Genomic DNA, 45,266 nt, shown 5'->3' with positions numbered 1-45,266 from the left:
GCACAACGATATCGTAAATCGCCGCAAACGGGCTTAGTATAAGTGTTTCTTGATTTGAAATCATTGGAAGCACCACCTGTATGTATTGAATTTATTATAAATGAAAAAAACCAGGTATTCGACGATTGAATCGTCGAATACCTGGTTTGGTTAAAACTATCTAGACTTTTTCAGTGCCCTCGACATCAGCCGGGGCGGTTTTCTTGCTCTTTTATTCTTTTATAATGCCTTCTTGCACCATAAGCAGTGCCATAACGGCTGCTACATAGATAGAGACGGCAGGAGCCGTTAACACATGCCCTGCCGTTGCACTAATCCCAATTCCAAGGATAAAGGCAACTCCATACATAATGTTAACCGGCGTGAAGGTTTGTTTAATGTTTCGGATAAAGTGAATCACAAAACGGATCGCATAGTAAAGCGGCAATGACATCATGGTCAGGAAGCCGACGATACCGAGTGAGAAAAAGAGATCAAAAAAGTCCATCTCAATCATTCTCGGTGTTTTGCCTGGTTCCGGTTCTTCATAGTTTCCGGCAAATCCCATACCGAAAAGCTTTTGTGAAACCGGCGCTTCGGCAAACTGGTCTTTCATCTCAGCTAAATATTTTTCCCGGCTGCTGAATACAAGATTCTGCACTTGTTCATTTGTAATCTCAGGCTCTTCTTCCTCCTGCTCATCTTCTGGCAGTTCTTCGCCTGTATCTGGATCAATCTCTTTTTCTTTTTCTTTGCTAAAGTCGATGTTTAATAAACTTAAGTGTGCAAACATGTTATGAAACACAGGCGTAACCGGTGTTGTCACAGCGAGCACAGCAATGAGCACTAGCGAAATGAGCATATTAGAACGCGTTTTTCCTGAACGCTCTTTGGTGAAATACAAAATGAGCATAGAGAAAAAAGCAGCCAGCAGCACAACGACGATACCGCCGTACCCAACTTTCGTTCCAAGAAACTGCATCGAAACAGCCAGCAGCACAAATGGAATCCAATAACGCCACTCTTTTACACGATTTGTTTTCTCAATTGCGTAAAGGGCCGTCACCGGAAGAATGATCGCCATGATGGCACCAATTTCATTTCCGGCATAAAACCAGCCGGTAAAGCCGATTTTCGTATGGGAGTAATTGGACAGGCTTGTTCCTGTTGCAAAGGAAACAAGAAACACGGCACTGATGATCAGCGAGGCGTACAAGAAATAAGAAGTGGTTTTTTCTTTAAACGGCACTTGCTCCCGCTTTAAATAAAGGTACAGAACGCTAAAGCCCGTAAACAGGATTGGGAAGTACACAATCTTATTGAAAAACTTTAATTCGCTCCCAAGGTAGTAAGGATCTTTTACGTTCATATTCAGCACAATGTTAATAGCAATGACGGCCGCAACGGCTAGTAAATAAAGAATGTACTTCCTTGCCAGCCCGCTTCGCCGCGCTTTCCATAACAGCATCAATACGATAGCGGCCATAAACAGCACGCGAACAATTACACCGACAGTTAAACTAATGTTAAGCAGCAGCAGCGATGCGCTTGTGAGCACATCAATAACCGGCTGCCAAATAATAAAAGCCAGGGCCAGCAGCCAAAATGTCTTCTCATTCTTCATGTTGAAAAGTCCTCTTTCCTTCCAATTTCGTAGATTTTTATACTATCATATTTTATAGTAAAAGAATTGTGTAAACCTGAAAATGCATCTTTTCTATTATATCGGAAAAGTGTTGAGAATCCAGCGGAAAATGAATCGTTCCTTCAAATGAAAAAGAAGTTCACTGTTTGTTATACTCATTGCAACTACATTCATGATAGGGTGGCGGATTTTTCATGCGCATGTTCGTGTTTGGCGGAATACTCCTGGCCTTCCTTCTACTTTTATGGGGAGGGTACGAATTGTCGAAAAAAGAAAGAGCCACATGGATATGGGATGCCCATACGCTCAAAGATTCAACAGAAATGCTGTCCTTCTTTGAGAAACAAAGTGTGAAAGATGTATATGTGCAAATCGATGCTTCTGTTTCAGATTTCGTCTATCAATCTTTTATTGAGAAAGCGCACGAGCAGGGTATGCGGGTTCACGCGCTCGATGGATCACCCGAATATACGGAGAAAGATCTGGACACCTTTTTGCGCCGGATACGTCCGCTGGATTGGGACGGTATTCACCTTGATATTGAACCATATTTGTCCAGTGAATGGAAAACTGATCAGAAAAAGGCGGTTTATCGGTACGAAAGGCTGATTAAGCGGGCAGCAGACAGCGGCTGGACACTCGGAGCTGATATTCCTTTTTGGTACGATGAAGTGTCCGCTTCTACCGGAGGAACGTTAGCAGAGTTTGTGATTCAGCATACGGATTATACAGTGATTATGGCGTACCGCGACAGTGCCGAGAAAGTTATGGATGTTTCGGCCAAAGAGCGTGCGCTTGGTCGTTTGCTCGAAAAGAACGTATCGATTGCTGTGGAGACGATTGCAAACCCGGAAGCAGGAGGCATTTCGTTTTTCGGAAAAAGCGCCGCCTACTTCGAGAAAGAGCTGGAAACACTCGAAAATGAATGCGGCTGCCAGGTTGCTGTTCATCACGCTGAATCCTGGAAAACTCTATTAAACCAATAAAGGAAAGCAGCCGCATAACGCGCGGCTGCTTTTATCGTTCTTATTTTAAACCAGCTGCTGAAATAATGGTGTGCTCAGTTCCGCCCTTCCATTTAATCACAAGCATCTGATCTCCATCTCTAGTCAGAGAGGCCGGGTTCAGCAGCTGCTGGATTTCCTCCTTACTTGTTACCTGTTTGTACTTCAGCGGCATTTTACTCCAGTCCGGCTCCTGACCTTCATTGTTCCAAATAAATTGACTCAGCTTTTCCTTTTCTTCCTCGCTTGCTGCGTTCACGACGAACGCTTTATCGACATTTGAAGCAGAAGCGAATGCCTCACCGTTTGGAACATATTTCCGGATGGCAGCAATCGTATGCTCATCATCCAAATGAACGTTGCTGTACAAACTGACGCCATTTTCTTTCCCTGCCCAAAAATCGATCGATCCGGCAATTGCATTGCGGTTCGCGCTGAACATATCCGCTTCTCCTGACAACAGATCGCTTTCAATCGCTGCGCGAATCGCTTCAACGGCTTTCTTTTCCGCGACATTTGCCATTTGAATTTGGGTTACGTCGTTAAAAACCGTTAGGTAATTGATCGCAGCTTCTGGCGCCAGGGCAAAAATAGGCGTCGATGCTTTAATAAACTCGACATTTTTTCGCAGTTCCTTTGTCGCTTTGTCTGCTTCAGTTGCTGATACAGAATACTGACGCAGTACCCGGCTCCCGTCTTTCATCTTATACGTAATATAGATAGAGTAGCCATTTAAACCAGGGTGTTCACTTTGAACATCGATCAGTTTTTGGTGCACCTGTCGCCCCTGCTCAATAGAATACCCGTCTGTCATAAATCCAGCATCCGCTTTTTTCAGCTTGTTCTGCACTTCCTCATAAAACAGGCCTGAAAACGGCTCTGCCTGATCGCCAATATACACCTTTTCAATATCATTCACATTTGGAATCGCTTTTTCGTATGACCGGGCAAACAGTGCTCCCGGCAGCAGCAAAATTAAAACGAGCAGGGCATAGAAAACAAATCCCTTCCAGGGCCATGTAAGCCGCAGCGACTTTTGCACAATCATCTGCAGCAGTGTATAACCGGCAGCAGCCCCAATCACATAACCGGCAATCATCCATCCGGATGTGGCACCAAGAAGCTCCGCAAAATACATACCGCCAATCAGCGTCGCTGCAAACGTTAAAACGAAAATAAATGCCCATCTAAAAAACGGAAATACGATCGTTTCATCTACCGCTTCGGCAGGCCGCACTTTATATACATAGTAAGAAACGGCCACCATGACCACTCCAATGACCAGGTAGACCGCCCACTCTGTGCCGGTAAACGGGCGGGTTTCGTAGCTCGCAGCCCGGACTAAGAAAATGCCGTCTTCCATAATTTTAGACGCATAAGCATCCACGGCCAGCCCGTTGATAAAATACCGGGCATTGGTCAGCGTCATGTAAACAAGCGCAGCCGGCAATACAAATACGCCGTAAGCCATGACCCCCTGTAAAATTGCCGGACCAATAAACAAGCCAATTAAAACAGTGGTCATAAACATAAACAAAACGACAAACAGGGAAACACCCGCCCATTCCGCAATGTTTGCCACTGTATAATCAATCGGCTTTACCATCGGCCGTATCGCCAGCAAAATCACAGCGTTCACCAGAATAGGCAGGCCAAGAGCGGCAGCCCCTGCTGCATATACGTGTGTCAGCAGCGTTTCGCGCTTAAACGGCAGGCCGTGCATAAAATCGGACGAGCTTTTTTTGGTCATATAGCTCGTTAACACAATACCCGCTAAAACCGGGAACACCATATACGTTATATATTGAATCGAAAAAGAAATTGTAAGCAGGACATTGCCGTTGCTTGTTTCTAAAAACGATTTGACGCTCCATTCATCCCGAAGAATGACAAAGATGCCAAGCGGCAGCAGGACAACCTGTGACAAAAGAAAAAACAGGCCGATCCATAACACAGAGCGCACATGCTGCAGAAACAGCCCTTTATTAAACGATAAGATTCCGGATTTCATAGCCGACACTCCCCATTTCGTACGTAAAAATTTCTTCAAGTGTTAACGGCAGCACGTCGTAAATAGCTGGTTCATAAGATCGTACGTGCCGGTCAATGTCTCCCTCATTTCCGCGAACAATACAGGTCAGCACCCGGCCCCGTTTCTCATAATGCATCACATCCATGCCTTTAATGAACGACTCGTCCGGCATCTTTTTAAATGCCACCTGCAGCTTGCTCACATCGGTTTTCAGTTCCTCTAAATCACGCTCATACAAAAGGCTTCCTTTATGCATAACACCGACGGCATCACAAAAGTCTTCCATTTCCCGCAGGTTGTGTGAGGAAACAAGAACCGTCATAGAACGGCTGCTGACATCTTGAATCAAAAGATTTTTAACCTGCTGGCGCACAACTGGGTCCAGCCCATCAAAAGGCTCGTCCAAAATAAGCGCATCCGGCATGGCCGAGAGCGTTAAAATAAAAGCGGCCTGGCGCTGCATCCCTTTAGACATACGTGAAAGCTTTGCTTTTGGGTTGAGATTAAAATGATGATACAGCTGTTGAAATCGTTCTTCATTCCACCGGTCATAAACCGCTGCATAAAAGTGAGCCATTTGAAGCAGAGAAGTTTGATGAAAGAAGTATGGCTGGTCCGGGATAAACAGGATCCGTTTTTTTACTTCCGGCTGTTCAAAAATCGATTTTTCTTCGATTACAGCGCTGCCCTGATCAGCTCTCATAATACCGGACAGCATTTTGAGCAGTGTCGTTTTTCCGGCACCATTGGAGCCAAGCAGCCCATAAATCGATCCTTTTTTCACATGCATCTGTACATCCTTTACGGCTTCAAAACGGCCAAACCGCTTTGACAGATGATCCGCTTTAATCATTTTTGTCTGCTCCCCTTTCCGGCTCCTGTATCGTTTCAATCAGCTTGATCACTTCATCCTTCGGCACGCCGAGGTACAAAATCTCCCCGACGATCCGTTCAAGTTCGTGTTTCAGCATCTCCACCCGCTCCTTATTGATTTCGTTTTTAACCGGCGACACGAAGCTTCCTTTGCCCGGAATAGAGTAAATAAACCCTTCCCGCTCAAGCTCCCGATACGCTTTTTGGATTGTATTTGGATTAATGGTTAATTCCTGCGCCAGCGTACGGACTGATGGCAGCTGCTCGTCTGCCTTCATGACATCGCGAATGATTAATTCTTTTATTTTTTCTGTGAGCTGCTCGTATATCGGCACACGGCTTCTCGTGTCAATCGTAAACATCGCCGTCCTCCTTTTTCCCCAAACCGTATTAACTGTACTAACATAAATAATACAGAACTACTGGAAAAATGCAACATGTAATCATAAAATTTACTATTACATTCTTTTTTGTTCAAAAAAAAATAAAGGCACCTATAAAAGGCGCCTTTATTTTTTATATTCATGTGTTTCCTTTAATTCTCCGGTTACAATAAACCGCTTTGTACGATCGTCAGAATTATAGCAAGTGACCAGTGTGATGTTCGGTTCAATTGTATTCTCTATCACATCTGTTCGGCTTTCATGCACTACTTCTGTTTTAGTGACGCTGTACGTATATTCATACGTTAAATCCGTTACATAAATGAGGTCGCCTTTTTTCACCTTCAAAACGGGGCTAAACAGGAGATCTTCCCGGTTCATGTGATGCCCGGCAAGCGGATAATTGCCAACACCCATCCATTGATTTTCCCGCATTGTTGTGGCGCCGGCCATTAAATTTTCGTTCGTCGTCCCTTTTAAAATGGGCAGATCCAAGTTTACCGAGGGAATCCGGATTTGGCCGACAACCGATTCTTCGTCTGCTTTGGCTTCCTTTACGACTGTATCCATAACAGAGGGCGGTTCAATAGATTCCATATCAAACTCTGCAGGCTTCTTGTTGTTTTGCTCGATTTTTTCCGGTGTCAGTGATTGCGCCGTTACATGGCTCGATTTGGCTTCAAGCAGTTCATACTTTAAAAAAGGAGCCCCGATCAGCACAATCGCTGTCAGAATACAAAGCACACCGATAACCTGTCTTATCTTCACGCACGTTTTCCTTTTCTCATCAGCAGCCAGGCACCCGCTGCAAGCAGCACACCAGCAAACAGATACAGAGCATCCGATTCATCTCCGGTTTGTGGAAGCGTTTCGGTTCCAGCTGCTTTTGTTTTCACAGAGGTTGTTGTGGAAGAAGCCTCCGCCGTTTTTGTATTCTCCATTTCTATATCCACTGTTTCACCGCTTTTGATCGTGACATCTGTTTGGCCCGTTGAGCGTGTATAACCATCTGGTGCATCGGTTTCTTCCAATTTATAGCTTCCGGCCTTTAAACTTGTAAAAGAAGCAACTCCGTTGTCATCTGTTACAACCTTGGAAACGAGCTCCTTTTCTTCATCATAAAGAGAAAATTCCGCTCCCTTAAGCTCCGCCCCGGATGAAGCATCTGTCAGCGTAACCTTTAAGGTGCCATAGGCATTCACAAGGCTGTTTTCCACTTTTTGTTCCACCGGCGTCTGACGGCCGATCGTCACTGTCCAGGACTCCGTCGGCAGCACATAGTCACTGTCTGTTTTTGTTTGAGTCAGCTCGTAAGTGCCATAGGAAAGACCGGTTAGCGAAGCTTTTCCTTTCGCATCCGTCACTACTTTTTTTGAATAAAGGCCATTTTCTGTTTTGAGCTCAAATTCAGCTCCGGCAATCGGTACAGCCGTTCCTTTCTCAACAGCTGTAATGTTTAAAGCTCCCGTTAATCCTGTAGACTTTTCATGCATAATTTCTTTTGTCACAAGGACGGTGTTCAAATCCAGCTTCCAGGGCTCCAGCGGAACCGCGTAGCCATCAGGCGCTGCTGTTTGAGTGACCGTGTATGTACCGAACGGCAGGTTAGGCACCGATGCTTCTCCCTCTGCATTCGTCTTGAGCGAAGCGACTACTTTTCCTCCCTCATTTACAATCGTGAACGAAGCACCAGCCAGCTTTTCTTTTGACTTGGCATCCAGTGCCACCATTTTGATGGCTCCCGCTGCTTCCTCCGTAATCGTAAAGGAAAGCTGTTCGCCGGTCGGAAAAGCTACACCGTAGGCGCCTATTTTCGCCAGCTTGTCTTCCTTGAATACCACTGGAACGTTGGCAGTTCCTTTTACACCTGACTGTACATCTTCCTCCAGCACAGCGATAGCCGTATTGTCCGCAGCGTTCATCTTTAATGTTCCAATCGTTTCCCCAGACGATGTTTTCAGCGGCTCTTCTCCGTCCTTACTAATGTAAAAAGGAGTCGGCACTTTATACAGAGCAGGCTCTTTTCCACTGTACACCCAGTCAATTTGAAGGGTCATCGGTTCATTCAATGCATAAACCGGTGTAGTGGTTCCATCTGTGTGTGCAACCGCGGATTTTGTATAAAAAGCTGTTTCTGCCGCGGCCTGGGCAGGCTGCATGATACCAATGACTACAAACAACGCCGTGAGCAGCATTAACCATTTTTTCATTTTTTCTTTCCTCCAGCTCTCTTCACTTATCGTTACTAGGCAATTTTACCATAAAAGAAAACAAAAACCATGAACGATTTTTCAAAAAAAAAGGGTCTTACTGTAAACAGTAAGACCCTTTTGGCTTATGGCTGGCTGGAGGCTCCTTCGTCCAGCGGGATGGAAATTAACTGGTTTGATCCGGTTGCTTTCGGCATCACACCATCCCATTTTTCAATCCATTTGTTTTGAATGACTTCCTGTGAAATGGACTCTTTAATAATCTGGTTGTACTCGGCAATACCCTGCGCTTCAATTTTCTTTTTCTGCGCTTCCGCTTCCGCTATCTTTAGCTCAATTTGTTTTCTTTCAAGCTCCTGGGCGGCTTCTACCCGTTTGTCAATCGCTGCCTGGGTGGATTTATCCGGCTTTGGTACACCTAATGTCATATTATCAACAACAAATCCTAAATCTTTAATATCCTCCGCAAACAGCGTTTGTACATCGACTGCCGCTTCCGATGACTTTTCTCCATATGTGTCAATAACCGAGTATTTGGCAATGCCTTTTCGGCCTGCATCCCATAAGCGCGTACGCAAATACGAATCTTCAATCTGCTCTACTTCAATCGGGCCGAACTGGTTAAACACATCTACTACTTTATCCGGCTGGATGCTGTAGTTATAGGCGAAATCAACGGTTACGCTTTTACCGTCAGATGTGGCCACTTGTATATCTTTATAGTTTACGGTCTGCATGCGGACCGGATAAATCGTCACTTTATCAAATAAGCCGACAACATGCCATCCCTGCCCCAGTGTATCCTCCTGCACACCGCCGTTCGGGCTGTACACGACCCCTACGTAGCCATTTGGAATTTTTTCAATAAACATCGATAAAAGAGCTAAACCGAGAATAAGTGCCAAAGCAACAAGCGAACCGCCCAATACCTTCTTGTTTGGGCCCTTACTTTTCTTTTTCGGTATCAGTTTCTCCATGTTCTTCCTCCTTCAACCTGTTCTTTACTTTGTCTGCTGTCTCCCCCACTTTGTTAAACATAGGCGACAACATAAGCCAAATGCCTGCCCCAATCAGAAGAAGCACTATAATAGATCCAATAAATACTTTCATTTATCGATCACCTCTTTGCTTCTTTCTACGAAACAAAAAGGAAATAGTTTCAAATTTTTTTACAAACTTAATAATCTTTTACATAATTCACACAAATTTTCTACATTCACTTCATACTTTTTTACTACCATAGCTCTGGGGAACAAAAATACATAAAGGTGGGTTCAGTAATGTCGCAAGACTTAAACAGACGAAAATTTTTAACTTATGTCGGTACAGGGGTTACCGCTTTAACCGTTGCATCTGCTGGGCTGGGTGCATTCGCGCCGAAAACACAGGCAGAAGGGACAAAAGCTGCTTCTCATTTGTTCGGACGCAAGAAAAAAGTATCGGGCGTAAAGTTCACGCCAATTGAAGCATCCGGAAAAGACGAGCTTGTTCTGCCGCGCGGCTATAAATACGATGTAATTGCATCTTACGGAGACGTTATTAATAAATCTGGCGACACATTTGGTTACAACAATGACTTCACCATGTTTTTCCCAATTGATGGATCGAATCAGCATGGTCTTCTCTGGGTTAACCATGAATATACAAGTGACCTGTGGGTAACAGGCGCTCCGGTAAACGGTAAATATTCCGCTTCTCAAATTCAAAAGCTTCTATATAACCAAGGCGGTTCCATTATTGAAATTCGTCAGGATGAAGAAGGCGTATGGAAAATGGATACGTCATCAAAATATGCCCGCCGGATTTCCGGATTGACACCATTCCGTTTAACAGGTCCTGCTCGCGGATCAAAAGCAGTCGGCAGTGTAGATATTGTTCAGGGTACGTTTGCAAACTGCTCCGGCGGAAAAACACTTTGGAACACGGTTTTGTCTGCAGAAGAAAACTATGAATCCACATCAGAGGCCGCTTCTTTAAATGAAACGCATTACGGCTGGATCCTTGAGGTAGACCCATTTGATCCGAACTTCGCACCGCGCAAGCACACTGCGCTTGGCCGTTTCCACCATGAAAACGCGGCAATGGGCTTAACAAATGACGGACGTATCGCTGTTTATATGGGTGACGACAAACAAGATGCATGTGTTTACAAATTCATTAGCAAAAACAAATATGTTGAATCTCGCAAGCAAGCGAATTCCGACTTGCTTGAAGAAGGTACACTGTATGCAGCAAACTTGGGCAAAGGAACTTGGGTTGCTTTAACCATTGAAGCAGTCCGGGCGGCTGCAAAAGGAAATGCAGATATTCTTGCTAAATTCCAGACGCAGGCTGATGTCCTTGTTCACGCTCATGATGCAGCGATTCTTTTAGGAGCAACACCAACAGACCGTCCAGAAGACGTGGAAATCAGTCCGTTTGACAAGTCTGTATTTATTGCACACACAAACAATGCAAAACACGGCAATATTCACGGTCACATTACCCGTTTCCTTGAAACAAACGATGACCTTGGTTCATTAACATTCGACTTTGAAATTTTCGCCTGCGGCGGACGCCAAAGCGGATTCAGCGCACCGGATAACTTAACATTCGACAGCGAAGGCAACCTTTGGACTGTAACAGATATGTCTTCAGGTTCAATGAACAAAGGTGTTTTTGAAACATTTAAAAACAACGGCGTCTTCGTTATTCCAACAAGCGGGGCAGCAATGGGTGAAGCCTACCAGTTTGCATCTGCGCCAATTGACGCGGAATTAACAGGACCTTGCTTTACAGACGATGAAACAACGCTGTTCCTTGCCGTTCAGCACCCGGGCGAAGAAACAGAAGATATCAACAATCCAACGAGCATGTGGCCGCACCGTAAAGGCGACAACCAGCCTCGCCCTTCTGTTGTGGCGATTACTGGATTTAAATATTAAGGAGGATGTTTTATGCTGCAAAATATCGGAGTACCCGGATTAGTTTTAATCCTCGTCATCGCATTAATTATTTTTGGACCGTCTAAGCTGCCGGAAATCGGCCGTGCATTCGGCTCGACACTGAAAGAATTTAAAAAATCCACCCGTGAACTTGTCTCGGATGACGAAGAAAAAACGGAAAAGAAAAAAGAAAAAACATTGGTTTAACCATTTCGGCTGTCCCCGCCTGCTGCGGGGCGGCTTTTTTTGGAGGTCCTATCGTGGAAGATCAAAATATGAAAGCACTTGAGCATTTTGAAGAAATGCGTAAACGGCTTATTATTACCGTTGCCTCATTTCTCGTTTTTTTCATTGTATCCTTTACATTCGTGCAGGATATCTACGCGTACATCGTAAAAGATCTCCCGTTTAAGCTTGCGCTGCTCGGTCCAAGCGACATTATTATGGTGTATGTGATGATCGCGGCAGTTATAGCCGGTGCGGCAACCATACCGGTCGCAGCCCACCAAACATGGCTGTTCGTTCGGCCAGCCCTGTCACCAACCGAGAGAAAAGTGACTGTTACCTATGTTCCGGCGCTGTTTTTCTTGTTTATAGCCGGCCTTTCCTTCGGTTATTTCGTCCTGTTTCCTATTGTCCTGTCGTTTTTAATGTCACTGTCAGGCGACTTGTTTGCTACTTTTTTTACAACTGAAAAATATTTTAAATTTCTGCTTCATATGACATTGCCATTTGGCGTTTTATTTGAAATGCCGGTCGTTATGATGTTTTTAACAAGTCTTGGCATTTTAAATCCATATAACCTGCAAAAAACGCGTAAATTCGCGTACTTTGCCCTGATTGTCGTCTCGATTTTAATTACGCCGCCTGACTTTTTATCAGACGTTCTGGTCATAATTCCGCTTATCCTGCTGTACGAAGTAAGCGTGTCCCTGTCCAAAATGGTCTATAAGCGAAAACTAGCCGCAGCCGCAGACTAAACCGGCGCGGCTCTTTTTGTGGGTATTCTCCGCTTCTGATGAACAGCACTTCCCTTCCCGGTTACTAAATTTTGTGCTTTTTTTGTTCATCTGTATTATTGAAGCGGATTCTTTGATACTATTTAAAAATAAAGAGGAAAACACGAATAAGGGTGATAGGATGTCGATTGGAGAACGTATCCGAAAGTTGCGCATGGAAAAAAAGCTTTCCCTGACCGAACTGGCTTTGCGGGCAGCCGTAGCAAAATCATATCTTTCTTCGGTAGAGCGGGGCTTGCAAATAAATCCTTCTATTCAATTTTTGTCAAAAATTGCGGCGGTTCTGGACGTATCCGTGGAGTCTCTGATCACTGAGCCGCACCAGTCCCTGGGTTCGATCGATGAGGAATGGGTTCACCTGGTGAAAGAAGCAATGGAATCGGGCATCAGCAAAGAGCAATTCCGGGAATTTTTAGCTTTTCAAAAGTGGAAAAAACAAGCGGATGAATAAATAAAAGCAGCGGTTCAGAGGCCCGCTGCTTTTTATTTATTCATAATACGATGAAGAAGAACGGCTAATTCGTTCGAAAAGCGTTCATTGTCTTTTTCCTGTCTTTTGGACGGACCTTTTAACCGCCCGCCTGCCTGACGGATTTTTTTTGCTGTATGGCGGCTAAGCAAAAGCTGGTCGATGTTCTCCGGCGTATATTCACGGCCGTTCTGGTCGATCGCATATCCTTGGCGGGCCAGTACCATGGCAGCCAGGCCATAATCCTGTGTGACAACCACATCTCCCTTTTGAACCCGGTTCACCAGCACAAAATCAACGGCGTCTGCTCCCTTTGAAACGATAATCGTTTCTGCGCCGGGCCGGGTCATTTCGTGAGAGGTGTCGCAAATCAACACAACCGGCAGGCCGTATTCTTTTGCTGCCTGGCAGGCCCGGTCTACAACTGGACAGCCGTCTGCATCAATTAACAAGGCTGGCATCCGGCTTCTCCTCGTTAAAGATGGTTAAAAAGGCGTTGTCCCCTTCACTTTCCGCCACTTCCCGCACCGTTTCTCCAAACATGTCTTCCTGGTTTGGATCTGCTCCATATCGGATCAGCAGGCGGGCCATGTCCGGATTCCCCATTTCATAGGCATTCCAAAGCGGTGTATAGGCTGCATCATCCTCTAGGTTCGGGTCTGCTCCTGCTTCTAAAAGCATTTCAGCCGTTTCAAGCTGCCCGTTGCCAGTGGCATAATGAAGTGCTGTTTCGCCATTACTGTTTAACGCGTGAATATCCGCTCCTTCGTCGATCAAGCGCTCGAGAGAAGAGGTATCCCCTGACAGGGCTGCAAGCATCACATCCGTCTCACCCGTAATTTCTTCATCCGCTGCTATGTCTTCTTCCATAAGAGCTTCTTCTGCCAGGTCGGAAAACCAGCCCGATGTGTCCATTTTCTCAACCGCATACGCTCCTCCAGCCGCTAAAGCAATACTGGCAACTGTGAGCACACCAGCACCGACAACAACTTTTCCTTTTGGGGTACGGTAATCCGTGGCTGTCGGCAGGCGCAAAAACTGGCCGACCTGCTGGATTCTTTTCGGCAGTGCCGGGTGCGTAGAAAGCTTCTCGGCCAGCCAGACGAATGGATTTGTTTCCTGTTTGATTTGTTTCACGTACGCTTCTTCATTTACTTCAGTGTACAGTATTTTTCCAACACCTAAAATCGTTAAGGCGCGCTTGGCCGCTTCACCGTCTTCAATAAAATGAGCAGCGTAGCGGTCACACGTATATTCCGCTGCACGCGAGTAGGCATTGCTTAAAAAGGGAACCCACGCAGCCGGCAGGGTCAGCCAGCTTTTCCACAAATGACGCCGTTTAATATGGGCCAGCTCATGCGCAATGATAAAGTCCAGCTCTTTTTCTCCCTGCTGGCGGGCCAATTCAAACACTTCTGAATAAAGAACAACGACGTCCCGGCCGAAAAAGCGTGTGGCAAAGGCATTTAACGCCCCTTCCGACTGGATAATATACACATCCGGAGTTCTTGGCAGCCGCATTTCAAGCGACAGTGCATCAATCCGCTCATATACGTCCGGAAATTGCTCTTTGCTTACTTTTACGCCATTCCCCCGAATAGAACCGATCATCACAGCGTGAAAAAATAAAGACAGCAAAAACAAGCCGGCCGCAATCGGAATTAGAATGAGAGAAAAAAATAATGCCACATAAAATCCTATACTCACCAAGCAGCATATAATAAAGTAAAGAGTTTCTTTCGGATACACTAAATTTCGATTTTCCAATCCACATTCTCCTTTTGATTTTTCTTTCATGCTTTCCAACATACGACACATTTTTATAAGGGTCAAGATGAAAAAATGGCTTATTTTTCAAACAACGTGAAACTTTTTGCATGGTTGTACGTAGGAAAAGAAGAAAGGTGGAATCTCAATGTATTACAGTAAATTAAGGGCAAAAGCACGTGACTCTCTTCGCGGGAACTGGCTGATAGCGATAGGTCTTTTTGTGGTGGCCACTCTTTTGTTCAGTGCGCCTGATCTGGTCTTAAATCCTGACGAGTATGAGTTTACATGGAAAGATCCGTTGATCCTTTTGCTTTCTGTTCTTCTCCTTCCTGTTTCCATTGGCCTGGTATGGGCATGGGTGGATCTGTCACGCGGCAAAAAAATTGGCTTCGGGCATTTAATTGAGCCATACAAAACGATGTTTGGCAAAAGCATTCTTGTCGTGATTCTTCAGGGACTGTTCTTATTTTTATGGACTCTTCTATTCATTGTGCCTGGCATTATTAAATCTTTTTCTTATATGCTGACCTATTATATTTTGCGTGATGAACCGGGGCTGTCTCCTCTTCAGGCGATCACAAAATCACGCCGGATGATGGATGGCCATAAAGCCGAAGCATTGGTTCTTGGCCTTTCCTTTATCGGCTGGATTTTGCTCGGTATTGTCACACTTTTTATCGGCTTTTTATGGATCGCTCCCTATATAAGCGTCACATATGCTCACTTTTACAATACACTCCGTGCAGAGTACGAAGAAAAAAACTCATTTTAAAAAACCGCATTTTAAAAACCGGCTCTGTTAAAAGAGCCGGTTTTAGCTTGTAGACAAAGTCTTTCGCTTTTAAAAAAGGGCCGATAAGTGAAGCCTCCCGGACTGCGCTTTCCACGGGCAGTGCGGGAGCCTCCTCGGCTGCGCCTGCGGGGTCTCTCGACTCACTGTACTTCCCGCAGGAGTCTTCGTCCGGCAGACTTCACTGAGTGTTGTGGAAGACCAATAAGTAAGGGTCGAATAGACATTTTCTCTTTTTCAAACGGAAGAATACGACCTTATTAGCTCTTTACAATCTCGTTGCAAGCCACTTGGCGGCGGGAGGGCAGCGCAGACTCCTATGGGACTAGCGGGAAGCTGAGACCGGTGAAGCCGCCAGGCAAAGTCGGGCTCAGCGCCTGCCCCATGGAAAGCGGAGCTGCCTGGACGCCGCCGATCCATCCCATTCATGTGCACGGTCATCAATATAACTTGTCTACATTCTAAAACCGGCTCCGTTAAGGGAGCCGGTTTTTTTCTTTTCGTTTTCGGATTTTATAAAAAAATGCTGATAAAACAAGCGCAAAGAACGCGCCGACCATATCAAGCCCTACATCTTTTAACATCGGCGTCCGTCCTCCTGTTAACAGCTGATGATACTCATCGAGTAGCGCGTACAAAGCCGTTCCGGCAAGAGACAGGCAGAACACGGGCCAAATTCGTCTTGGACGGGCCAGCGCCAGTACATGAAACAGCGCCGCGGCTAAGCAGCCAAACAAGAAAAGGTGTGCAAATTTCCGAATAAAAAATTCAAGAAAGTAATAATACCCTTTCGCTTCAATAGAAATAGGAGTTCCCCAGTATGATACTTCGATAGGCGCAAGAATCCCGGCAAATGGCTCTCCCGGAAGCAGCCGTTCAAGCAATGGTACGAGCGACTGCTCCTCATAGGTCTGGGATGAAAAATTAAAAATAATAGCGCCAATCACAATTAAAACGGCAACACGCATTACTTTTTTCACTAAACCACCTCGTTGTGAACATGTCCAGCTGTGGAAACCATTGATAAATGAATAGAATACATGAGTAGGAAAGAAATGTCTAACTATAACCCGGACAATTATACAATTATATCCATATATGGTAAAATGAATTTAGCAACTGATTCTGTATTCATTTTTTATACAGATCAAACTTAAAAATATGAAAGAAGGCAGGAGATACACATGTCGATTGGCGAGAGCATTCGCTCTTTTCGTTTAAAAAAAGAATGGTCTTTAACTGAACTGGCCAGCCGCTGTGGCATCACAACATCTTATATTTCATCTGTTGAACGGGGGATCCAAACAAACCCGTCGATTGGGATTTTGCAAAAAATAGCCAAAGAGCTTGACGTGTCCGTTCACCAGCTAATCAACCATCACGGCCTGCCGATTGAAGAAGAACTAAACGAAGAATGGAGAATGCTGGCCCGGGAAGCCATGCAATCGGGTGTCAGCAAGGAGCAGTTCAAAGAGTTTCTTGCGTTTCGAAAACGGCAGAAAATGAACTAGTGTGCGCTTGCTTGTCCGATAAAAAAGCAGCTGACTCTTTATAGAGCAGCTGCTTTTATCATATGTGCGGGCCTGGAATTGTATGTGTTAACTTTCTTTCGTTTCTTGCTGCTGTGCTGCTTGCAGAAATCTATGAATTTCTTGAATTGATAAGCCCAACTGTTTTACTTCCCGCATCCGGCAGTACAGACATCCGAGCGAAATCGTTTTAGGATCTGTAACTTTGTCCTTCCCACTCGATAAGTGTCCTTTGTCTCCCATTAGCTAATTTTTTTGTTGATCCATTCTTAAATCAAGCAATATACCAATATTTCTACATACCTATACTTAATAAACAATAGATGAGGTGGCTGGCAGGCTGATTAAATCTTCTTTGTTTCTTTTGTCTTTTATTACTTATGCTTTGTTTACAACCTTTTAACCCGCAAACATTAAGGTAGTTTTGAGCAAAATATAAAAGGACCCTCTTCTTTTTTCGCTCTTTCAAAAGAACGATTTTGTACTATATGTATTAGGCAAAAAAATGTAGTTAACGGGCAATATTGCTTCCTTTTGTTTGTTCTTTATAATGAGTTTGATCGTATATAATTTATTAAAGAGACAATGAATGACTAAGAATATTTAAAATGATCTGCTGCTTTTTGCTGCTGCGTTGAAATGGCCCTTTTTTCGATTGAGACCATAAAAAAAGCTGGACTTCTTTCACCTCAAGGTCAATGTCTTTTGCTTTCTGCATTAATTCCATCCAATCCTGGTCTATGTCAGCTTCCCATTCCATCTGTCTGCTCCTCTCTACTATTTCCGTTGCGAAAATAACCTGTAAACACTAGCTGCTTTCTCCTTCCTCTTTCAATCATGCAAAATAGTATATGAGCTTATTTCTCTTTTTATTACAGCTATTTGATCATCTGCTAGCTAGATTTTCATCATATTAATGAGTATTTCTAAACATTACACAATTTTTTCTTTAACTACATACAAACTCATTTATCAACTAGCTATTTTGCTTAAAAAGCTGCCCCTTTCGGAGCAGCTTTTTAAGTTATTCCCGTCTTGTTAAACGGTCCTTTTCCATATGCATTAAAATCGATTCTACTTCTCTTTCATCACGGCCCATGACAAGGCCAATCACTTTAGAAGATCCGACAGCGCCTTCTACATAAGCGGCATCAAGCAGGCTGAGCGGCACAAACTGTTCAAGATCCATGTATTTTTCCACGACAGCAAGCCCTTCATTGAATGGCCCATCCCATTCCAGAGAAGACAAACGAATCGTCGGTTTCCCATATACATTCAACACCTCTTCATGCAGCATAAGGGCACACGAGGAAGCGTTAAAACGAACATTTAAGTCTATAAAATAAAAGTCATCACCGCGCATCAGCACATCAAAGCCGGCAACTCCAACGTAGCCTGTTGCTGCAATGTTTTCCATTACCCGAAGACCTGCTTCCACCACACGCTCGAACGGTTCAGCGTTTGTGCTGACCCAGCTGCCACGGAAGCAATTATCCTCATTGACCACCTGCTCAGATTTGCCTAAAAAACGCACGCGCCCGTCCTGGTCGGCCACGTAATGAAAACCGAAATTACGGTCATAATCAATGAACTCTTCTAAAATGATCGTAGATAAATCCCCAAAATCTTCACTAATCTCGTAAAGCTGCTGCTTTTCTTCAATTAAAAGCACACCGCAGCCGCCGGAGGTTGGGCGTCCATCTCCTGTTTTCAAAACAAATGGCATAGTCGGTGTGTCCTCAAGCAGCTCCTCTAAGCTGACCATCCGTCTTGGCGGAACATGCTCGGCTGGTACAAGTGCCGGAATACTTCGTTTATCGCTTAAATACGCAATAACAGACGGATCTACCCAGTAAAGAGAAGCGGGGGCGTCCTCTGGTGGATGTGGATATTGGAAAATGACTTTTTTTCCTTGTAAAGATAATTTATTTAAAATAGATACATATTCTTGATCATTACGATACGTATAACGAACAGATGGCAGCCTTAGTCCTGCTTTTTCAAGCAGACGGACGGCTCCAGGGGTTACAGCACCTTCATGGCAGATGACCGGCATTTCTCCAGCCACGCTCAATTCTCGTCCAGTTAACGCTTCTAAACTAAGCAAATCGCCGCCAAAGTGCTCATAATCATGCGAAAACAGTTTCGGCGAATAGACATATTCTTTCCCGTAAATATCTTCTGAACTTTGCTTTGGTTGAATAACGCTTGTAAATGAATGAAACGGCCATGCTCTTTCCCCCATTAAAGCCACCTTCTTTCATAAGGATGTTAACTACATATATATATCCAATAGAAAGCGTTTTCAATCTCAAAAAATAAAAAAGAGGAAGATAGACCTACAAATAATCGGGCATTTGCAGCAAGATTAACAACCTGACATTCTGTAATCGGTATAAAAAAAAGAGATAGCTTATGCCATCTCTTATGTTGTACAGCTTGAATCAAATCTATCTCCAAAAATAAATCCGTCCGTCTCGCGGTAATCTACTAAAGTATGTTCTTCTAAATATCTTTCTGTAAAGCGGTCCAGATGAAGAAACAAATCATCGCCAAGCGGAATAACCGTATCCCCGCGCCGCGGTTCCTCCCAGACAAGAGAAAAGCGGACGGAGACGCCGCATCCGCCAGACATCTCCGCATCAATTCTTGGCACATGTCCTTCAGCTGGTGAGGAGGCGAGCAGCTGCCGGCGGGCGGCATCCGTCAGCACGATGTTCATGACTGAACCGTTTCCCGCTCGTAGCGGACGACCGGCTTCCGCGCTGCTTTCACTTCATCAAGCCGGCCGATAACCGTTGTATGCGGTGCATTCAGCACTGTTTCCGGATCTTCTTCTACCTCACGGGCTATGCGGATCATCACGTCCGCAAAAGCATCCAGCGTTTCTTTTGATTCTGTTTCAGTCGGTTCAATCATCAAGCATTCCTCTACATTAAGCGGGAAATAAATAGTCGGTGGATGATAGCCGAAATCAAGCAGCCGTTTCGCTATATCGAGTGTCCGGACACCAAGCTTTTTCTGCTTGGAACCCGATAAGACAAACTCATGCTTGCTGACCTGCTCGTACGGCGACACAAAGTATGGTTCCAGCTTTTTTCGCAAGTAGTTTGCATGCAGCACCGCACTTTCCGATACCTGGCGCAGCCCATCAGGCCCCATCGTCCGAATATACGTATAAGCACGCACGAGAATGCCGAAGTTGCCATAATAGCCTTTCACCCGCCCAATGGACAAAGGCTCCTCCCTATTTAACAGAAAGCGGCCGTTTGTTTTCTCCACACGCGGTACCGGGAGGAAAGGAATAAGCTTTTCTTTCACGCCGACCGGTCCTGCACCCGGTCCTCCTCCGCCGTGCGGTGTCGTAAAGGTTTTATGAAGATTTAAGTGGACGATATCGAATCCCATTTTCCCGGGCGTCGTCTTGCCTAAAATCGCATTTGCATTGGCTCCGTCATAATAAAGCAGACCGCCCGCTTCATGAATCACACGGGCAATTTCGACAATGTCCTTTTCAAACAAGCCGAGTGTGTTCGGGTTCGTGAGCATCAGAGCTGCCGTGTCATCATCCACATGCTTTTTCAGCTCTTCCACATCAACAAGGCCATGTTCGTTAGACGGAATGGTCACCGTACGGAAGCCGGCAACCGTTGCGCTGGCCGGGTTCGTACCGTGAGCGGAATCCGGCACAAGCACCTTCGTCCGCTTTTCTCCTCTTTGCTTATGGTACGCTTTTACCATCATCAGTCCGGCCCATTCTCCCTGGGCACCGGCAGACGGCTGGAGCGTGACAGCATCCATGCCGGTGATCACCGCCAGATCCTCCTGCAGCTCATACAAAAGCTCAAGCGCTCCCTGCACGGTTGCTTCCGGCTGGTATGGATGAATGCGGCTGAAGCCGTCAAGCTTTGCTACATCTTCGTTGATTTTCGGATTGTACTTCATCGTACAGGAGCCCAGCGGGTAAAAGCCGTTGTCCACACCATGGTTTTTATTCGACAGGGCCGTGTAATGGCGAACGAGCTGCAGTTCTGAAACTTCCGGCAGTTCCGGTGCTTCCCCGCGGATAAGATGTGCGGGCAGCTTCTCCGATAGGTTTACCGCGTCTACGTCTCGTTCCGGCAGGCTGCAGCCGATGCGTCCCGGTCGGCTGATTTCGAAAATAAGATCTGTGTAGGTAGTCATTGCACAATCCCCTCCAGTGCATGAATAAATGCCTCAATCTCTTCCTTTGTCCGCTGCTCGGTCACTGCGACCAGCATCCCATTCGGTTCTCCATAGTCCGGTCCTAAATCAAAGCCGCCAATAAATCCCGCGTCAATCAGTGCGTCTTGAACGTCCGCAACGGGCTTCGGCAGCTGGACGACAAATTCATTGAAAAAGGGTGACTGATTAAGTATGGAAAAACCTTTTTGCTGCAGCAGCTTACAGGCATAATCGGCTTTTTCCAGATTCAAGACAGCCATCTCCCGCAGGCCGTTTTTGCCAAGGGCTGCCATACAAACAGCCGAGGCCAGCGCGTTCAGCGCCTGGTTCGAGCAAATGTTGGACATCGCTTTTTCACGGCGAATATGCTGCTCGCGAGCCTGCAGCGTCAGGACAAAGCCCCGGTTTCCATTTTCATCGGTTGTCTGGCCGACGATCCGGCCCGGCACTTTGCGCATCAATGGCTTTGTGACGGCAAAGTAGCCGCAATGCGGTCCGCCGAACGCCATCGGAATACCAAGCGGCTGCATATCGCCGACGACAATATCGGCCCCAAGCCGGCCCGGTGACTGGAGCAGGCCAAGTGCCAGCGGGTTGGCGCTCACAATCAGAAGGGCACCGTGCGCTTTTGCGATTCTTTTTACTTCCTGTAAATCCTCAATCGATCCGAAAAAGTTTGGGTATTGTACAATAACCGCCGCTGTGTCGCCATCCACTTGTTCGCCCAGCGCATCAAGATCCGTTATGTCTTTGGAAAGAGCGGCTTCCTCTACCACATAGCCCGGACCGGCTGCCACCGTTTGCAAAATAGCGCGGGATTCCGGATGAACAGCGCAGGACACAACCACTTTCCCTCTTTTCGTATGCCCGACTGCGAGCGATGCGGCTTCTGCAAGAGCGGTAAAGCCGTCATACATCGATGAATTGGCTACATCCATTCCTGTCAGCTCACACACCATTGTTTGAAATTCAAAAATAGCCTGCAGCTCACCCTGGGAAATTTCCGGCTGGTATGGCGTGTATGCAGTGTAAAATTCCGAACGGGAGATCATATGGCCGACCACACTCGGAATGTAATGATCATAGGTGCCGGCTCCAAGAAACAAAGGCAGCTCTATATTTTGGCGCGCCATGTTTTTCATCTTTTTCCATAGAGCCGGCTCCGGCAGTGCATCCGGAATGGCAAGCTCCCCGTCAAGGCGGATGGACGCTGGCATATCAGAAAACAGTTCGTCTATAGATGAAACGTTTAAAAACGACAGCATCTCTTTTCTATCCTGGTCTGTATCAGGCAAGTAGCGGAATGTGGATGTCATGCGTTTCTCTCCCTTTTATAAAATGGCGTTTGGACAACGATGGCTTCTGCCCTTTTCCCGCGGATCTCTACGAAAAATTTAGTGCCAGCACCTGAGAAATCTGTTTGAACAAGCGCGAGGCCGATCGGCTTTTGGAGCGTTGGCGAATGGGTGCCGGATGTCACCACCCCTATTGGCTCGCCCATTTCAGATAAAATGCGGTACCCGGTTCTCGGGATGCCCCGGTCGATCATTTCAATCCCGACCGTTTTGCGCGAAAGTCCCGTTTCTTTTTGTTTTTTCAATGCTTCCTGTCCGATAAAGGCCGCTTCTTTCGCTGTTTTAACAGCAAAGCCAATACCTGCTTCAAGCGGGCTGATTTCTTTTGTCAGCTCCTGGCCATAAAGCGGAAGCCGTGCTTCTAAGCGTAGCGTATCCCGCGCACCAAGGCCGCATAAAGGAATCCCTTCACTGGCCAGCCGCTGCCAGAGGGAAACGGCTCCTTCCGCCGGCACATACAATTCAAACCCGTCTTCCCCTGTATAGCCGGTGCGGGAGATAAGCACGCCTTCCACACCACCGACAAAAGCAGAGTCTACAAAACGAAACGGGCGGATAGCGGAAAGATCCGTGTCCGTAAGCGGCTGAAGCATTTGGGCTGAAGCCGGCCCCTGCACAGCCAAAAGCGCCGTTTCATCTGATAGATTGGTGATGGTCACTTCTTCTGCGAGATGCTGTTTCATCCATTCAATGTCTTTCTCGATATTGGCGGCGTTTATCACAAGCATAAAGGCATCATCTGACTTCTTATACACAAGCAAATCATCGACTGTCCCGCCGTCTTCATAGCACATGGCGGTATATTGGGCGCCTCCTGCCTGAAGCAGCGTCACATCATTGGTGAGAAGGCGGTTTAAGTACTTTTCCGCTCCTCGGCCTTCTACCAGCACTTCTCCCATGTGCGATACATCGAACAGCCCGGCATGGCTTCTTACCGCCTTATGCTCGGCCAATATACCTGAAAACTGCACTGGCAGTGCCCAGCCGCCAAAATCAATGACTTTGGCGCCGTATTTTTCGTATTCAGCAAAAAGCGGTGTTTTCTTCCATTCCATCCTTCCAGCACCCCCGTTGATCGTTTTGGTCCAAAAAAAAGACAGAGAAAAGGTATGATCCTTTTCTCTGTCCGTTTACCTGAGAGCTTAATCCAAGCTGGATTTTCCCCTTTGGTGGCATGACTATGCGCCATGCTCTCTCCAGAGCTGCGTCCGATTGAGGTCCTTGTACCTGAGAGATTCGTTTCAAGGCTTTTGAAACTTGCTCCGTCGGCGGCATGTATGCACTCTCCCTCAGCCGTCATCCGCGTATATTTATTTGACACTTCCATCTTAAATTAATCGAAACACCTTTTACAAGCATTTTCTGAAAAATGTATATTGTCAGATTTTATGACCGTTCAGTTGACATATTCATTTAAAAAGAAATTTGCTTTCAATAAAAAAACCCGGCACTTGGCGGCCGGGCTTCCACTGCTTTCTTCACAACAGCGATGATGGTTTATTTTTTGCTTTCAATTAAAATATTCACCGTTTTCCCCATAAAAACGGGCGCGGCATACGTTCTGCCATACTGCGAAATGGAAACCACTCCGCCTGATACGTTTGCAACTTTTTGATTCAGTACCTTCCATGTAACAAGCGGCGTTACATCTACACGCTGCCCGCTGGACAGAAGAGCCGTAACGGCTACTTTTTGCACCGTTCCCGGTTTTCCGGCTACACGTTTTGTGCTGACACTTAAGCTGCGCACGCTGGCGTCTACCGTGATATTCACCGTTTTGCCTCCGTATAGTCCGGAAACGGTTGTTTTGCCATAGTTTTGAATCGTGATGATTCCACGGTTAACGGTCGCTACTTTACTATTAGCCGTTTTCCACTGCGCCGCTTCCGTAATATCCACTTTGCTTCCATCTGCACGTATAGCCGTTAACCGAACCGCTTTTGTGTCCTGAGGCTTTCCTGCAATAAGCGTTGTGCTGGCTGTAAGAGACCGTACCGTCGCATCAACGGATACCTTTGCCGTTTTACCGCCGTCCGTTGAACTGATCACTGCTTTACCGAACTGGCGGACCGTAATAACGCCGCCTTCAACGGTGGCGACAGCTGGATTGCTTGATGTCCACTCGGCCTCTTTTGTACGGTCCGCTTTCGCCCCATCCGTATAAGAAGCTGTAAGCGTAACTGCTTTTGTTTCACCTGGCAGCGCTGAAACCGAAGTAGTACTGACTGTGAGGCTGGAAACTGTCGGGCTTACAGCTGGAGCGGATTGAACGGTTTGCGCGGCGGCACTCGCTGGCGCCTGCATTAATCCATAGCCAAACCACGGATCTCTTCCCGCTGTGCCCAAATCCTTGCTTGTATCTTTTAAAATCGCCCGAAGGCGCACTGCATCGGATGTCGGATTTGCCTGCTTTAACAGCGCAAGCTCACCGGATACGTACGGTGCGGCCATCGATGTACCGCTCATGCGCGCATATCCGTTATTCAGATAAGTAGAAACAATGCTTTGTCCCGGCGCAGCAATTTCAACCGTGCTTCCAGTGGAAGAAAAGGACGCACGTTTCAAAGAAGAGTCTACAGCGCCAACAGCAATCGCCGAGTCATAACGTGCCGGATAATCAACGGTGTCATCTGTTCCAGAAACCGATCCATCATTTCCTGCCGCTGCTACGACCAAAATGCCGCTCGCATATGCTTTATCGACCAGTGCCTGGAAAGCGGCCGAATTAGTTTGCGTGCCAAGACTTAAGTTGATAATATCCATTTTATTTGTAATGGCCCAGTCAATGCCGGCTAAAATGCTCGACAAACTGCCTGAACCGCTTTTTTCTAATGATTTAACCGCATACACATCTGCATCCGGTGCAACCCCTTTTGTGCCAAAGCCGTTGTTCTCAGCTCCAATAATGCCGGCTACGTGTGTGCCGTGCCCGTTATCATCCTGATAGGACGTTGTATATGAAACAAAAGATGCCCCGCCTGCAATTGCTAAATCCGAATGTGCGGCCACTCCTGTATCTACAACAGCTATTTTTACACCCCTGCCCGTAAACCCTGCATTCCAGGAAACCGGTACATTGGTGGCGCCAATACCCCAATCCAGTGTGTCGGCTGATGCGTGAACGGTAATATCTTTTTCTACACGGACCACATCTTTATCTTGCTTCAGCTCTTTCACTTCATCTGCTGGAAGTGTCACAGAAGCGATCGGCAGCTGCTTAAACGTCTGGTCAATTTCCCCTTCCGCCTGTGCAATCGCCTTTTTATCTACTTTCTCATCAAAAATGACAATGACATTTTGTTCCTCTTCCTGCGCCGCAAACGCAGCATTAGGACCAAAAGAAGCAACAAGCAACCCAGTGGCTAACAAACTAGCTGCAGCTTTCTTCATGATGAATTTCCTCCCTGGCAGCTGGCTGGCATACCAAAACGGCTTAGCCCCTATAGCTTTGCGTCTCTGCATTTCTACAGATTTGCCTTTTCAAATTAAAGCAGTCTAACTGCCTATCTTTATATCGGAGGATTCTCACCGAACTTAAGCTCGTTTTCTATCTTTTTTTGCATTTACATGAAAATGTAACTATAAGTAAAGGCTTAGTTCTTTTTTAGGCCGAAAAATAAGAATCAGGGCCGGAAAGTGCTGCAGCCGGGCCGGATTCTCTGTTTTCCGGCCATAAAAAGAAGGACTGTCTCATCAGCCAGTTTCCTAGCTTAGAGACACCCCTTTTTTAACGGCTTAACACCCGATTCACAGACTGATAAATCATATCCGCGCCTTTTGGCGTTAAATGCGTGCCCGAAGAGTCGATTAACCCCGATAGGATCAACTTCTGATCGGTCGCGCCGCCGGCTGCCAGATTCATATTTTGGTAGTTATCGATCAACGTCACCCTTTCTTCCTTAGCCACCTTACGGATGATGGCATTGTAAGAATCATTCCACTGCCGGGCGCCGCTGTATTTTTGGTACAGCTTTTCGTCATAGCGTTTATAAAACACCCCTTGAACAACAGGCGGTGTCGTCATCAACACAACACGAATTTTCTTCGCTTTCAGCGTATCGGTAAAGTAGCGGATATTCTGCTCAAACTTTGCCTTGGAAACGCGCGCCTGCCCGTTGGACCGGATCACGGCATCATTTGTCCCAAACATAATGGTGACTACGTCCGGACGCTTGTTTAACACATCCTGCTGAAAACGGTCACGCCCCATGACGGACGTATCGCCTCCGATGCCTGAATTTACAACGGTATACGTCTGTCCGAGCTTTACGGCCCATTTTGCCGCCTGCGGATAAGACGGATTCTGCTTCCAGTTTGTTCCCTGCGTATTGCTGTCGCCGAACGTAACCACGATCGTCGATTTCGCCGTTTTCAGCTGGCTGGACGGGACGTATGCCCTGCGGTTTTGAAACCGGATCTCCGACCATCCGCCCGGCGCCTGCCCATAAACAGATAAAGCAGTATATCTGGACAGTGACCCGATCACTTTCGCACGCGGGCTTGCATTCTCCCGTACCGATAAAGAAGAAGCAATGACCTTTGCCGGCATCGGCTCGGCTGCTTTGGCTGTATTGCTAAACACTGCTGCGAGTGTGAAAAACAACAGTACAGCAGCTAGTACATGATATTTCTTCAAAACAACTTCCCCCACTTACTAGTATAATAGTCTCCAACAAACGATTATACCATATTTTATGAATTAGTATGGATAGGACTGGGAAATTTATAACACTTATGCTAGCATGCTAGCATAACAGAATCTATGGGAGGTTATACGATGATTACGCTTCGCCGTGTTCAAAAAGCATTTCAAACCGGCAGCAGCAGGCAAGATATTTTGCGCAGTGTGGACTTACAGATCGATCCAGGAGAATATGTCGCAATCATGGGAAAATCAGGCTCTGGAAAAAGCACACTGCTGAACATACTCGGTGCGCTCGACTCCACTGACTCAGGTGAATACATACTAGCCGGCAAACCCGTCCATAAAATGCGGCAGTCGAAACGGACTGCTCTTCGAAACACCGAAATCGGATTCGTTTTTCAGCAATTTCAGCTTATTCCGAATCTATCTGTTTATCAAAATGTGCTTCTCCCCCTTACATACGGACGAAAAAAACTGGGAAGAAAAAAAGCGCGGGTTCTGCAGTTGTTAGAAGAAGTAGGACTAGCCGATAAAAGAAAGCAAAAGCCTTCCCGGCTGTCCGGAGGAGAAAAGCAGCGGGCTGCGATCGCACGGGCGCTCGTGAATGAACCGTCGATTCTGCTGGCAGATGAACCAACAGGAAGCCTGGATGAAGCAACAACTGAAACGATTTTACAGCTGTTTGACCGCGTTCATCAGCAGGGCACGACGATTGTGGTCATTACCCATGATCAGGAAGTGGCAGACCGTGCGCAGCGGGTCATTCATTTAAAGGATGGTGTGCTCGCATGAGGCTTGGAAATGCATTAAAGCTCGCCTGCTTCGGTCTTTGGTCGAACAAATTTCGTGTCCTGTCCGCCATGATGGGCATTGTCATTGGTCTTTTTGCGGTGATTGTCCTTATTGCCATTGCAGTAGGCGTAAAAGATACCTTGCTGAAACAGATGGGAAGCCTCGGTGCCGAGCAAATTCTGGTGATGCCGGGCCGCGTCCTGGATTCCGCGAATGGGCAGAAAGACTTTTTAAGCGGCATTACAAGCGTGCCCAGCACGTTAACGTATGAAGATGCCAAAGCAGTAGAAGCGGTGCCCAATGTTAAGTCGGTGACACCGCAGCTTGAAACGGTATCGAACGCAGCATATGGAGAGCAAAACGTCCAGGCCGTTCTGGTCGGCAGCACTCATCAATACAACCGTGTTCAGCATGCTGCTTTAGCAGAGGGGCGCTTTTTTACAGAGGAAGAACAGCAGTCGAAGAAAAATGTGATTGTCCTTGGCAGCAACATTCACGACGCGTTGCTCGGAAAAACAGCCGAAGCCCAGTCGGGAAGCACAGGCACCCCGGCTTCTGAAGAAAAAACGTGGTGGCAGCGCGCCCTCGATTCGTTCATGGCAGGTACCGTCGTGTTTGCCGAAGAAAAGACGATGGTCGGCCAAAAGCTGAAAATCGGCGAAAAAGAATATACCGTCATTGGTATACTCAAGCCGAATGCCACACTCGGTTCAAGCACTGATAACAACATCGTTATGCCGATTGAAACGGCGCTGACCAACACGGATATGAAGTATTTAAACAAAATGATCGTTGAAGCAAACAGCACCGATGTGATTGATGAAGTCGACAATGCTGTGTCCTCCGCGATCAAACAAAATCATAAAGAACTGGATTTCAGCGTCGTGAAACAAGATCAAATGCTTGGTGCTATTGATAACGTAACCGTGATTTTACAAGTGATGCTGCTCGGTATTACCGCTGTTGCGCTGTTTATCAGCGGTACCGGCATTATGAACGTCATGGTAATGTCTGTGAGGGAACGCACCCGGGAAATTGGTATTCGCAAAGCGATTGGTGCCACCACCTTTGAAATTATGGCCCAGTTTTTCTTTGAAACCCTCCTTCTTTGTGTGATCGGCGGATTGTTTGGCATTGGCCTCGGCTATGCGTTTATTGAACTATGGAATCACTACGTTGATGCGTTTACACTGACTCTTCCCCTATGGGCCATTCAGCTGGCTCTCGGTTCTACGATTGTGATTGGCGGTTTGTTCGGCATTTATCCAGCCCTCAAAGCAGCACGAATGAAGCCGAGCCATGCGCTTCGGTTTGAATGACGAAAAAAACGGGCTTATCCAGTTGGATAAGCCCGTTTTTTAAATGATAAGCCGCTTCCTGGGCCGGAATTATTAAATTTGGGCCGGAATCTGCTTCGCCTGGGCCGGAAAAAGTATTTTCCGGCCGAAGCGTCCGATATACCGGCCCAAAATAAAAGATTCCGGCCCAGCACAATGTTAATTTGTTTTTTCCAGTCCCCGATTCAAGAAAATGCTGAAATCAGCGCGCTTGATCGGTTCCCCTGGCCGGAACGTGCCATCCGGGAATCCCTGCGTAATACCGGATGCAGCCAGTGCATTCACGGAGCTGTATGCAAAGGTGCCGGCATTATTGTCCGGGAAATAATTCCGGTCTGCTTCTGGAAGCTTAAGCGCCCGTGCTAAAACGGCAGCCATTTCGGCCCGTGTCAGCTTGGCCTGTGCATCAAACGTGCCGTCTGTCCGGCCAAACATAATGCCAGCCTGTGTGACAGCAGCAATACTTCCATAAAATGCATACGTCTTTGGCACATCAGAAAAGCCTGGATCTTTTACACCATCTGTCGGCAGCTTCATCGCACGCTGCAGCATAATCGCCGCCTGCACGCGTGTTAAGGTTTCCTGTGGTCCAAACGTGCCGTTCGGAAAGCCGCTGATGACGGCCCGGTCTACAAGTGACGCAATATCACTTTCCGCCCGGAAGTCCACCGGCACATCGCGGAATAATTCTTCTTTGTACGAAGCGCCGTAGACCGCTTTTAAGGAATCCACATAAACGCCCGGCTTCGAGGAAGAAAGAGCGGACAGCTTCGTCCAGCCTGCCTGCACCGGTACGCGCACGTTCTTCCAGCCGTTCCATATTACGCTTCCGAAAGACGCTTGATGAGCCGTTCCCTTTGCATCAAGGAACGTGCCGGTTATTTCCGCCCCGTCTGCCTGACCGTATACACGCAGGCTGACAAAGGACGGACTGTCGGACAGCGCGATCGGCTGAACCGGCCGAACCGTACTGTCTACTTTCAAGGAGCGGCTGCCGTCATAAGAGACCGTACTTACAGGAGAAACTGACCAGCCTGTGCTCTCAAATGAATCTAACAAACTCGCTTTATTTTCCGGCGCCGCTTTAACGGTGACCGGCAGCTTCACTTCAGCCGTCCCTTTTTTGACTGATATAAAACCTGAACCTGATTTAACAGCGGTAAAGGTTGTGCCGGATACCGTTCCCAGATCGGAGGTAATCGTCACGTTTTCCACTTTAATCGGATTTCCGTATTCATCCATAATCGAGTGAATATTTACGCCAACCGTTTCCCCAACGGCAAGCGGTGCATCCGACGACAAGCTCGCATTGATCGTCGTTGGCACACCCTTTGGCGCAGTCGTAATCGCCATTAAAAAGGTTGATACCGGCCGCTCACCCCATGGGTCAGACGGCTTGTTTTGAATCGTTGCCGTAAAATCACCCGGCTCGCGTGCCAGCATCGTAGTGGAACCGCCGCCGTCCATATTAAGCGCTCGATCATAGCCGAGTGACTGAATGTAGGCCGCAAATTCTGATAAACTCATACCGGTGCTGTAGCCCGGCTGGCGTCCATCGACGGTAATAAACGCTACTTTTTCGCCTGTTTGATCAATGGCCACAGCCGTACGCGGCGCTCGCTCGCGTGCTTTCGGGCTGTTCGGGTTCATCGTCAGCGCTACTTTCCCGTCTTTCACAAGCAGCGGCCCGCTGCCTATCATAAAATCGGCTCCCTGCCATTTCGCATCCACATCGACCGACACGGATACGGTATCACCGACTTTCATGCTGCGGAGTGCTTCCGTTTCGGTTCCATGCGCGGACAGGACAAAGCCGTCCTTCGGAATCACTGCTCCTGCCGTTTGTCCGTATGGGCGGAAGCCCGTCACTTTACCGGTTAACGTGCCGCCAAACTGAAGCGACGGGTCACCGGCTCCGGATACGATGACTTCATAACCGTACGGATTGGTCGTCGTTACACCGGATGAAAAATTAGGTGTATACACCATCGTCGTATCTGGATAGCGCTGCCCGTTATGGCCCGCCATCGTTCCGGTCGTTCCATTGTGCGCGTATGTAAAAGTCGTAGAATAAGAGTCAATCTGGCCTTTTCCTTCTTTGTTGATACCAAAGGCGATTTTCTCGCTGACAAACTCATCTTTGCTCGTTTCAATCATGCCGCCATTCACCAAGTAATTGTCGATCGCGACAAAATAAAGCGGCATCGGCTCCCGGTTAAAAAACGAACCGTTAATCGCCCCGATTACTTCATGCCCTTCCCCGCTTGCCGCAAGTGCCTGCTTGGACGTCTGCACCAGCTTATTAAGCGGATTCGGCGCCCCCGCCTCAACTTTTGTATACGGGTCTGTCGTGTCGATTTCCATTACGCGGACCGACTGAGGAACAGTTCCTTCCTCTACAATTTCGGTGTACGTTACCCCATTCGAAACATCAAACTCATCTGTAACTGCCGCCTGTGCCCACGTTGGAAACAGCAGCATCAGTGCGAGCAGTCCTGCTCTTACCCTTTTCATGGAAAACCTCCCTGCTTTTTGAAACTAGTATAGCATAAGCAGATTAAGAGAATAGCGGTCTTCTAGAAGAGAATGTAAAAAGTTAAAAAAGAGAAACTCAAAAGAAAGTATTGCTTGACCAGGAAAATTCAACTATTATTTTAAAGGCATGTCTCAATTTCAAGGTAAAATGAGGGTCATTTTGCCTATACATACATTTTTAGAAAGAAGGTTTCATGTTTGTCCATTCAAAGAAAGATTATTAGTTTGCTTGTTGTGCTGATTGTTTTACTTCTCGCGTGTTCCAGTTTCCTTCAATGGATCGAATCCCGGTCCTTGAAAAAAGAAATGAATGCCGCCGCTGTACACATGAATGAAAACGCCCAAAAAAGTGTTGAAGAAGAACTGACCGAATTAACGGCCAATATTTCAAACCATCTTGTCTCGCTTGAAGAACAGGTGGATAAAACGATGTTAAACGCGGCCTATACCCTTCAGCAGATAGATACTGCACGCCAGCTGACAAACGCGGATCTTGAAGCAATAGCCAAACAAACCGGCATGACGGATCTTTACCTGGCGAACCGGCAGGGCGTGTTTACGCAATCTACGGAGGAAGCTTCACTCGGGCTGAATTTATTTTCGTTTAACGAAGCCTACCGCTCGGTTCTCGACGGAAAAACGCCGGTTATTGCGGAGCCGCTTATTTTAAAGCAAGAAACAATGGAAATCTTTAAGTTTATGATTGTTCCAAGAGCGGATGGACGTGGCGTACTCGAAGCCGCAATGAATGCCGATATTTTTGAGTCATCCTTAAAAACCTATATTCATAAAGGAAATGGGATAAAAGGCATTTACATGCTCAGTCCGGACGGGCTTGTTTTAACAGGAAATACGGCAGAGGGGGAAAAACCGCTTTGGAAACAAGGAGACATCATCCAAAACGACAATATTGGAGCCGTGCTGAAAAGCGGAAAGCCGCAGATGCATGTGAACCAGCAAAAAGCGGATATTTTTTATCCTGTGATGAAAAATGGAAAAGCCGTTTACGTGCTGTCTGCACAAATCGATACCGTTCCTTATTTCGCCAATGCTTCTATAGCCCAAAAAACGCTCAGTGAAGTCGAGCAGTCGCTGAGGGATAATATTGTTCAATCGATCGTCAGCACTCTTTTAGTTGCTTCACTGTTTTCTGCCGTTTTCATCTGGCTCGTGAAACGGACGTTACAGCCGCTCCGCGATATGGCGGATCAATCTGAAAGAATTGCCGCAGGAGATTTACGGACAAAAGGCACGGTTCTGTACAGTGAGGATGAAATCGGGCGCCTGTCCGCTGCATTCAGCAAAATGACCGGGCAGCTGCGCCATGTGATTACCCAGATCTCTACACATACCGAGCAAGTAGCGGCTTCCTCCGAGGAGCTGACGGCAAACGCCGAGGAAATGAGTAGCGCGTCTGAACAAATTTTCTCAACAGTTGCGAGTGTAGCAGCAACTGCCGATGAGCAGCGGCAAAGCGTTGAGGATATGTCGCGGACAGTTAAAGACATGTCAGCCGGCGTAGGGAAAATCGCCGAACGCTCCGGACAAATGCTGCTGAGCGCCGGCGAGTCCCTGGCTAAGTCTGAAGAAGGAAGCATGTCGATTCAAACAGCGGTTACCCAGATGAATACGATCCAGGAAACCGTACATGAAACGGCTTCTGTGATTGAAGAGCTCGGCAGGCGCTCACGGGAAATTGGCACGTTCACAGAGGTTATTACAACCATTGCCGGCCAGACGAACATGCTAGCACTAAATGCAGCGATTGAAGCGGCCCGGGCCGGCGAGCACGGCAAAGGCTTCGCGGTTGTCGCCGAAGAAGTGCGGACGTTAGCCGAGCAGTCATCCGAATCGGCTGCCCGGATCAATGGGCTGATTGCCGCTACCCAGTCTGAGATCACCCGCTCGGTTCAATCGATGAAACGAGTGATCGGCGAAGTCGCGGCAGGCATCGAATCCGTTCATCATTCCGGTGAGTCTTTTCAAAGCATTCACACAGCGGCCCGGGAAGTATCGGACCATATCGAAGCGGTCTCCGCCTCTGTGAAACAGCTTCAGTCGGGCACCGAGCAGGTTCAAGAAGTCATTCGCCTGGTAACCTCCCATTCGCATGAAACGGCCGCCAGCACCCAGCAGGTCTCTTCTTCAACTGAAGACCAAATGGCCGCGATGCAGGAGATTTCATCGTCTTCCGCATCCCTTGCTTCCATGGCCGAAGAGCTGCAAGCTCTAACGAGTACCTTTAAAGTGTAACAAGAAAAACCGCCCTGTATGCCGGGGCGGTTTTTTCTTGACCATTTTCTTGTTTTCATGACCCATTCTACGTTTTCGTGGCTAACTAACTCTCTTAGCCGTCAACGCCTGCCGGTTAGTTGATTCTTTTTCTTGGACGGCTTCCGACCTTCATATAGAAGCTTCCTTCATCCAGTGTTTTAAAGAATTTGATGCCTACCCATTTTAGCGGCGTCCAGATCTCCTTCATACTGTATAACGGCATAATAGATGCCCTCCTTTAGATGAGTGTCCGAGACCGTATTCGACAACTGGCTGGCATGGATTCCCTTTAGCCCCTATAGTTTTGCGTCATCGCTTTTCAGCGATTTTGCCCTTTCGCACAATGTTCGTGGTGTCTTTATTATAAAGCAAAAAACCCTGATAATATAGGTATATTCGTTCGACAAATTCCAACAAACCGCGTCGTTATAAGGTTTTTTGTGTCCTTTCCAAAAACACACTTTTGACCTATACCGCCAAAAAATCTCTTATATTTTGAATGATATTCATTTAAAGTAATTTAATTTTCTGCCGCCGTGCGATGAATACACTACACACACTGTAGATATAGGATTTCACCGGAATAGGAATTTCAGAACCCGCTTATAGAAAGGAACGAAAAAATATAAACAAAAAAGGTACATATCCAAAAAGGAAATAATAAACAGTCTATTTTCTTAACGAAGGGTGTAATTAGCACTAGTTCCATTAATTGAAGGCTTAATGCTATATATCTATAACAGCCCATTCTGCTAGTTATTAAAAAAGCGCTGTTTAACACTCTTCATAACGGAATTGGGTCAATGCCGGCAGGAGGGCTTCTGTCCATTCATTTAAAAAAACAGGACAGCACGATTTGTATCGAAGTGATCGATGAAGGGGTAGGTATTGCTGAAGAGCGGCTTCCAAAGCTTGGCGAGCCGTTTTATTCCAATAAAGAAAAAGGTATCGGCCTCGAGCTGATGCTTACTTTCAAAATCATGCAGCAGCACAGCTGGGCTATTGGAGTGAAAAGCCAGCTGGACCATGGCACCCATGTCACGATCTCGATTCCGCTGGATGCCCAGCACGAAAAAAGCCGCCTCATCTAGAGGCGGCTTTTTCTTATTTTACTCCATACTCATAAATATATAAGCCGCGGCCCAGCCGTACAACACGGTCATACTCGGGCTCTAATACTTTCATAAAGGAACTCATGTTTGAAATGCGCTTTCCGGTTGCTTGTTCGACAAACTCTTGAATTTCAACTGCACGAACCGGTTCCTTTCGTTCTTTTAAATAGGCAACGGTCACCTCGCGCAGCTCATGTACATTTTCTCTCGGGCGGCGGCTTACGGCATGCTCCTTCTCCCTGCCTTCACCGTTTTCCAGCTCGTGCAGTCTTTTTAAAAGCAGGTCCCGCTCTTCCTCGAGTGCTTCCAGCATCTGTGCTTCCGCTTGACCAATTTGGCTTAATCTCGTTTTAATTGCTTGTTGTTCAGTAAATCTTCCTCTCAAAATGGATCCCGTTCCCTCCTAGGAAGTGACAGATGGCACTTTCTAACGTTTCAAATCATTCCATGTTATATTAAAAATGAGTAACTTTTGGTCTATTCAAGTTGCTAAAAAACAATAAATTTCTTTGCATTATTTCTCAACTATAAGAACTCATTTTGTGTGCTTTCTCTCCATTTAAACCATTACTTTTGTTTATCTTACACGTGCGACAGTACTTTTTTCTCGTATACATACATACCGCGCCCGAGCTTGCGGACTTCTTCATGTTTTGGCATCAGCGCATTCATAAAGGCACTCATATTGCCAATATGGTGGCCGGTCTGATCCTTCACAAACTGCTGAACCGCAAAGCCGCGGACAGGACGCTTTTCCTCTTTTAAATACGCCACAATCACTTCCTGCAAATATTCTACATACGCTGACCGCCGCCGTTCTTTTACACTGCCGGCTCTCTTTCTGGCATTCGGCAGCTCCATCATCGCCAGCCTGAGTTCCAATTGCTTTCGTTCCTGGTCAAAATGGCGTCTAATCTCCCTTTCTGTTTGGTCAATTTGATGAAGCCGATTCTGAATCGCTTCCCGTTCTCCAAACACTGCTTTCATCGCTATCCCTCTACTTTCTTTGAATGAAAAATGTATTAATTGTACATGTTTAAAAGTATACGGAAATATAGTACTTTTATCATAGTTAACGAACAAAAAAAGTAAATAAACCAGTCAAATACATACAAAATGTGATAACTTTAGTTACATCCCTTTCCCACTGCTGATCCAGTTTTCTGAGGCCCTCATTTCTCCCTTTCCTCTGCAAGCAGAAGCACCTTTCAGCCTTTTGTTCTGTAGCGTGCTTTTATTATAGCAAAATAGTTCTTTATAAAGAACGAAATAAGCGAAAAATGAGATGGATGGCCTTTTATGAGAAAGTAAGGTCATTGAAACTTTTTTTTGAATCTAAAAATCCAATTATTGCTTCTTATAAAACCCGCTTGAAACGCTGTAGCATTTAGTTTGATATCGAGACAACCTATAAGCCTATTATCCTACAAATTCTAAAAAAATCCACATTTTTCTATCGACAAATTGTGACACCCCTGTCTACTACGACGGCAAGGCTATTCAAATAGGCATAAAGCATTCAGCATATTCGAATCATCACTTTCCATTTATCCATAGCTCAAACCAACAAAAAAAGAACTGGGATGTTTCTCTAAACACCCAGTTCTTCCTTTTATAAAGATGATAAGTCATTCACTTACTTTACACTTCCAGCTGTTAAACCTTGCAGGAAATACTTTTGAACGAAAAGGAATACAACGATAAGCGGTGCGCTGGCCATAAAGGATAGCGCCATCAGTGCATTCCATTCGGTTGTAAATTCCCCAATTAACATGCCGATCCCGATCGTAAGCGGTCGGACACTAATCGAATTCGTGAGCACGATCGCAAATAAAAATTCATTCCAGGCCAGGATAAAGGTATACACACCCGTGGCAATTAACCCTGGCAGGCTGGGCGGGAGAATAATATAAAAGAATGTCCGGAAAGGTCCGCAGCCGTCGATTTTGGCCGCTTCGTCCAGTTCATATGGAATGGTGGTGATAAAATCACGCATCATCATAATGGAAAACGGCAGCGCAAACGATGTATAGGCGAGAATAAGAGCAAAATAACTGTTGTAAAGACCAACACGGGTAATAAACAGAAAATACGGGATGACGAGAAGCACCATCGGGAACATTTGTGTCACCAAAATGTATGTAATGGCTGCTCTCTTCCCTTTAAATTGAAACCTGGAAAATCCGTAGCCCGCTAGCGCAGCGAACAAAAGACAAACGAACGTGACGGACAGGGCGATCATATAGCTGTTCATAAACAGCTTCATCAGCTCTGCATTTTCAAACACTTTTCCGAACGCCTCTAACGTCCAATTTTGCGGCAGAATCGACAAAGGCATGGAGAATACCTCAGTGTTGGCCCTGAAAGACACACTGACCATCCAAAAAATCGGAAGAAGCGCGATGCTTCCCAGTACGATTAAAGCAGCATACGTTGTGTATTGCGGCCTGCTTGTCATCTTACGCTCTCTCCTTTCGAATCGATGCCCGAATGTACAATGAGGAAATGACAATCATGATCATCAGCATGAAAATGGCAGTCGCAGATGCATAACCAAAGTCAAGCGTTCTAAATGCATAATGGTACACATACGTGGATAGAATTTCGGTTGAGTTTACCGGGCCTCCTCCTGTCATGAGAAACACAAGATCAAAAGAGCGGAAATTCCAAATAAATTCTAAAACCGCTACGGTTAAGATGATGTTTTTAATCTGGGGAATGGTAATGTAGAACAGCTTTTGAAAAAAGCCGGCGCCGTCAATATCGGCTGCTTCATATAAATCATGAGAAATGGTTTGCAGGCTCGCTAAAATCATCAGCATCATAAACGGAAAACCGCGCCATACATTGGCGATAATAACGGCAAAAAGAGCCGTTGTTTCATTGCTCAGCCACGCTGTCTGCGAAATGGTCTCCAGCCCAATGCCTTTCAGCAGGTAGTTGACGAGCCCGAACGGATTAAACATGAGCATGAAGATGGCGGCTACGACGGTAGAAGACGTCAGCCATGGAAACATGAGCAGCGCCCGGAACACGCCCCGAAACTTCGAATTGATCGGCTGGTTTAATAAAAGGGCGAAGGTCATGCCGGCCGCCAGTCCAAGAAGCACGCTCGTAAAAGTAAAAATGACCGTATTTTTCAAGGCGTTCCAAAACAGCGGGTCGACAATAAAGTGGCTGTAATTCGCCAGACCGGCAAAAACCGGATTCGCTTTGTCCGTGTAATCATAAAAGCTCATTTGAATCACCTGGAAAAGCGGGTAGCCTGTTAACAGGATCAAAACCGTCATCGCCGGCATAATAAAGGAAACTTTTACGAAGAATTGCTGCAGGTTCTTTGCTTGATTCCCTGCCGGCTCCTCACTGTTTTTCAGAAAGGGGAGGCTCTTTGAGAGCCCCCGCAGACCATCACTGCTCAGCTTTTTCAAACGCTGCATTCCAATAGGTCGCTGCATCGTCCAAAGCCTCCTTTGCTGTCTTTTTATCCGTTAAATAATTTTGCACTTCAATCGTAAACTGCTTTCTTAAATCATTCGCCTGCGGCAGGAAGTTATCAATGACTTCTACCCGGTCTGCCGTTTCCGCTTGGTCAATAAACACCTTTAAATACGGATCTTCCTGGAAATAAGGGTCTTGCATTGTTTGTTTGTTGTACGGGAAGAAGTTTGTCGCTTTATCCCACAGCAGCTGTCCTTCTGCACTGCCCATAAACTCAATAAACTTCCAGGCTGCTTCTTTGTTTTTCCCTTTTGAGGCCAGAGTCAGGACAGATCCCTGCGCAATCGTGCCTGTTTGTTCACCAGCTGGTAGAGGCACGACACCAAATTCTAAATCAGGATTCAAACCTTCCTGAATTTTAACGCCCCACGGGCCTTCAAACATAAAAGCGACATTTCCTGCTGAGAAGTTCGCCCGTTTTTCTTTTTCACCTGCACTCAATTCCCCAGGCGTTGTGACTTTGTGTTCTTTCACTAACGACTTGTAAAACTCCAATGCTTTTACGCCTTCTGGCGTGTTGAAGGCAGCCCGGTTATTTTCAATAATTTTACCTCCGGCTTGAAGAATAAACGGGAAGATCTCGTAAGAAATAACGGTTGGCGGCTCAGCAGCCAGGTTGCCTGTCAGTGCATATTGGTTTTTGCTTGTGTCGGTTAATTTAATCGAAGCGGCTAAAAACTCGTCCCATGTTTTTGGCGGCTCGACGCCTGCTTCTTCGAGAAGCTTCTTATTGTAAAACAGGGCAATATTTCCGTTCGTAATCGGAATGCCGTAGCGCTTGCCTTTCCACGGCTGTGTCATCGGGCCTTCAATGGCCGCCTGGTAATCTTCCGGCAGCTTCTCGATATAAGAATCAATCGGGTCAATCATACCCGCATCCGCAAATTCTGTTACCCAGGCGCCTGAAGCTGTAATGACATCCGGCGGCATACCCGCTAAATCCAGGGATAAGAGCTTGTCATGCTCTTGTGCAAAAGGAATATCTTCAATGATGAGTTCAATATCTGGGTGTTTTTTTTCAAAAGCGGCTTTTACTTCGTTGATTTTGTCGGGACCTTGTTCATTTACCCAGTGCTGCATCCAGCGCACCTGCGTTCTTCCATCGTCGCTTTTGGATGCTTCCTGCTCTGGTTCAGAACCGGCTGTGTTTGATGTTGAAGGGGGGGAGCATGCAGTCATGAATAACGAAACAGCAAAGAGTGTTGAAAACCATTTTTTCTTCAAAAGGTTCATCTCCCTCAATGTTAAAATGATTTACGCAAAATAGTAAGCGGTTTCATTATGTTGAAATCGATTAAAGGCCGTAAATAATTTTGAAAGGCTGGAGTGGCCATTTGAGCTTGGTCATCCCAATAAAAAGAAGGAAGCGTTCGTTCTTTTCCGGCAATATCGTTCAGTGGCACCGCTTCGACCGCGCAACAGTACGGGTCATCCTGCAGCCGCTTTAAGCTCATCATTACACCGGACGAACCGCTCAGTGCTGCTTCAACGGCCCTTTCTCCTAAAAGCTTTGCTTCCTGAAGATCCGTTTGGGAGGCCAGGCCAAAAGCGCTTCTATATAAGGAGCCAGGGCTAGTCAGCCTTGTTTTGTAGCCGAGCTTATCGACAATCTCACTCGACAGCATATGGCTGATGCCGCCATTGTAGCCTTTTCTTTTTTTGTTAGACGAGGACGGAGAGCGGATACCGTCCACTTGAAAATGGTCGGGCACAATGACCATCAGCTTTTTGAACTTCCGATAATAGCTTTCAATCTCCTGCAGAAATTGGTCAAGTGTCCGCGTTTTTTCCGGCAGGTAAATCAGCTGTGGAAATTGATCCGGCCTCTCTTTGCCAAAAGCACTCGCAGCCGCCAGCCAGCCTGAATTTCCTCCCATCACTTCAATCAATTCAACTTGATCATAACTGCCTAAAGAGTCCATATCCGCCCCAATCCATTGAATCGACTGAATGAAAAACTTGGCGGCACTGCCGTAGCCGGGCGTGTGATCTGTGCCAAACAAATCGTTATCAATGGTTTTTGGGATATGCACGAACACCATGTCTTTCCGGATAGATTGTACATAATCATGAAGCGCCTGAACAGTTCTGGATGAGCCGTTTCCGCCTATGTAGCAGAAAATACGAATATCCCGTTCATCCATTTTACGGATAATCCGCTCCATGTCCCCTTCGATTAATTCGTATCTTGATCCGCCGAGAAGAGCTCCCGGCTGATGGGCCGCTTTCTCCAGCGTACTCAGCTCACCGTCCAGCAGCACCATCCGGTCACGCACCAGGCCTTCCACTCCATTCAAGGAGCCGTACACATGATGGATCGCTGGATTTGCCACAGCAGCCAAAACAGCTCCATACAATGATTGATTAATAACCGATGTCGGACCGCCCGATTGTGCGATCAGCATATTCGTCACGTTCTCACCTCCTTTCTGCAATCATCACATTCACTCTTTGCCGCAATTGTTCGAGAATAGAAGACTCAATCTTGTCATCCGTAATAATGGTATGATGAGATTCCAAGTCTAGAACCTGAAATGAGGCAATCGTATTTATTTTTGAAGAATCCGCCAGCCAGTAGACTTCCCGAGCAGAGCGGGCAAGCATTCTCTTTACCTCTACTTCTAATAAATCATGGCACGTAAAGCCTTTTTCCAGCGACACGCCTGATACACCGATAAATACTTTATCCGCATACAAGGTGCTCAAGCTGTCTTTTAAAACGGAGCTGACAATCGTTGTCGTCCGCGAACGAAATATGCCGCCCATCAATACCTTTGTAATGTTCTCTTTTTCTTCAAGCGCCTCGGCAATATTCACTGCCGTTAAAAAAGCGGTGATTCTTTTTTGCGAATCGAGGCTTTGAGCGAGATGAAAGGTGGTCGATCCTGCATCGATGATAACGCTTTCATTTTGTTCGATAAGAGATGACGCTTTCCGGGCAATTTGCTGCTTTTCAAGCCTGTTTTTTTCGTATTGCTGCTGAAAACGATCGTTCAAATCCTTTGTTGAATAATCCGGCAGGTCCGCTTTCCATTCAGCTCCTCCCCTGATTCGAATCACGTTCTTGGACTGCTTTTCCAGAAACTCGACATCGCGCCGGGCCGTTACATTAGAGATGCCCAGCTCCTTTGCCAGCTGTGAAATACTGACGGTTTTTTTGTCCCTGATCATTTCAAGCATCAGGTTATGTCTTTGCTTTGTGATCATAGTCGCTCACCTACGATTAAATTTTCAGAATATTGATTCGTTTTTTACTTTTTTTTATTATAGTTGATCGTTTCTCCTTTGTACATGTATTTTTTTGATCAAAATGTTACTGATTTCGAAAAAAAGGAGCATATCATGATCAAAAGATTGAATTATAAAATTTACCCCTATCATTTTACAGAGGAGATCTTAGAATGGTTTCAACAATCTCTTTTTCTCTTCAGCAGGCATTTCCCAGGCTATTTTTTAATTCAATGAAAACCTAACTTTTTAAACATAAGCTCTTACATACAAAAAAAACACCCGGAACTAACATGCTCCAGATGCTTTATTTCCTATGAGTTTTTCCCATTCAAGCCTCAGTAAATTTGTCCTTTATTCACCCTTCTGCACGGCTCACCTATTTTGTCATATGGGCAAATATCGTTTCTGACCATAGCAAGTACCCATTATCATTTGGATACATGCCTTGCGTTAAAATCGTCGACAGCTTTTTGTTCTCAGCAGCCAGACGAGCCTCCATTTCGTTGTGGATATTCACGTAAGCCCACCTTTTCTCCTTCGTAAGCCGAGTAAGTTCTCTCGTATAATCGTTATAGGTGTAGCCTGCATGATTTTCTGTTCTTTCTTCTGAAACGATTGATATCGGGTTAGATGACGTGAGAAGGATTTTGGCTTCAGGTGCGTTTTTTTGTATAGAACGAACGATCGCCTCGACATTCTCTTTTGTTTCGTCCATCGATACATGCTGGTCGTAATTTTGAAAAAGGGCAGCTTCAACAATAACCAGGTCTGGGTTGTCGCCAATGACGCTTTTTACTTTTGCTTCTTTCACTAACCGGGCTGTGGAGTATTCGGGAAATCCATGCGTATGTATGTGTATTTTTTGAAAATCTTTCCCTAAAGAGTGAAGCTGTGCTTCGAGACGGTTTCCCCAGGTGTATTGCGGGCCACTCGCTCCGATACCGGCAGTTCCGCTGCTGCCAAGCAGCGAGATTATCACCTGATCCTGTGTCAGGGACTTATACTGAAGATAATCGACAAGAGGCTGACTTGGATTCAATTCAGGATCTAAAGAATCAAGCAGCGCTTTTTGCTCCTCTTTCTGTTTGTAAGCCGCATAAGCTGTCTGGCCCTGCACTTCGATTTTGTTGTCATAGTGCCACTTGCCTGCAAGCAAGACGGAAATGGTTGAAACGATAGCCAGGATTAACGAAAAGTGTTTAGACATCTTCTTCTCCTTTTCCTTTAATGGATGATAATACCATTATAAAACCTAACTTTCATTGACGTAAGGTTATTCGTTCGACAAATTCCGTTTCTTTACCTGTTAACCTTACTTTAGTGCTGCCTCAATCGCCGCAATTTCTTCCGCACTAAAACGGGAATAAGCAATTTGAAGAGCCATTTGCTGCTGCTCCGCCGTCAATCCGTTGGCAGAAACCTTGTTATAAAGCGCAATTTCCTGTTGAGAGAAGCGGCTAAAGACAAACTGCATCGCTTCTTCTTGGGACGCAAAATACAGACCGCCGGTTTCGACATCTGCGCTCGTTGAACCTGTTTCCGCTTTTGGTGCTGGCGTTTGCTCGGAAGCCGTCCCTGATTTTTCCGCTTCCTTCAGCAGCTCATTGGCTTCCGCCGGAATTTCTGTGACTTGAGGAGCCGTCTCCTCCACTGGTTTGGTAGCTGCTGCTTCAGACGTTTCTTCAGACGTTGTTTCCTTGCTTTTAACTTCCTTTTCCTCAACATGCTCTTTAACAGAGTCAATTTGTTCAGCCACTGGCTTGTTTTCCTGGGCAGCCTGCTCTGTCTGCTCCTGTTTTTCTTTGCCTGGCGACCAAATAGCCGCCAAAGCCCCAAGGAGCACAACAAACCCTATTACACTGATCCATTTTTTCATCTTCACTAACCCTCCATATCAATCCATTTATACAGCCGCAGCTCATAAGCTGGCAGCTTGATAAACTCTTTTAGCGTAAGACGAATGTTTTTCTTGTCTCGATACCATGCCTCATCATTCCTCAGTGACGATACATAAGTCAGCTCAATCCCGCTGTTCTTGTAAACCTGGTCAAAAATGAGCTTTACCCTCCTCATGTGATAGTCAGATGAAACGACAATGGCTGAATCAAATCCTTGCTCAACCATAAGTGTTTTTGTATAAAGCGCATTGGTGTATGTACTGGTTGCTTCTGTTTCTAATAGAAGATCCTGCTCTGGCACGCCAAGCGTTACAGCTTCCTCTGGCGTTGTTCCTGGTTCAGCCGCATTAGACAGCATTATTTTACTGCTATAGCCTTTATTGTATAACTCGACTGCTTTTCTTAATCGTCCTGTGTCTCCACTAAGTGTGATAATGACCTCCGCTTCCGTTGGCTGTTCATCAACGACAAGAAACATTCGTGCCAGCGGAAGAAGGAGCAGAAAACCTATCACTATGTAAAAAGTATACTTTATGATCTTTCGCATAAGCTGCCTTTCTCTCATTATTTATCGAGCTGTTCCGTTAAACGATAAGTTGTGGATACATTTCATCTTAAAGACTATATATCACTTATAAATACCGGTCACTACTTCCTGGCTAATTCCCTTATCGGACCCTTATAAAGAGACACACTTCTTTTTCTCTAAACCAAAAACAGAGCCTCTTTATAGAAGCTCTGTCTTACTTTCATTTTATTTTACCATTAATATCCTATTAGGAAAGTGCTCTTTTTATAAAAACACTAAAAAGTTTTAACCATCCAAAAAAGGAAATCCAAAGCGGAATGCTGAGCCCGATACTCCATTGCAATCCTTTTAAAATGGATCCTTCTTCTTGCTGACGATTCATTTTCATCACCTCTCTAGATATCCTTGCAATAGTATATCCAGAAAGAACGAAAATGAAATGAAAGTCAGATTTTTTCATACAATTCAAGCGGAAGGCCATCCGGGTCATGAAAAAACGTAAAGCGTTGACCTGTTCCTTTGTCGATGCGAACCGGCTCTACCGTTACCCCCTGCTTCTCCAGTTTGCAAATAGCTTCATCAATATCTCCCACCTCAAACGCCAGATGACGCAGCCCTTGTGCTTCTGGGTAGCTTGGTCGCTTAGGAGCTCCTGGAAAAGAAAATAACTCAATTTGGTCAGCCGTTCCCACACGTAAATCTAATTTAAAGGAACCTCGCTCCTCTCTGTATGTTTCTGCAATAATATCCAAACCCAATATTTCCGTATAAAACTTTTTTGATCGTTTATAGTTCGAACAAATAATTGCTGCATGATGAATTTTATTAATATTCATAGGATCATCCTTTACTTATGAAGAGAAATACCATTGTTATTATAGCTTTTCGGGATCGCTATTTACAAAAACAAAAGCAACAGTACATCTAGACAAGGTCCAAGAGTACTTACTAATACATTGGTAATATCAGTCTATCGGTTTGGCATAAAACAATTGAACTAATCCTAAAAAATACCGCCAATTGTATTTAAGCAAGAACTATTTACTAGCTCCGCTTAAATGCAATGGAGTAATTTAACACAAATGCCACTTGACCGATTATGGAGCGTCTACACTTATCTGGACAGAAAAATTAAGGTCACGTACACTTGACCTAAAACAGATGAGGAGCTCCAACTATGACAAAGCGAGAACGCCGCACATTCACGCCTGAGTTTAAAAAGCAAAT

44 protein-coding genes and 4 riboswitches are annotated in these 45,266 nt (G+C 46.0%); of the genes, 11 read left to right on the top strand and 33 right to left on the bottom strand.

Annotated features, from left to right (window positions below):
• Positions 1 to 211 precede the first annotated feature (211 nt).
• Positions 212 to 1,603 (bottom strand): O-antigen ligase family protein, encoded by a 1,392-nt coding sequence (locus M3221_RS23210; RefSeq protein WP_251274333.1) that lies wholly within the window; start codon positions 1,601 to 1,603, stop codon positions 212 to 214.
• Between the two features lie 281 nt (positions 1,604 to 1,884).
• Between M3221_RS23210 and M3221_RS23205 the strand changes: the two genes are divergently transcribed.
• Positions 1,885 to 2,610 carry a hypothetical protein gene (locus M3221_RS23205; RefSeq protein WP_251274331.1) on the top strand — a complete coding sequence of 242 codons (726 nt, stop codon included), beginning with the start codon at positions 1,885 to 1,887 and terminating at the stop codon, positions 2,608 to 2,610.
• A gap of 40 nt (positions 2,611 to 2,650) precedes the next feature.
• On the opposite strand, the gene M3221_RS23200 is transcribed toward M3221_RS23205, so the two are convergent.
• From M3221_RS23200 to M3221_RS23170, 7 genes are all read right to left on the bottom strand, one after another.
• Positions 2,651 to 4,639: a hypothetical protein gene (locus tag M3221_RS23200; protein ID WP_251274329.1), complete on the bottom strand. Its 1,989-nt coding sequence runs from the start codon at positions 4,637 to 4,639 to the stop codon at positions 2,651 to 2,653.
• Positions 4,614 to 5,513: an ABC transporter ATP-binding protein gene (locus tag M3221_RS23195; protein WP_251274327.1), complete on the bottom strand. Its 900-nt coding sequence runs from the start codon at positions 5,511 to 5,513 to the stop codon at positions 4,614 to 4,616. Before M3221_RS23195 ends, M3221_RS23200 begins: the two co-directional genes overlap by 26 nt.
• Complete coding sequence (locus M3221_RS23190; RefSeq protein WP_251274324.1) at positions 5,506 to 5,895, bottom strand: GntR family transcriptional regulator; 390 nt, start codon at positions 5,893 to 5,895, stop codon at positions 5,506 to 5,508. Before M3221_RS23190 ends, M3221_RS23195 begins: the two co-directional genes overlap by 8 nt.
• Before the next feature lie 147 nt (positions 5,896 to 6,042).
• Positions 6,043 to 6,684, bottom strand: a complete 642-nt coding sequence (locus tag M3221_RS23185) for a class A sortase (RefSeq protein ID WP_251274315.1) — start codon at positions 6,682 to 6,684, stop codon at positions 6,043 to 6,045.
• Complete coding sequence (locus M3221_RS23180) at positions 6,681 to 8,126, bottom strand: SpaA isopeptide-forming pilin-related protein (protein ID WP_251274313.1); 1,446 nt, start codon at positions 8,124 to 8,126, stop codon at positions 6,681 to 6,683. The genes M3221_RS23185 and M3221_RS23180 overlap by 4 nt, the downstream gene beginning before the upstream one ends.
• A 125-nt stretch (positions 8,127 to 8,251) precedes the next feature.
• Positions 8,252 to 9,103, bottom strand: a complete 852-nt coding sequence (locus M3221_RS23175; RefSeq protein ID WP_251274311.1) for a prohibitin family protein — start codon at positions 9,101 to 9,103, stop codon at positions 8,252 to 8,254.
• Complete coding sequence (locus M3221_RS23170) at positions 9,072 to 9,236, bottom strand: hypothetical protein (protein WP_242231970.1); 165 nt, start codon at positions 9,234 to 9,236, stop codon at positions 9,072 to 9,074. Before M3221_RS23170 ends, M3221_RS23175 begins: the two co-directional genes overlap by 32 nt.
• A gap of 170 nt (positions 9,237 to 9,406) precedes the next feature.
• On the opposite strand from M3221_RS23170, the gene M3221_RS23165 reads away from it, so the two are divergent.
• The 4 genes from M3221_RS23165 to M3221_RS23150 all read left to right on the top strand — a co-directional run bounded on the left by M3221_RS23165 (position 9,407) and on the right by M3221_RS23150 (position 12,520).
• Positions 9,407 to 11,050, top strand: a complete 1,644-nt coding sequence (locus tag M3221_RS23165; RefSeq protein WP_251274309.1) for a PhoX family protein — start codon at positions 9,407 to 9,409, stop codon at positions 11,048 to 11,050.
• Positions 11,051 to 11,062: 12 nt separating this feature from the next.
• On the top strand, positions 11,063 to 11,257 hold the full coding sequence (locus M3221_RS23160; protein ID WP_251274307.1) for a twin-arginine translocase TatA/TatE family subunit: 195 nt from the start codon (positions 11,063 to 11,065) through the stop codon (positions 11,255 to 11,257).
• A gap of 68 nt (positions 11,258 to 11,325) precedes the next feature.
• Entirely contained in the window at positions 11,326 to 12,030 is a 705-nt protein-coding gene (tatC, locus tag M3221_RS23155) for a twin-arginine translocase subunit TatC (protein ID WP_285881955.1), read from the top strand.
• Positions 12,031 to 12,190: 160 nt separating this feature from the next.
• Positions 12,191 to 12,520 (top strand): helix-turn-helix domain-containing protein, encoded by a 330-nt coding sequence (locus M3221_RS23150; protein ID WP_251274287.1) that lies wholly within the window; start codon positions 12,191 to 12,193, stop codon positions 12,518 to 12,520.
• A gap of 32 nt (positions 12,521 to 12,552) precedes the next feature.
• Here M3221_RS23150 and M3221_RS23145 read toward each other — a convergent pair whose 3' ends face one another.
• Both M3221_RS23145 and M3221_RS23140 read right to left on the bottom strand, forming a co-directional pair.
• The gene (locus M3221_RS23145) at positions 12,553 to 12,999 is read right to left on the bottom strand and encodes a YaiI/YqxD family protein (protein WP_251274276.1); all 447 of its coding nucleotides are present in this window, start codon (positions 12,997 to 12,999) and stop codon (positions 12,553 to 12,555) included.
• Positions 12,980 to 14,305, bottom strand: a complete 1,326-nt coding sequence (locus M3221_RS23140; protein ID WP_251274274.1) for a M48 family metallopeptidase — start codon at positions 14,303 to 14,305, stop codon at positions 12,980 to 12,982. Before M3221_RS23140 ends, M3221_RS23145 begins: the two co-directional genes overlap by 20 nt.
• A gap of 148 nt (positions 14,306 to 14,453) precedes the next feature.
• Here M3221_RS23140 and M3221_RS23135 point away from each other — a divergent pair, with 148 nt between their 5' ends.
• A complete protein-coding gene (locus M3221_RS23135; protein ID WP_251274271.1) occupies positions 14,454 to 15,080 on the top strand; it encodes a DUF975 family protein in 627 nt (208 codons plus the stop codon).
• Positions 15,081 to 15,574: 494 nt separating this feature from the next.
• Here M3221_RS23135 and M3221_RS23130 read toward each other — a convergent pair whose 3' ends face one another.
• The gene (locus tag M3221_RS23130; RefSeq protein ID WP_251274268.1) at positions 15,575 to 16,078 is read right to left on the bottom strand and encodes a VanZ family protein; all 504 of its coding nucleotides are present in this window, start codon (positions 16,076 to 16,078) and stop codon (positions 15,575 to 15,577) included.
• Positions 16,079 to 16,282: 204 nt separating this feature from the next.
• Here M3221_RS23130 and M3221_RS23125 point away from each other — a divergent pair, with 204 nt between their 5' ends.
• Complete coding sequence (locus M3221_RS23125; RefSeq protein WP_251274266.1) at positions 16,283 to 16,609, top strand: helix-turn-helix domain-containing protein; 327 nt, start codon at positions 16,283 to 16,285, stop codon at positions 16,607 to 16,609.
• A 592-nt stretch (positions 16,610 to 17,201) separates the two neighbouring features.
• Here M3221_RS23125 and M3221_RS23120 read toward each other — a convergent pair.
• From M3221_RS23120 to M3221_RS23085, 8 genes are all read right to left on the bottom strand, one after another.
• Complete coding sequence (locus tag M3221_RS23120) at positions 17,202 to 17,387, bottom strand: hypothetical protein (RefSeq protein ID WP_251274264.1); 186 nt, start codon at positions 17,385 to 17,387, stop codon at positions 17,202 to 17,204.
• Positions 17,388 to 17,651: 264 nt separating this feature from the next.
• A complete protein-coding gene (locus M3221_RS23115) occupies positions 17,652 to 18,872 on the bottom strand; it encodes an ATP-grasp domain-containing protein (protein WP_251274262.1) in 1,221 nt (406 codons plus the stop codon).
• Between the two features lie 180 nt (positions 18,873 to 19,052).
• Entirely contained in the window at positions 19,053 to 19,349 is a 297-nt protein-coding gene (locus M3221_RS23110) for an iron-sulfur cluster biosynthesis family protein (protein ID WP_251274260.1), read from the bottom strand.
• Complete coding sequence (gcvPB, locus tag M3221_RS23105) at positions 19,346 to 20,812, bottom strand: aminomethyl-transferring glycine dehydrogenase subunit GcvPB (protein WP_251274258.1); 1,467 nt, start codon at positions 20,810 to 20,812, stop codon at positions 19,346 to 19,348. Before gcvPB ends, M3221_RS23110 begins: the two co-directional genes overlap by 4 nt.
• Complete coding sequence (gene gcvPA / locus M3221_RS23100; protein ID WP_251274252.1) at positions 20,809 to 22,149, bottom strand: aminomethyl-transferring glycine dehydrogenase subunit GcvPA; 1,341 nt, start codon at positions 22,147 to 22,149, stop codon at positions 20,809 to 20,811. Before gcvPA ends, gcvPB begins: the two co-directional genes overlap by 4 nt.
• On the bottom strand, positions 22,146 to 23,243 hold the full coding sequence (gene gcvT, locus M3221_RS23095) for a glycine cleavage system aminomethyltransferase GcvT (protein ID WP_251274250.1): 1,098 nt from the start codon (positions 23,241 to 23,243) through the stop codon (positions 22,146 to 22,148). Before gcvT ends, gcvPA begins: the two co-directional genes overlap by 4 nt.
• Before the next feature lie 65 nt (positions 23,244 to 23,308).
• Positions 23,309 to 23,390, bottom strand: a riboswitch (glycine riboswitch).
• A gap of 3 nt (positions 23,391 to 23,393) precedes the next feature.
• Positions 23,394 to 23,488: riboswitch (glycine riboswitch) on the bottom strand.
• 197 nt (positions 23,489 to 23,685) lie between these two features.
• Positions 23,686 to 25,578, bottom strand: coding sequence for a S8 family peptidase (locus M3221_RS23090; RefSeq protein WP_251274248.1), 1,893 nt, complete (start codon positions 25,576 to 25,578; stop codon positions 23,686 to 23,688).
• A 13-nt stretch (positions 25,579 to 25,591) separates the two neighbouring features.
• A riboswitch (cyclic di-GMP riboswitch) is annotated at positions 25,592 to 25,675 on the bottom strand.
• A 240-nt stretch (positions 25,676 to 25,915) separates the two neighbouring features.
• Positions 25,916 to 26,824, bottom strand: a complete 909-nt coding sequence (locus M3221_RS23085; protein WP_251274246.1) for an SGNH/GDSL hydrolase family protein — start codon at positions 26,822 to 26,824, stop codon at positions 25,916 to 25,918.
• 141 nt (positions 26,825 to 26,965) lie between these two features.
• Here M3221_RS23085 and M3221_RS23080 point away from each other — a divergent pair, with 141 nt between their 5' ends.
• Together M3221_RS23080 and M3221_RS23075 are read left to right on the top strand one after the other, a co-directional pair.
• Positions 26,966 to 27,625 (top strand): ABC transporter ATP-binding protein, encoded by a 660-nt coding sequence (locus M3221_RS23080; protein ID WP_251274244.1) that lies wholly within the window; start codon positions 26,966 to 26,968, stop codon positions 27,623 to 27,625.
• A complete protein-coding gene (locus tag M3221_RS23075; RefSeq protein ID WP_251274242.1) occupies positions 27,622 to 28,944 on the top strand; it encodes an ABC transporter permease in 1,323 nt (440 codons plus the stop codon). Before M3221_RS23080 ends, M3221_RS23075 begins: the two co-directional genes overlap by 4 nt.
• 177 nt (positions 28,945 to 29,121) lie before the next feature.
• Here M3221_RS23075 and M3221_RS23070 read toward each other — a convergent pair whose 3' ends face one another.
• Positions 29,122 to 31,476, bottom strand: coding sequence for a phosphodiester glycosidase family protein (locus M3221_RS23070; protein ID WP_251274240.1), 2,355 nt, complete (start codon positions 31,474 to 31,476; stop codon positions 29,122 to 29,124).
• Between the two features lie 219 nt (positions 31,477 to 31,695).
• Here M3221_RS23070 and M3221_RS23065 point away from each other — a divergent pair, with 219 nt between their 5' ends.
• Positions 31,696 to 33,750, top strand: a complete 2,055-nt coding sequence (locus M3221_RS23065; protein WP_251274238.1) for a methyl-accepting chemotaxis protein — start codon at positions 31,696 to 31,698, stop codon at positions 33,748 to 33,750.
• A gap of 115 nt (positions 33,751 to 33,865) precedes the next feature.
• Here M3221_RS23065 and M3221_RS26425 read toward each other — a convergent pair whose 3' ends face one another.
• Positions 33,866 to 33,994, bottom strand: a complete 129-nt coding sequence (locus M3221_RS26425) for a hypothetical protein (RefSeq protein ID WP_285881935.1) — start codon at positions 33,992 to 33,994, stop codon at positions 33,866 to 33,868.
• A gap of 38 nt (positions 33,995 to 34,032) precedes the next feature.
• Positions 34,033 to 34,114, bottom strand: a riboswitch (cyclic di-GMP riboswitch).
• 403 nt (positions 34,115 to 34,517) lie between these two features.
• On the opposite strand from M3221_RS26425, the gene M3221_RS23060 reads away from it, so the two are divergent.
• A complete protein-coding gene (locus tag M3221_RS23060) occupies positions 34,518 to 34,862 on the top strand; it encodes an ATP-binding protein (protein ID WP_311316169.1) in 345 nt (114 codons plus the stop codon).
• Between the two features lie 13 nt (positions 34,863 to 34,875).
• Here the strand turns inward: M3221_RS23060 and M3221_RS23055 are convergent, their stop codons facing one another.
• The 12 genes from M3221_RS23055 to gloA2 all read right to left on the bottom strand — a co-directional run bounded on the left by M3221_RS23055 (position 34,876) and on the right by gloA2 (position 44,875).
• Positions 34,876 to 35,268 (bottom strand): Rok-like winged helix domain-containing protein, encoded by a 393-nt coding sequence (locus M3221_RS23055; protein WP_251274234.1) that lies wholly within the window; start codon positions 35,266 to 35,268, stop codon positions 34,876 to 34,878.
• Between the two features lie 197 nt (positions 35,269 to 35,465).
• Positions 35,466 to 35,870 (bottom strand): Rok-like winged helix domain-containing protein, encoded by a 405-nt coding sequence (locus tag M3221_RS23050; protein WP_251274232.1) that lies wholly within the window; start codon positions 35,868 to 35,870, stop codon positions 35,466 to 35,468.
• Positions 35,871 to 36,519: 649 nt separating this feature from the next.
• Positions 36,520 to 37,341: a carbohydrate ABC transporter permease gene (locus M3221_RS23045; RefSeq protein WP_251274231.1), complete on the bottom strand. Its 822-nt coding sequence runs from the start codon at positions 37,339 to 37,341 to the stop codon at positions 36,520 to 36,522.
• A 1-nt stretch (position 37,342) separates the two neighbouring features.
• Positions 37,343 to 38,338 carry a carbohydrate ABC transporter permease gene (locus M3221_RS23040; protein WP_251274229.1) on the bottom strand — a complete coding sequence of 332 codons (996 nt, stop codon included), beginning with the start codon at positions 38,336 to 38,338 and terminating at the stop codon, positions 37,343 to 37,345.
• Entirely contained in the window at positions 38,292 to 39,605 is a 1,314-nt protein-coding gene (locus M3221_RS23035; RefSeq protein WP_251274227.1) for an ABC transporter substrate-binding protein, read from the bottom strand. The genes M3221_RS23040 and M3221_RS23035 overlap by 47 nt, the downstream gene beginning before the upstream one ends.
• A gap of 20 nt (positions 39,606 to 39,625) precedes the next feature.
• The gene (locus tag M3221_RS23030; RefSeq protein WP_251274335.1) at positions 39,626 to 40,786 is read right to left on the bottom strand and encodes a diphosphate--fructose-6-phosphate 1-phosphotransferase; all 1,161 of its coding nucleotides are present in this window, start codon (positions 40,784 to 40,786) and stop codon (positions 39,626 to 39,628) included.
• A 13-nt stretch (positions 40,787 to 40,799) separates the two neighbouring features.
• Complete coding sequence (locus tag M3221_RS23025; RefSeq protein ID WP_251274225.1) at positions 40,800 to 41,588, bottom strand: DeoR/GlpR family DNA-binding transcription regulator; 789 nt, start codon at positions 41,586 to 41,588, stop codon at positions 40,800 to 40,802.
• A gap of 400 nt (positions 41,589 to 41,988) precedes the next feature.
• Positions 41,989 to 42,819: an SGNH/GDSL hydrolase family protein gene (locus M3221_RS23020; RefSeq protein WP_251274223.1), complete on the bottom strand. Its 831-nt coding sequence runs from the start codon at positions 42,817 to 42,819 to the stop codon at positions 41,989 to 41,991.
• 105 nt (positions 42,820 to 42,924) lie between these two features.
• Positions 42,925 to 43,488 (bottom strand): hypothetical protein, encoded by a 564-nt coding sequence (locus M3221_RS23015; protein ID WP_251274221.1) that lies wholly within the window; start codon positions 43,486 to 43,488, stop codon positions 42,925 to 42,927.
• Between the two features lie 5 nt (positions 43,489 to 43,493).
• Complete coding sequence (locus tag M3221_RS23010; protein WP_251274215.1) at positions 43,494 to 44,057, bottom strand: YdcF family protein; 564 nt, start codon at positions 44,055 to 44,057, stop codon at positions 43,494 to 43,496.
• Positions 44,058 to 44,286: 229 nt separating this feature from the next.
• Entirely contained in the window at positions 44,287 to 44,421 is a 135-nt protein-coding gene (locus tag M3221_RS26420; RefSeq protein WP_285881927.1) for a hypothetical protein, read from the bottom strand.
• Between the two features lie 64 nt (positions 44,422 to 44,485).
• On the bottom strand, positions 44,486 to 44,875 hold the full coding sequence (gene gloA2, locus M3221_RS23005) for an SMU1112c/YaeR family gloxylase I-like metalloprotein (protein WP_251274207.1): 390 nt from the start codon (positions 44,873 to 44,875) through the stop codon (positions 44,486 to 44,488).
• Positions 44,876 to 45,266: the final 391 nt, after the last annotated feature.

Origin of the sequence: Domibacillus indicus (assembly GCF_023715895.1) — a bacterium.
In the GTDB taxonomy this organism is placed as follows: Bacteria; Bacillota; Bacilli; order Bacillales; family Domibacillaceae; genus Domibacillus; species Domibacillus indicus_A.
The sequence above is the reverse complement of the archived record's forward strand: the minus strand, read 5'-3'. Positions and strand labels throughout refer to the sequence as shown.

What these genes read in the sequence shown, in the direction of transcription:
- M3221_RS23080 (WP_251274244.1), top strand. Translation starts at nt 26,966, where the DNA reads ATGATTACGCTTCGCCGTGTTCAAAAAGCATTTCAAACCGGCAGCAGC.
- gcvT (WP_251274250.1), bottom strand. Translation starts at nt 23,243, where the DNA reads ATGGAATGGAAGAAAACACCGCTTTTTGCTGAATACGAAAAATACGGC.
- M3221_RS23200 (WP_251274329.1), bottom strand. Translation starts at nt 4,639, where the DNA reads ATGAAATCCGGAATCTTATCGTTTAATAAAGGGCTGTTTCTGCAGCAT.
- M3221_RS23160 (WP_251274307.1), top strand. Translation starts at nt 11,063, where the DNA reads ATGCTGCAAAATATCGGAGTACCCGGATTAGTTTTAATCCTCGTCATC.
- M3221_RS23090 (WP_251274248.1), bottom strand. Translation starts at nt 25,578, where the DNA reads ATGAAGAAAGCTGCAGCTAGTTTGTTAGCCACTGGGTTGCTTGTTGCT.
- M3221_RS26425 (WP_285881935.1), bottom strand. Translation starts at nt 33,994, where the DNA reads ATGCCGTTATACAGTATGAAGGAGATCTGGACGCCGCTAAAATGGGTA.
- M3221_RS23030 (WP_251274335.1), bottom strand. Translation starts at nt 40,786, where the DNA reads ATGCTGATCGCACAATCGGGCGGTCCGACATCGGTTATTAATCAATCA.
- M3221_RS23145 (WP_251274276.1), bottom strand. Translation starts at nt 12,999, where the DNA reads ATGCCAGCCTTGTTAATTGATGCAGACGGCTGTCCAGTTGTAGACCGG.
- M3221_RS23075 (WP_251274242.1), top strand. Translation starts at nt 27,622, where the DNA reads ATGAGGCTTGGAAATGCATTAAAGCTCGCCTGCTTCGGTCTTTGGTCG.
- M3221_RS23020 (WP_251274223.1), bottom strand. Translation starts at nt 42,819, where the DNA reads ATGTCTAAACACTTTTCGTTAATCCTGGCTATCGTTTCAACCATTTCC.
- M3221_RS23120 (WP_251274264.1), bottom strand. Translation starts at nt 17,387, where the DNA reads ATGGAATGGGAAGCTGACATAGACCAGGATTGGATGGAATTAATGCAG.
- M3221_RS23190 (WP_251274324.1), bottom strand. Translation starts at nt 5,895, where the DNA reads ATGTTTACGATTGACACGAGAAGCCGTGTGCCGATATACGAGCAGCTC.
- M3221_RS23015 (WP_251274221.1), bottom strand. Translation starts at nt 43,488, where the DNA reads ATGAAAAAATGGATCAGTGTAATAGGGTTTGTTGTGCTCCTTGGGGCT.
- M3221_RS23125 (WP_251274266.1), top strand. Translation starts at nt 16,283, where the DNA reads ATGTCGATTGGCGAGAGCATTCGCTCTTTTCGTTTAAAAAAAGAATGG.
- M3221_RS23175 (WP_251274311.1), bottom strand. Translation starts at nt 9,103, where the DNA reads ATGGAGAAACTGATACCGAAAAAGAAAAGTAAGGGCCCAAACAAGAAG.
- M3221_RS26420 (WP_285881927.1), bottom strand. Translation starts at nt 44,421, where the DNA reads ATGAATCGTCAGCAAGAAGAAGGATCCATTTTAAAAGGATTGCAATGG.
- M3221_RS23135 (WP_251274271.1), top strand. Translation starts at nt 14,454, where the DNA reads ATGTATTACAGTAAATTAAGGGCAAAAGCACGTGACTCTCTTCGCGGG.
- M3221_RS23025 (WP_251274225.1), bottom strand. Translation starts at nt 41,588, where the DNA reads ATGATCACAAAGCAAAGACATAACCTGATGCTTGAAATGATCAGGGAC.
- M3221_RS23050 (WP_251274232.1), bottom strand. Translation starts at nt 35,870, where the DNA reads ATGAAAGCAGTGTTTGGAGAACGGGAAGCGATTCAGAATCGGCTTCAT.
- M3221_RS23040 (WP_251274229.1), bottom strand. Translation starts at nt 38,338, where the DNA reads ATGCAGCGACCTATTGGAATGCAGCGTTTGAAAAAGCTGAGCAGTGAT.
- gcvPB (WP_251274258.1), bottom strand. Translation starts at nt 20,812, where the DNA reads ATGACTACCTACACAGATCTTATTTTCGAAATCAGCCGACCGGGACGC.
- M3221_RS23195 (WP_251274327.1), bottom strand. Translation starts at nt 5,513, where the DNA reads ATGATTAAAGCGGATCATCTGTCAAAGCGGTTTGGCCGTTTTGAAGCC.
- M3221_RS23045 (WP_251274231.1), bottom strand. Translation starts at nt 37,341, where the DNA reads ATGACAAGCAGGCCGCAATACACAACGTATGCTGCTTTAATCGTACTG.
- M3221_RS23070 (WP_251274240.1), bottom strand. Translation starts at nt 31,476, where the DNA reads ATGAAAAGGGTAAGAGCAGGACTGCTCGCACTGATGCTGCTGTTTCCA.
- M3221_RS23170 (WP_242231970.1), bottom strand. Translation starts at nt 9,236, where the DNA reads ATGAAAGTATTTATTGGATCTATTATAGTGCTTCTTCTGATTGGGGCA.
- gcvPA (WP_251274252.1), bottom strand. Translation starts at nt 22,149, where the DNA reads ATGACATCCACATTCCGCTACTTGCCTGATACAGACCAGGATAGAAAA.
- M3221_RS23150 (WP_251274287.1), top strand. Translation starts at nt 12,191, where the DNA reads ATGTCGATTGGAGAACGTATCCGAAAGTTGCGCATGGAAAAAAAGCTT.
- M3221_RS23210 (WP_251274333.1), bottom strand. Translation starts at nt 1,603, where the DNA reads ATGAAGAATGAGAAGACATTTTGGCTGCTGGCCCTGGCTTTTATTATT.
- M3221_RS23165 (WP_251274309.1), top strand. Translation starts at nt 9,407, where the DNA reads ATGTCGCAAGACTTAAACAGACGAAAATTTTTAACTTATGTCGGTACA.
- M3221_RS23110 (WP_251274260.1), bottom strand. Translation starts at nt 19,349, where the DNA reads ATGAACATCGTGCTGACGGATGCCGCCCGCCGGCAGCTGCTCGCCTCC.
- gloA2 (WP_251274207.1), bottom strand. Translation starts at nt 44,875, where the DNA reads ATGAATATTAATAAAATTCATCATGCAGCAATTATTTGTTCGAACTAT.
- M3221_RS23180 (WP_251274313.1), bottom strand. Translation starts at nt 8,126, where the DNA reads ATGAAAAAATGGTTAATGCTGCTCACGGCGTTGTTTGTAGTCATTGGT.
- M3221_RS23115 (WP_251274262.1), bottom strand. Translation starts at nt 18,872, where the DNA reads ATGGGGGAAAGAGCATGGCCGTTTCATTCATTTACAAGCGTTATTCAA.
- tatC (WP_285881955.1), top strand. Translation starts at nt 11,326, where the DNA reads ATGAAAGCACTTGAGCATTTTGAAGAAATGCGTAAACGGCTTATTATT.
- M3221_RS23010 (WP_251274215.1), bottom strand. Translation starts at nt 44,057, where the DNA reads ATGCGAAAGATCATAAAGTATACTTTTTACATAGTGATAGGTTTTCTG.